This window comes from Roseobacter sp. MH60115 (assembly GCF_015644665.1).
Lineage (GTDB): Bacteria > Pseudomonadota > Alphaproteobacteria > Rhodobacterales > Rhodobacteraceae > Roseobacter.
In genome coordinates this window covers 56,913-113,470 of record NZ_JADOBQ010000007.1, presented here as the reverse complement: position 1 = coordinate 113,470, position 56,558 = coordinate 56,913, and the positions used below count along the sequence as shown (strand labels likewise).

The window sequence follows — 56,558 nt, the reverse complement described above, 5'->3', positions numbered from 1 at the left end:
CGATCACGGCGTTGCCGGCCATGGATTTGCCAGCCCCGGATTCCCCCACGACACCAAGGATTTCACCCGCGGCAATGTCATATGAAACACCATCCACCGGGCGCAAAATGCCGTGGCGTGTTGGAATTTCGACGGTGAGATCGCGGATGGAGAGAACTGGATCAGACATCCGTTACTTGCTCATTTCTTCCTGCAGTCGGCGCGCCAGGTTTGTCTGCATCTCTTGGAATTGGGGTCCGATCTGCTGCATCGTCCGCGCCATGAAAGGGTTCATCTTTTGGATCGCCGAGGCTCCAACGTCGGATTCGTAAAATTCCGTCAGGGCCTCTATTTCCTCCAGCGTGAAGGTCGCGGCCATACCATTGATCATCGCCTCTTCCATCACGGGCCTCAGCACCGCGAGCTCTTCGGAAACGATGCGCGCCAGAGCCTCCTGTTTCCCTTCCGGCACCCGATCACCCACCAGACCCATTTGCGCCATCACCCCCTCGGGGGATAGCATGTCGTCCATGAGCTCTTGCTGGCCCTTGCTGTTCACATAGGCCGTCGCAGCCTCGACGCGTTCGGCGTCCTGCGCAAAGGCACCCGAGGCCATGAAGACCAGCACGAGAATTGATAGAAGTCGCATTTTGGCAGTCCTTTATCTGAGCCGGGGGTTCAGCGCGTCGCGCAGCCAGTCTCCCAGCAGGTTGACCGACAGTGCCAGCGCCAGAAGCGTGACCGCCGGGAACAGCAGAATCCACCACTCGCCCGAGAAGAGGAACCCCTGACCGATCCGGATCAACGTACCCAGTGACGGCTGTGTCGGCGGGGCGCCAACACCGAGAAAGCTCAGTGTCGCTTCGGCAATAATCGCCAGTGCCAGCGAGATGGTGGCAATGACCAACACGGGCGACAGCACGTTGGGCAGGATGTGGCGCAGCATGATCGCGCCCGACCCGCGTCCGATAAGACGGGCGGCCTGCACGTATTCCTTGTTCTTTTCCACCAGCGTCGCGCCCCGGACAACGCGGGCAAACTGCACCCAGTCGCTGAGACCGATTGCAATGATCAGTACCCAGATTGCCATCTGGTCACGGTATTCCACCGGGGTGATGCCCTTGGCGATGCCAAATATGAGCATGGCCACGAGGATCGCCGGGAAAGTCAGCTGAACGTCGGCAACCCGCATGATGATGGTTTCGGTCCAGCCGCCCAGATACCCCGCCACAAGGCCGAGGGTCACGCCCAGCACCATCGCAAAAAGCACCGCCGCCGCGCCGACAAAGAGCGAAATGCGCATGCCGTAGAGGATGGTGGAAAACACGTCGCGGCCCTGATCGTCCGTGCCCAGCCAGAAGATGTCTCCGGTAAAGGCATTGGGTTCCATCGGTTTCGAGAACCCGTTCATCAGGTTCAGCGAGGCGGGATCAAACGGATTGTAAGGAGCGATCAGCGGCGCAAAGACCGCACAGAGCACCATGGTCAGGACAACGGTCGCAGAGACGATGGCAACCGGGGATTTTTTGAACTGATAGGCAAAATCGCTTTCCAGCGCGAGACGGAAGCGCGAGCGTTCGACGGCCTGTACAGTGGGTTCAAGGGAGGTCTCGGACATCAGTGGGCCGCCGTTCTATCGACGCGCAAACGCGGATCGATTGCAAAGTAAAGCAGATCAACGATCAGGTTGATGGCCACGAACATCACCGAGATCAGCATCAGATAGGCCGCCATCACGGGGATGTCCACGAACTGAATGGCGTTGATGAATAAGAGGCCGACACCCGGCCATTGAAAGACTGTCTCGGTGATGATGGCAAAGGCGATGATAGAGCCCAGCTGCAACCCGGTAACCGTAATCACCGGCACCAGCGTGTTCTTGAGCGCGTGACGGAAATTGACCGCGCGGTCGCGCAACCCCCGGGCGCGGGCAAAGCGGATGTAGTCTTGTCGCAGGACTTCCAGCATCTCGGACCGCACCAGCCGCATGATGAGCGTCATCTGATAGAGCCCCAGCGTGATCGAGGGCAGGATCAGCGCCTTGAGCCCGCTTTCCGTCAGAAACCCGGTCGACCAGCCGCCGATTATCACCGTTTCGCCCCGCCCGAAACTGGGCAGCCAGCCCAATTCGACGGAAAACAGATAGATCAGTAAAATTCCGATCAGAAAGGTCGGCAGCGAGACACCGATCAGCGAGACGGACATGATCGCGTTGGCGGTAAACCCGTTGCGCCTGATGGCGGTAAAGACGCCGAGCGCGATGCCGATACTGATTGCGAGAAACCCGGAGACAGCTGCAAGCTCAAGCGTGGCCGGTGCGCGTTCCATCAGGATGTCCGAGACCGGGCGCCCTTGCCGGTAGCTGACGCCGAAATTACCCTGGGCGGCACCTTGCAGGAATTTGAAGTATTGCACCGCAAATGGCTGATCCAGTCCCAGCTGGCTGCGCAGCCGCTCGATATCGGCTTGCGTGCGTTCCTGGCCCAGCATGTTGTCCACGGGGTCGCCGACAAAACGGAACATGGAAAACGCCACCAACCCGACCACAAGCAGCACGAGAATGGACTGAAGCACACGGCGGATGACGAAAGCGAGCATATGTCTTATTGTTGCCTGTCTTGGGTGGGGTCAAGCGCAAAGCCTGCCCTGCCTGGACCTACGCCGGGTCAGTTAACGGTGACCCAGCGCAGAATAAAGAAGTTATCGGGGCGCTGCGTGAGCGCGATGTTGGCCTGCGTGCCCCAGACCAGCGGCTGGACGTATAAGGGCACATAAGCGACCTCATCCTGCAGGATCTTGGTGACCTCATCGAGCATGGCCTGACGTTTGCCGTCATCGATCTCGGACTGGATCATCGGCAGCAATTCGTCCACACGCGCATTTGAAAAACCACCGAAATTCCAAGAGCCTAGCTTCTTTTCTTCATTCGGTGTGCTGGCAAGAAAACGCACCGGATGTTCGGCGTCAAACGTGCCGGGTGACCAGCCCAGCAGATACATGTCGTAGTTATCGCTGCGCAATTCCGGCCAGTAGTTCTGGACCGGCATGGCATCGAGCGTCGCGCGCATGCCCACTTGCGCCAGCATACCGGTGATCGCCTGACAGACGGATTCGTCATTCAGATAGCGGTCGTTGGGGCATTTCAGCCCGAAAGAGAAACCATCAGGATAGCCTGCTTCCGCCAGCAATGCGCGGGCCTTCTCGGGGTCAAAGGCCGGGCGGCTGGCCAGATCCGCGCTATAGCCGCGCATGGCCGGGCTCACCAGCTGGCTGACCTCTTCGGCGTTCCCACGCATGATCGTCTGCAAGACGGCGGGCACATTCACCGCATGGGCAACCGCCTGACGGACACGCGCATCGGCGAAGGGGTTGGCATCCGTGGTTTCCCCGGAGTACTTCAGCGCCTCCGCTTCATGTGGAAACCCAAGCATGATCACACGGGCTTCGATCCCCTGAATGACCTTCACCTGATCATTTGCAGCCAGCCGGGCCGTGTCCTGAATAGGCACAGGGTTGATGAAATCCACATCGCCCGACAGCAGGGCGGCAACCGCCGTGGCCGGGTTCTGGATCGGGGTCAGTTCGGCACGGGTGATGTTGTGTTCTGCCTCATCCCACCAAGCGCCGAAGGGCTCCAGCACCGTGCGCAATCCCGGCTCTCGCGTCTTCAATTGGAAAGCACCGGTGCCATTGGCGTTCAGGGTGGCGAAGTTGCCATTGTCCTTGTCCGGGCGCGCCGCGTTATTCGCTTCGGCCCAGCCTGAATCCATCATCATCCAGTTGGCAATGCTGTCGGGGAAAATCGGGTTCGGCGCCGTGGTCATGATGTCGACGGTGTAGTCATCGACCACTTTGACCTCGGAGACCGGCGCGAACCAGCTGCGCGTATCGGAGGCTTCATCAGAGGCGCGCTGATACGAAAAGAGCACATCCTGTGCGTCAAACGTACTGCCATCGTGGAAGGTTACGCCCTGCCGCAGGGTAAAGCGCCAGCCTTCCCCCGCGCCAATGGGCTCCCATGCCGTCGCCAGCGCCGGTTCGATGGTCATGTCCTTGCCGCGGCGCACCAGCCCTTCGTAGACGTTGTTGAGAAACCCCAGGACGGCGGCGGAATTCACCGCATGCGGGTCCATCGTTTGCGGGTCGGTCGTCTCGGCCCATCGGAACTCCTCGGCCACAAGGGCAGAGGCGGAAACCATCAAGGCGGCGGCGAGTGAAATGGGACGAAGCATAAGAGGAACCCTTTCAGCAGGAGATGCGGGAAAGCGGTGGCGGCGCGGCCCGGTAATCGGGCCACGCCGTTTTATGTCACAAGCGTCTCAGGCTCAGTTCAGCTTGAAATACTTGATTTTGGGCGAATCTTCCGCTTCGACAACCGTGTCGACCCCGGATTTCATGCCCCAGTTCAGCACCTGGTGGTGGATGGGGATATAGATCTTCTCATCCTGCACCACCTGCCAGATCGCGGCGATATCGGCGTCACGCGCTTCCAGATCGGTGTTCGACGCGAGGCTCTGAATCTTGTCGTTCAGATCGTCGTTGGTGTAGCGCGTCGCATTCCACGACCCATATTTGTCGTCACGCCCGTGTACCAGGAAGTTGAAGATATACTCGGAATCGTAGGTCGGCACGCCCCAGCCCAGCATGTAGAAATCCGTTTCCAGATTGCTGAGCAGCGGGAAGTGTTGCGCCTTGGGCTTGGCATCGAGGTTCACGTTCACCCCGATCTGCGCCAGCATCCCAACGGCGGCCTGGCAGATCGCCTCGTCATTGATGTAGCGGTCATTCGGGCAATCGAGCTGGATCGAGAAACCGTCACCATAACCGGCCTCGCCCATCAGCGTTTTCGCCTTTTCGAGATCGGTGGATGAGGACGCATCCATCGCCTCGTCCCAGCCGTTCACAAAGGGCGGCGCGATCATGCCCGCAGGCGCGGATTGGCCGCGCATCACCACCTGCTTGATGGCATCGCGGTTGATGGCGAGGTTCATCGCCTCGCGCACACGCACATCCGCCAGCGGGTTGGCCCCTTCGACGCTGTCGTTGGCAAGGTCTTCATCGCCGACGTTCATGCCGAAGAAGATCACCCGGTTTTGCGGAGCCGTGCGCACGTCGAGCCCATCGGTACTTGCGACCCGCTCAAGATCCTGCACCGGTACGTCCTGAATGAAATCAACCTCACCGGACAGCAGCGCTGCCACGCGGGTGGCCGCGTTCTGGATCGGCGTGTAGATGATCTCGGTCACTTCGAGCGGGAATTCATCCTTGCCCCAGTAGTTCTCGTTGAGCGCCAGCACGGTCTTGACGTCGGGTTCGCGGCTCACAACCTTGTAGGGCCCTGTGCCGTTGGCATTTTTCGCAGCGAATGTATCCTCGCCACCTTCATAGTCCTGCACCTTCACGGCGTTGTTCGCCTCGGCCCACTCCTGGTCCATGATGAACATATTGGTCAGGTTGTTGGGCATGATCGGGTTCGGACCGTCGGTCACGATCTCGATGGTATAGGCATCCGGCGCGCGCACCTCGGCCACGGAGGCCAACAACTCCTTAAAGTCGGAGTCTTCTGTCATCGCACGGTCAAGGCTGAACTTCACATCCGAACTGTCGAAGGCCGCGCCATCGTGAAAGGTCACACCTTCGCGCAGTTTGAAAATCCAGACGTTGGGGTCATCCTCGGATGGGGTCCATTCGGTCGCAAGGGCCCCCACGATGGTGCCCTCATGATCGCGATGCACTAGCGGCTCCATGATCTGATGGTTCAAGGCGGTGGTTGGGCCTTCGTTCTGTGCATGCGGATCGAGCGTCAGGCTGTCACCCGCGCGGGCCCATCGAAGCGTGTCAGCGGAGGCCAGCGCCGTGCTCGACAGCAGCACCGCGACAGACAGAAGTGATGTGGTGATTTTCATTGTAGTCTCCCCTTTTTGTTTTTCTGACGACAATCTTTGGGACGGGGCACGATTTGGCAAGCCCCTTCTGCAACTTGAACGCGAAGCATGCTGAATCTACTGGCAAAAATTTGCGGGTGCGAAAATCTCAGGCGGCACCGGGCAAGAGGATGCGACGCCCGCCTTCTTCGAAGTCCTTCATCGACAGCGACCAGACCGTCCCGGGCCACCGCAACTCCATCTGACGGCGTTTTGGTCGATAAACCGCCGTGTAAAGCGTGCCGAAACCCGCGTTGAACGCCGTGGAATACAAGGGAGGTTTGAGAAAGGCCCCGATAAACTTTTCTTCGGGGTCCCGGTGCAGGGTGAGCCGGTGCAACAGGAATCGTTCGCGTTCTACCGTGGCGGTGAACCGGGCGTGGCTGACCCATTCGACGTTTTCCTGATGATTGGTGGCAACGGCGGCATGGGTGATCAGCGCAGGCCGGTCGGGCGCCATCATCGCCGTGAGATACCGGCGCTTTTTGTCCAGCACGGTCACATTGTAGCTCATATGCGTCGGAACGCGTGCCAGCACGGCGCTCGCCTCTTCCGCCGTTTCGCAGGTCTGCAACACGTAGCGCAGGATCAGGGGCACACCGAACCCATCACCCACCACGCGCCGCCCGCCGAAGGTGAGCGAAATTGACAGGCCCGCGTCATTGACGCCATCCACCAGCCCCCAGAGCCCGTCGGAGGTGCCCATGACCCGGCGCCCCTGCCATTTCGTGTGCAAAACGAGGCTGTCAAAGGCATTTGGGTTGTAGTCGTAGTTGCGCACCATGACCGGCTCCTTGCCGGTCCAGATCGCCTGGCTGCAGCCCGCGAGATAGGGCGGCGGGCAGTAGAAGGACAAGAACCGCGCCGCCAGATCGCCGCCCCCCGCCAATTCGCAGAGCTCATCATAAAGCGGCACGATCTCCGGCATATGCTGCTGCAAAGCGGAGCGCGACTCCGCATAGGTCGGGCGTGTGCTTTCGCCTTCCTTCAACCACCAGTCTTTGTAGTCCGGCCAGTATTCGGCAAAAAGCCCGGACCATTTCGGCCCGGGGCTGTCTTCACTTACGGCGCGCCATAACATGGGGTGCGCATGTCCTTTCGGGTCAGAGGATCTTGAACGCCGGATCGTCAAAAGCGGTCGCGGTGGGCAGCGGCTTGGCCGTCACCGATTGCTTGATGCCGTGAATCCACTTTTTGGCCCGTTCATTCAACCGGAAATTCTTGGTCATGGACCGGCCGCGCGTCACCAGAATGCCGATGTCTGCCCCTTCATAGCGGTAGTCCCCCGGCTGCAGAATGCGCAGGAAAAACGCCTCGTTCTCGCTCTCCACCGCCCGGCGGTGATAGTCAAAGCGGTCATAGACCACCCGCCCATCCTCCAGCATCTTGTAGATGCCGGTTTCCGGGCTGCCAGTGCAGATGTCCACGCTGTCGTCAGTGTGTTTGATCACCATCTGCGACCAGCTGTCGATATTGGCGCTGTCGGCCCAGCGGGCGTTCAGCTCATCCACATCCAGGTTGAATTTCTTTTTCGAGAATTCCAGCAGGTGGAACAGGAACAGCGGCGCATCCGCATGGGCAAAGGCCGCATGGTTGGTCATGGAGGACGCGCCTGTAATGCGCGGATTAAGCTCGCCCAGCCAGAGATCGCCCGTCTTCTTGTCGATCAGGAAATCGAGCTCAAAATAGCCGCGATAGCCCTCCTTGCGCAGCTGCTCCCCGAACTTGAAGGTCAGATCACGTGCCTTCTGCCGCACTTTCGGCGGAAAGGCGGTCGACAGAATCTCGTTGCCGCACCAGCCGCCGCGATAGGGGGTGAGTTCCTTGAACCCGACCAGCTCCGTCATCAGCGGGCCCACGATGGTGCCTTCCTTGGTGGCACAGGCCTCGATCGCCGATCCCCGGCAGTCGATCCGCTTCATGATCTTGATCTCGCCCTCACCGACGATCTCATGCTCGTGGCGCCGGAAATCGGCCTCGGATTTGATGAAAAACGTCGTATGCCCACTATCGCCAAAGGCGGACTGCAACACCAGATCATGCCCGATCTTGGCCTTTTCGCAGGTCTTCTTCAGGTCCTCATAGGATTTGACCTCGGCCAGGACATTGGGCACCGACGGCACGCCCGCCTTGTTGCCGATGCGCACGGTCTCGATCTTGTTGTCCATCTTCGTGCGCAACTTCGCCTTGGGGAACCAGACCTCCGCGCCCAACTCTTTCGACAGACGCTCGGTCTCCTCGTCAAACATCAGGAAGACGAATTTCGGCTTGCCGCCCCGCCGCTTGATGAAGTCAATCACTTCCTTGTGCTGCAGCAGATAGTTGTTGATGTCCTCGATGGACTGGAATTCCGCATGCGGCTGCTCGGACGGACAGAACACGTTCGGATGCTTGCCGCCGTAGCAGTCGATGTAGCAGATGTATTTGAAATTCTTCACCCATTCATCGAGCCCCAACAGGTTGAAGTTCGTGGCCGAAATGAAATAAATCGGGTCCTCGTTGCGGTGGAAATAGCGGCGGATCTCCGAGATGTTCTTCAGAACCGTGGCTGCCATATCATGATGTCCTCTCTGTTGGTATTATTCGGCCACCTGGGCCAGTTTTTGCGTCACCGGTTTGGCGTCGACGAGCGTTTGTAACGCTTCTTGGGTAAAGACCCGCAGCCCCAGATCGGGCCGGTAGCCGTGGATTTCGCTCACGTCCAGTGCCAGCATGAAAGCCAGGATTTCCTTGCTGACCACCTGTCCGGGCACCAGGATCGGGAAGCCCGGCGGATAGGGGATGATGAAGCTGGCTGACACCACCTCTTCGCCCGCCTCAAGCGCCGCGCCGAGCGACCCGTTGATGTCGTAATAGTCGCATTTCTCCTCGTCGTAGGCGAGAAAGAAGGCCGAGCGGATGTCCCCCTCCCCGGTGACCTCACATTGTCGGAAAGCATCGTGGAAACGGCTGAAGTCCGGCAGCGGCGGCAGCTCTTCCATCAGGTTCTGGACCCGCCGGTCAAACGACAGGCGCTCCATCCGGCTCGCGTCATCCAGGCGCTCATCGAGCGACTTGGCGATCTCCACCAGCACCTCGATCAGGTAGGCGACCGACGACCGCGTGGTACCAATGTTGGTCATGAACAGGACCGTATTGCGCGAGGTCTTGTTGATCTGGATACCGTATTTATCCATCAGGATATCGGTCTTGAACGTGTCGCCGTCCCAGCCCGTACCCCCCACGGCCAGCGTGACCCGCGTGGCATCCAGCACGAAATCATCCTGCTCCCAGCAGTCCCACATATCGGTCCAGCCCTGCTCTGCATCGTAGTAGCTGGTCACGCCCGACTGACGGTGGAAATCCGGGATCATGTCTCCGGCGGTCAATACCTTGAAATACTTGGACAACAGCGGATGCGTCATGATCGCCCGTCGCATCGACATTGCTGCTTCGATCTGGCGCTGGACGAATTCGAACCCTTCCAGTTCCACCTGCCGCCGTCCCACGTCGAGGCTTGCGATGATCTGGTAATTCGGCGAGGTCGATGTGTGCGTCATGTAGGCCTCGTGAAACGCCTGCTCCACCTCACCTTTGAAGTCCTGATCAAAGACATGGATCATCGACCCCTGCCTGAGCGACGTCAGCGTCTTGTGGGTCGATTGCGTCGCATAGGCCCGCACGCGGGCGTTGGGGGGCGGGATCAAGCGCGTTTCAAGCAGTTTTTCGTCGTCGCAATCCGCTAACATCGACTTTTGCGCCTCATAGAGCCGTTCATGCGTGTCGCTGCGGAATTTCTCTTTGAGATTACCCGCCGCTGCCATGGCCGTGCGTTGGCGATAGGTTGGATTGAACCGCGCGAAGGCAAACCACGCCTCGTCCCACAGGAAGATCAGGTCCGGTTTGATCGCCAGACACTCCTCCATCACCCGCTCGACATTGTAGACCAGTCCGTCAAAGGTGCAGTTGGTCAACAACAGCATCCGCACCCGGTCCAGCTTACCTTCGGCCTTGAGCTTCAAAAGCTGATGCTTGATCTCGCGCAGCGGCACCGCGCCGTACATCGAATATTCATTGAGCGGATAGCTGTCGAGGTAACAGACCTGCGCGCCCGCCAGCACCATGCCGTAGTGGTGCGACTTGTGACAGTCGCGATCGACCAACACGATATCTCCAGGCCGAACAAGGGCTTGCACGACGATCTTATTGCAGGTCGAGGTCCCGTTTGTCGCGAAAAACGTCTGCTTCGATCCGAAAGCGCGGCTGGCCAGTTCCTGTGCTTCCTTGATCGGCCCGTGCGGCTCCAGCAGGCTGTCGAGGCCGCCCGAGGTGGCCGAGGTTTCAGCGAGGAAGATATTGGGCCCGTAGAAGGCCCCCATATCCTGTATCCAGTGACTGCGGCTGATCGATTTTCCACGACTGATCGGCATCGCGTGGAACACCCCCGTGGGCTGCTTGGAATACTCGACAAGCGCGGTAAAGAACGGGGTCTTGTTGCGGGCTTGCACCCCGCGCAGGATGTTCAGGTGCAACTCCATGAAGTCTTCCTGATTGTAGAAGACCCGGCGGCAAATCCCCAGATCAAGCCCGGCGATCTCCTCCACCGAGCGTTCGGTGACCAGATAGGCGTCAAGCTCGGGCCGCACCTTGGCCACCAACCGACACAATTCCGGCCCGTAGTTTTCGGGCAGCATGTTGTCGATCTCTTCCTGCCCGCCGGCGCGGGTGATGAACCGGGCAACGATCTCCTGATCCATCTTGGATTTCAGCACCAGCCCGGGGCGCACCACGATGGCCTGGATGTTGTGGTTGAAGAGCACCGCAACCAGCGCGTCCTCAAGGCTCGGCACCACCAGCGCCTCGTAGACAAACGGGTCTTCGGCGCGACGCATTCGCGTGACATTGCTGCGCAGCCAGCGTTCCTGGTGCTCGTTCACATTGTCGACAATCAGCACTTCGAAATAAGGTTTGGCCAATGCCCGCGCCTCGGGCGGCAGCATCGCCTCGTCATCATGCTCTTCGGCATCGACACTGTCGCGCTCCAGCGGGATGTGGCGCCGGCGGTATGCCCCGGTCGTCAGCGCGCGCGTTACCCGCCCCACAGCAAAAGCCAGATCATCCAAGGAGTTATGCTCGAACTGCCGCCGCATGTGGTCGAAAGCCGACATGCCGGGGAACGCCCAATAGGGTTCGATCACGGCGAGCGACTTGAAAAGCTCCTCGACCGTCTTGCGCAGTTCCGCTTCCTGTTTGGGCTTTGGACCGCGGGTCAACGCGGCAGTTGTTTCGCGCAGCGCGCTCCACCTGTCCGAGCGCAATTGGATCGCCGAAGAGTAGTCGTTTATCGCGTGCATCAGTTGTCCTCCGCTGTCCGGGAAAACCACCGATTATACGCCGGGCGGAAGGGACCGCCCGGCAAGGCCCGGCGATCTACCCGCTAGATTGTTTTTCGCTCCCCCGAATTTCTTCGGTCGGGGGTTGGGGTGCTGCCTCTGTTTGGGCAGTTTTCGTCGTATTGGACGCAGGATGCGCGGTCACGGATCCGGACAGCGTGTCAATCGCCATACCTTTGAAAGCAGGCGTGTCCTGAACTTTTTCTGCTGGCACATCCACGTGAAGTCCCGCGCGCGTCCCTTGTTGAGGTATTTCCAGTGGACCCAACGTCTTGAGATAGGCATCGGTTCCGCTGTTCCGGTCATAGACCGAGAAATCGACGGACCGGTCGCGGAAACTCTTGAGGACCTGACCCAGCCCCTTCATGCCGGTTTCGCGCTGGCGGCGCACCATCGACAGGTCGACCTCGATGGGGAACATATCTTCCTGTCCCGCAGACTGGTGCAGCACATGGGCCGAGGGGTCCACGACCAGCGATTTGCCCACGCCGCCCGCGCCAAGCCCGTTTACGTCAAAGACGTAACATTGGAACTGTGCCGCCGTGGACCGGGCGATTGCCAGTTCCGCGTCCCGGTCGGTTGTCCCGGTCAGCACCGGGTGCAACAGCACCTCGACACCCTGCGCTGTGAGTTGCCGCGTGGTCTCGGGGAACCAGATATCGTAGCAGATCGACAGACCGAACCGCCCGACCTCCGGCACGTCGAAGACGCAGAATTCCGTGCCCGCGGCAATGCCCGTTTCATAGGGCCGGAAGGGGAACATCTTGGCATAGCGCTTGATGATCTCACCCTCGGGGTTGATCACCACGGCGGTATTGAACACCATGCCCGTCTCCGGATCGCGCAGAAACATCGAACCGGGGATCAGCCAGACGCGATGCTTGCGCGCCGCTTCGCAGAAGGTGTCGAGCGCATCGTTCTGCGGGGCCTGGGCAAATTTGTCGAGCGGACCGTAGGGCGCCAGCTCGGAAAACAGCACCATCTGCGTCCAGGGGAACCGCGCCATCAGCACGTCCAGCCGGTGGATCATCCCTTCCACATTGGAATGCAGCGCGTTCACATACATCTGCACGCCGGCAATGGCGAATGGGGTCATAACAAAACACTCCGTCGCGGCGAAGGGGGCCAACATGACCCACATACGACTTCGCGCCACGTTGCCTTACGCCCATCTGCTGTCAGTTGGAACCTCAGGAACAGGCGTAAAGTGAAAACGACGTTAAGGCACTTTGAGAGAATAGGCGTTTCAGCCTGCTTGCGCGCTGTACGACCGGCTGGATCGATTAGTATTTTAAACGCGCGCATCACCTCTCCCTTTTGATCTTCAGCAGGAAAGGCGGCCCGACGCCCCCGCACGGGCGGATGACGACGGTGAGGCTCCCCAATCCTCCGGCAGGTGCGCCCCGGCTTATTCTGCGGCCGGATTCGCTATATTGTTCATGCGCACCCTGTTGTCCAAAAGCGTACGAAGCTTTTGAGTGTTGTTCAAGCGCAATACCTGAATCCTGCCCACCAAAGCGTGACAGCAGGAATCCTTGCGCAAATCCGCACAATGAATCATCATTCGGGGATGTTTAATTTTTCGTGATGCCAGCAGTCCCTCGTGCCCAAAGCGCGCGCCCTGAAAACTGCGGCCACAGCAGGAAGATATATGCCAGATCTCGGATCCATGATGCGCTACACCACCTTCACAGGCGTGGTAGTGGCCAGTTTTCTTTGCCTGATTGCCGCGCTGATCTGGACCGGGTGGATGCTGATCCCGGCAGCGTTCTTCATCTTCCTGTCGTTTCTGGGGCTGCATGACGTACGGCAGCCACACCATTCGATCCTGCGCAACTACCCGGTGCTGGGCCATATGCGGTTCCTCTTCGAGGGCATCCGCCCGGAAATCCGCCAGTATCTCATCGAATCCGATCAGGATGAGGAGCCGTTTTCCCGTGATGCCCGCAGTCTGGTCTATCAGCGCGCCAAGGGGCAGGAAGACAAACGCCCCTTTGGCACACGGCAAAGGGTGTATGATGCGGGTTATGCCTGGGTGACGCATTCCGTCATCCCGATCCATATCGAAGATACGGATTTCCGCGTGAAAATCGGGGGTGACGCCTGCAAACAACCCTATGACGCGTCGCTCTATAACATCTCGGCGATGAGCTTCGGCTCTCTCTCTGCCAACGCCATCGAGGCGCTGAACACTGGCGCAAAACTGGGCGGCTTTGCCCATGACACCGGTGAAGGCTCGGTCAGCCGCTACCACAAGGCGGGCGGTGGTGATCTGATCTATCAGGTCGCGTCGGGCTATTTCGGCTGCCGGGCGGAAGACGGCTCCTTTGATCCCGAAAAATTCAAGGAAACGGCCAGCCTCGACCAGATCAAGATGATCGAGTTGAAGCTCAGCCAGGGCGCGAAGCCGGGGCATGGCGGCATGCTGCCGGCCTCGAAAATCAGCCCCGAGATTGCCGAGGCCCGGGGCATTCCCATGGGCGAGGACTGTATTTCTCCCGCCGCGCACTCGGCCTTTTCGACGCCCATCGAGATGATGCAGTTCATCGGAGAATTGCGCGATTTATCAGGGGGTAAGCCAGTGGGGTTCAAGCTCTGCATTGGCCACCGGCGGGAGTTCATGTGCATGGTGAAAGCGATGCTGGAAACCGGGATCGCACCGGATTTCATCGTGGTGGACGGCACGGAGGGCGGCACGGGCGCGGCCCCGGTCGAGTTCTCCAACCACATCGGCATGCCCCTGATCGAGGGGCTGACCTTCGTGCACAACACCCTGCGCGGCGCCGGTCTGCGCGGACAGGTCAAGATTGGGGCGGCGGGCAAGATCATCTCCGCTTTCGACATCGCGCGGGCGCTGGCGCTTGGGGCCGACTGGTGCAATTCGGCGCGCGGGTTCATGTTCGCCATCGGCTGCATTCAGGCGCAGGCCTGCCACACCAACCACTGCCCCGTCGGCGTGGCCACGCAGGACCCGGTCCGCCAACGGGCGCTTGATGTCGGCTCAAAGTCGCAACGCGTCGCGCGGTTTCACGACAACACCCTGCAAGCCTTGGGTGAAATGACGGGGGCTGCCGGGCTCGAACACCCCGGGGATTTCATGCCGCAACATATGATGGTGCGTCTGGGCGACAAGGAAATGGTCGAGGGCAACGAGGCCTATCCCTATCTGCCGGAAGGATTTTTGCTCAACACCCAGGAAGATATCGGCGCCGACTACCGCAAACGCTGGGCGCGGGCGAGCGCCAAAAGCTTCGCACCCCCACCCTGTTAAAAGGGCGCTCAAAGGCGCCCTTTCTGGTAGTGCTTTGGTGGCGCGCATCAGGCGGTCTGTTCAGCCACCGCATCAGCGAGTGCCGCCTCAAAGATCGCTATCCCTTCGGCAATGATCTCGTCTGACGCCGTCAGGGGCACCATGATCCGCAAGGCGTTGCCGTGCATCCCGCAGGCCAGCAGGATCAACCCGCGTTTGAGCGCATGGGCGCAGATGGATTTCACGAGCGCTGCATCCGGTGTCGCGGTCTCAAAGTCGGTGACGAATTCGACTGCCAGCATGGCGCCAAGGCCGCGGATGTCCCACATCCGGTAGGGCGCGACCCGCGCGCCGATCTCGGCAAAACGGGCGCGGAAGGTCTCGCCCATCTCCAACGAACGGGCCAGCAGCCCTTCGCTCTCAATGGCTTCGATCGCGGCCAGGGCGGCGGCGCAGGCCACCGGGTTACCGCCGTATGTCCCGCCCAGTCCACCGGGCGCCATCGCGTCCATGATGTCCGCACGTCCGATCACACCGGCAATCGGGTAGCCGCCTGCCATGGATTTCGCCACGGTGATCAGATCCGGCACCACGCCGGAATGCTCAATCGCAAACCATGTGCCGGTACGGCCGAAGCCCGCCTGGATTTCATCTGCAATGAGCAGGATACCATGCTCGTCGCAGATCTGGCGCAGCGCCTGCATCATCTCGAAGGGCACGGGCGTGTACCCCCCTTCGCCCAGCACGGGTTCGATGATGATCGCGGCAACACGGTCCGGCTGTGCATCGGTCAGGAAAAGGTTTCGCAATCCGGTCAGCGCATCTTCCACGGTGATCCCGTCCCGCACGGAGGGGAATGGCGCGCGGAAGATATCCGACGGGAAGGGGCCCACGTCTTTCTTGTAGGGGCTGATCTTGCCGGTCATGCCCAGCGTCAGCAGCGTGCGGCCATGATAACCCCCGGTGAAGGCGATCACACCCGGGCGACCCGTCGCGGCACGCGCGATCTTCACCGCGTTTTCAACGGCTTCCGCGCCTGTGGTCACCAGCAGTGACTTCTTCGCATGATCACCCGGCGCCAGCGCATTCAGCTTTTCTGCAAGTGCGACATAGGGCTCATAGGGCACCACCTGAAAGGAGGTATGCGTATACTTATCTTCCTGTGCCTTCGCCGCCGCGACGACCGACGGGTGGCGGTGCCCGGTGTTCAGCACGGCGATGCCACCGGCGAAATCGATGTAGCGCTTGCCTTCCACATCCCAGAGCTCGGCGTTCTCCGCACGCTCCGCAAACACAGGCGCGGCAGAGGCGACGCCGCGCGGGACAGCCGCCTCGCGGCGAGCGAGCAGCGCTGCATTGCTCTGTTCGGCGGGCGTCGTGGAAACCACGGCGATCTTGCGGGCTTTTGCCGCGCGGGGCTTGCGCGGTTTTTTTGCCGCAGGCGTTTTGACAGTGCTGGCCATATGCTCATTCCTTTGATGTCAGGCGAGGTGTTTAAAATATCGATACGCCGTTTAATTTTGTTGTCAATCGTGATTCTGCAGCCGTTTTTATGGAATGGATGACTTCTCGATCGCGGCTGGCAGAAAAGGGATTGAGCACAGACCCGGCTTGCTGTTTAAAAAACCAAGCAAAACCAACATGTCACCCGAAAGACGAGGAACCGGCCCCTTGGATATTGGACACAGGCTACGCACGATCCGAAAAAAACGGGGGCTTTCCCAGCGGGAACTTGCCACACGGGCAGGGCTGACCAATGGCACGATTTCCCTGATCGAGCAGAACAAGACCAGCCCGTCCGTGGCCTCGCTCAAAAGCCTGTTGGATGCGATTCAGGTGTCGATGGCCGAATTCTTTGCCACGCTCGAAGAGACCAGCCAGAGCAAATACTTCTACACCGCCGAGGAATTCACCGAAATCGCACCCCCCGATCTCGATGGACCGCAGGCGCAACTCCTGTCCCTGCGCCAGCTGGGGAACGCGCAGGAGCACGCGCTGCAGCTGCTGCACGAGCGCTATGCCCCGGGTGCGGATACCGGGCCGGAACTGCTCAGCCATGATGCGGAAGAGGCCGGGGTGATCATTCGCGGTCAAATCGAGATCACCGTGGACGACGAGGTCGGCACCTTAGGCCCCGGCGACGGGTATCTTTTCAACAGCCAGTTGCCCCACCGGTTCCGAAACACCGGGACCGAAGAGTGCGAGATCATTAGCGCCTGCACACCGCCCAGTTTTTGACAAAAAACCCCTGATCGCCTTGGGCAATCAGGGATCAATCTGTTTCGGCTTTCTTCCGCCGTTACCCGGCGATGGCTCTAAAGCAAAGGCGAGCCCCTTGCGCAAAGATGACCAACAATGGTCCGTCACGACAACGATCTAGTCGTTGTCATCACCACGTCTGTCTTTGCCCTCGCTCGTCAAAACAAGAACAATCAGCGCAACCACAGTCAGAATGGAAAGCCCGAAAACGAACAGGTCAATAGACATGTCAGGGTTCCTTTCGTCAGTGTTCGCAGGAAAAACGCTATTTGCTTCGAATTTGTTCCATAGCTGCGCGAAATTTGGTTAATAGTCCTGCACGATTTTAACCCGATGCGGCACGGGAAAGGTCAGCGTCAGGTGGTGCACCCCCTCCTCGATCTCGGTGATGACCTCGGCATTCAGCTGCCGGGCGAAGGCATTGATCAACTGCGTGCCAAGTCCGGTGCCCTCTGCCTCCGGCGCCGCACCGACCGAGTTGGAAATTTTGAAAACGGCCGTTTCACTGTCCTTTTGCGACAGATCGATCCTGAGTTCTGCGGGGTTCTGCGCGGTTGCCTGTCCAATGTATTTCATCGCGTTGGTGACGGCCTCGGACACCAACAGGCTCAGCGGGGCACCATCATCTGTATCCAGTTGCACAGACGCGTAAGACTGCCCCACCGTGATGGCAGACCCCGCAGGCAGACCAACCACCAGCAGTTGCCCCACGATCTCTTCAATCAGCGCCCCGGCGTCAAAGCGCTCCAACCCTTGGCTTTGGTAGAGGTTCTTATGCACGGTCGCGAGGCCGAGAATGCGTTCCTGCAAGCGCTTGAGAACAAGGCGCGATTCATCGGTCGGGGCCCGACGGATCTGCATGTTCATGATCGAGGAGATCAGTTGCAGGTTGTTCTTGACCCGGTGATGCACCTCTTTCAGCAGAATGTTCTTTTCCCGCAACGAATCCTCTAGCGACGCCTCATCCCGGATGATCGACTCCGCCATGCCCATGAACGCCGTCTGAATATCCACGAATTCCTTCGGCACCCCCTGCCCCATGGCAGACCGCGGCATTGACCGGTTGTAGGCGAAAAGGCGCATCTGGCGGCCCAGTTTGCGGATGTATCGAATGGCCAGCCGATTGATCGACCAGAATGCGACCACCAGGCTGGCTATCCACATAAGAATGGGCAGAAAGATACTGAGAGTACCCGTCTGATTTGCGCTGGCCAGCACATCGGCCTGACGCCAGATGCTCATGGCGTAGACGACGTCGGGCACAATCGGCACCACCGCGTAAACCCGCTCCTCCGCGTCGCTGTTCACATCCTCAAAGACCGTGGTGTGGTCACCCACAAGCGTTTTCAGGCTCCGGTTCAACGGCAGATCCGCCTCTGTCACCAGACGCGCCCGCTCGGACGTCAGCAAGTCACCTGCCGCATTGAAGATCACAAGATCGGAGGGGTTGATCTCGGTCGGGAAATCCACGTTTTCCTCCAGCGTTGTCAGATCGATGGACAGCAACATGAAGCCGCTGAACACATCGCGTTCGAAAACCGGGCTCACAACCACCAGCGTGGGCTGTTGCGTGACGGGCCCGGTGCGGCTCAGGATGACGGATCGCTCCGACATGGCCAGCGCCCCATCGAAATCCGGATAAGCGCTGAAATCGTATTCTCCACCGACCGATGAGCAGGTCATCACACCATCTGCCGGCAGGAAACCCACCAGCGAATAGACGCCAGAGGCTTGCTGGTAAGTGCGCAGGAAAGACACGCAGGCCTCTGCATCCTCGATAAACAACCGCACGATGGAGCTGAGCGCCTCTGCGGCACCAAAGCCCTGCTGGATGAAATTGCGCTCCGCCCCGGAGGCTTGTTCCGTCAGGCCGAGCAGCGACAATTCCGTCGCCGCTTCTGCCTGACGGGCGATCTCGCGGGTCTGAACGACGGCGATGAGGCCGAAGGGTAACAGAGCCAGCGACAGGAATACGAGGATACGGAAGGCGAGACCACGAAAGACATCGCCATCCAGAAACCCGCCTGTCATGATCAGAAGGAGGTGGCCTTGGACGCCGTCAGCACAGACATGGTCGCATCATCGGTCATTTCCAGCGCCTCATCGTCGTCCAGTTGCATCAGTTCGGCCAGCCGTTGTCGCGCCCGGTTGGTGCGGCTCTTGATCGTTCCAACCGCAACGCCACACATATCCGCGGCTTCTTCGTAAGAAAACCCCGATGCGCCCACCAGCAACAGCGCCTCGCGCTGCTCATCGCTCAGCTGTGCAAAAGCTTGCCGGAAATCGGTCATCTGCAACCGCCCGTCGTGCGCGGGCTTTTCCGCCAGGCCCTCGGTGTGGGCTCCGTCGACGTCGGCGACTTCGCGCTTTGCCTTGCGGCGGGAGGAATAATAGGTGTTCCGCAGGATGGTGAAGAGCCAGGCGCGCATGTTTGTCCCGACCTGAAACTTGTCGATGTTTGTCCAGGCCTTGACCAGCGTGTCCTGCACCATGTCATCCGCCGTCGCGCTGTTTCGGGTCAGGCTGATGGCAAAGGCACGCATGGCGGGCAGATGTTCCACCAACGCCTCGCGGGGGTCGGGCGCACTCATTTTTTGGACCCCTTGGACTGGTCCTGCTGCTTGAGCGCATCCAGCAAATCCTTGAATCTGTCCGGCACGCCTTCTTCCAGCGCCTCCTCATAAACCCGCTTCAAGTTTTCGTCGATTACGCTTTCACGTTTCCTGTTTGCGCCTGACTGAGTCATACTGCCGATCATTCCCCGAGAAGGTTAATAATATCCCACCTGCGTCGGAACCAAACTCGTAACTATGCGTTCGGTTCCAAGAAAAGTGAAAAAGGAAGATTTCATATGTCGGATGCCTCCGTCTCCCCGGACATCAGTGAAGAACTTGGCAATGTCTTGCCTTACCTGCGCCGCTTTGCGCGTGCAATGACGGGAAGCCAGAACAGCGGCGACCGTTTCGCGGCGGCATCTCTCGAAGCAATCCTGGCAGATCGGTCCGTGTTGGATGGCGTTTCGGTCAAGACCGGCGTCTTCAGGGTCTTATACGGGATCTGGTCAAGCGCCGGGGCGCCCGTCGATGAAGAAGAGAGCGGGTTGAAAGCGCGGGCGCAAAAACATCTTTCGCGCCTGACGGCCAACAGCCGTGAAGCGCTGTTGCTGCACAGTGTCGAAGGCTTCAGCTTTGGCGACGTTGCGAGCATCATCGGTATTGATCAGGACGAGGCCGAGGAACTGGTACAAATCGCGCGGCGCGAAATGGCGGATGCGGTGTCCGGTTCGGTGATGATCATCGAGGATGAAGCGGTGATCGCCATGGACATCGAAAGCATTGTTTCAGATATGGGACATCGGGTCACGGGCGTCGCCCGCACCCGGGACGAGGCTGTCGCCCTTGGGTCAGCGGATAAACCGGATTTGATCCTCGCCGATATTCAACTGGCTGACAATTCGTCCGGCATCGATGCAGTGAATGATCTGATGGCGAACCTTGGTGAACGCCCGGTGATTTTCATCACCGCCTTCCCCGAGCGCTTATTGACCGGTGACAAACATGAACCGGCTTTCCTGATCTCGAAACCATATACTGAGGATCAGGTGATCTCCGCCGTCAGCCAGGCGATGTTCTTCTCCTCCACGGAAACGCTGAAAGCCTGACGCAGACAGCAGGCGCACACACAAAACCCCGCTGCTTCCAGCGGGGTTTTTCTTTTTCTACAAGTTACCCATCAGCTCTTGGCGATGGAGCGCAACATCCATGCGGCTTTCTCATGGAACGCGGCGCGCTCGGTCGCCATGTCTTCTGTCACCGGGTCTCCGTGCTCACCCGCGACCTTGATCAGGGCGTGCAACCGGTGGGCGACGCGTTCGTGATCCGCGGCCAGATCTTCACACATCTCGCCTGCCGACGGGGGCGTCTCATCATCCTGGATCACCGAGTTGGCAACAATAGACGAGAGCGTCGACGGTGCCAGCTGGCCCAAGGCACGAATGCGTTCGGCAATGTCGTCAGCGGCCTTGAACAGGTCTTCATATTGTTCTTCCGTCAGGTTGTGCACAGAGAAAAACAATGGACCCTCGACATTCCAATGAATGGCATGCGTTTTGAACAGCATGCGATAGGTGTCCGCCAATGCGTTTTCGAGGCCCTGTGCCATCGCTTCGGCGTCTTTCACGCCTGTGCTGATGTCGGTCGTCTCTGGTACTACATTCAATGCGCTTGTCATCGTCATTCTCCTTTTCTTCTGTCAAAGGAGAAACACGCGGCACCCGGGGTCTGTTCCTGAAAATCTTGGGGCGTGACGGCTTGCCGCAGTTACTCTACCGGTTTTGGCTCACCCTCTTCTGCGGCGTCGTTCAATCTCGGCATTGAGCGCCGCGCCCAGCAGCACGAGGAAACTGCTGATCCAGAGCCAGATCAGCATCGCAATGACAGCACCGATGGAGCCGTAGACTTCGTTGTAATTGCCGAAATGTGCGACGTAGAATGAAAAGGCGATGGACATGACCGCCCAGCTTGTGCCCGCCATCACAGCGCCGGGCGTCAGCCACCCGATGCGAATGCCTTTGCGGTTGGGACCAAAACGATAAAGCATGCCAATCCCGCCAAAAATGACCACGATGGCAATGGCCCACCGCAGCAGCTCGATGGTGAAGGAGGCCAGCATACCCAAGGGAAAGAACGATAGCACAATCGGCGTCACCACGATGGTGAGCAGCGAGACAACCCCCACGCCCAGCAGGCTGACTGTCAGCAAAAGCGCCCGTAGGTAATGCTTGATGCTGGAGCGCCCTTTTTGCGCATAGACCAGATTAAGCCCGTGCATCATCGCCCCGACGCCCGCGCGCGCGGACCAGAGGGCGACACCCAAAGACACCGCGCCTGCCCACCCCAGCGTGCCGGAGCTGGCGCTGACCAGGGTTACGATCTGCTTGTTGAGAATAGTGTAGACCGCGTCGGGCATCAGCCCACGAATTTCCTGCAGTTGAACAATCACCACGGCGGGATCGGCAACGAGGCTGAGGATCGCGATCAGTGCGGCAAGTGCCGGAAAAACCGAGAGCATGGAATAGAAAGCAACCCCGGCCGCAATAAGACCGAGGTTGTTGTTGGCGATCTGCTTACCGACGGCTAGAAATACAGCCCGGTTCATCGCGAAGCTCAGGCGTCGCGGTGGCACCATATCAGATGGCGGCTTTGGACGATCTCGGTCCTGCGATCAGCCATGCGATGAAGCCGAGGATCGGCAGAAGCAGAACAAGCAGTGTCCAGAGCACTTTGCTACCGGTGGACGCGCCTGATCCGATGATCGACACGATGGCCCAAATGTTGAGGACCAGAATGATCAGTCCCCCAATTCCTGCATACTCAAACATTTCGTTCTCCTTTGATCTGTCTTGCCCTCCCAACGCGCCGAAACGTCGAATGGTTCCCGAACCCGCTTACTTGTCCGGAAGCTCGTCGCGCACCTGGCCCCAGGCCATCAGGGTAAAGATCACCGTCCCGCCAATGATGTTTCCGGCCAGAACCGGGATGAAAAATCCACCAATGGCTGTCGCGGCGGTGATGTCACCCATCCAGACCAGCACGGCCATCTCCACCGATCCGGCCACGATATGGGTGAAATCCCCCGCAGCGATCAGCCAGGTGAAAACCAGGATAAGGAAGAATTTCGCACTGTCCGCCTGCGGCAGCATCCAGACGATCAACGCCACGATAATGCCCGCAGGAATGGCCCGCCAAAAGGAGGCATCCGCCCCCATGCCCGTCGCGTGATGCGACAGATCAACGACGGACACCATGATCTCTGCCGGTATCGCGGGGGTAAACACAAAAAGGGCGGCCACTGCAAAGGCACCAATCACATTTGCCGTCATCACGATCCCCCAGAGCCGCAACATGCACCCGAATGCATACCATGTCCGCTCTACCATGACGGGCAGCACTGTCGTGATCGTATTTTCGGTGAAAAGCTGCATGCGCCCCATGATCACGGCGAGAAAGCCCAGCGAATAACCCAGGTTCTCGATCAGGTAACTGCTGGGCGCATCCGGCAGATAGGTCCGGAAAATCGCTTCGCCCAGAACCGACAAGCTGATCATCACCCCCGCAGCGATGCCCGACCAGAGCAGCGACCGTTTGGGTCGCGCCATTTCCTCTTCGCCCTCGCGGCGGATCACCTCATAGATCAGCTTGGGGGCAAGGGCGGCAGCGTTCTGAACCGAGGCTTCTTCTTTTTCTTCTTCTTCGTAGCGTGCGGTCTGGTCCATGGGTAACTCCGAAACGCACCTGCCGAGCCGGTGCCGCTTGACACTCAACTTATTATCGCCTGAATGAGTTCCACAACCTTTACTTGCGCGGACCGACATGCCCCTTTTTGCCCCTGATTTGATGTCCGATGTCCGTGCCCGATTTGCCCATGTGGACAGCTGCCCGTTTCAGGGGCCGCGCATCTTCTTTGAAAACGCGGGCGGGGCACTGACGCTGAATTCCGTCGTCGAGACCTCGGCAAAATTCGCCGCCATTCCGGATAATCAGGGCCGCGACAACCCCGCTGCCCGTGCGCTCGTTGACCTGATCGCGCAGTCCAAGACGGATATGGTGGATTTCTTCAACCCGAGGGGTGGCCAGTTCTTTGTCGGGGAAAGCGGCACCGAACTCACCTTTCGCCTGATCCGCACGGCGGTGATGGGAGCGCCCGAGGGCGGCGCGGTGATCGGTTCGACCGTCGAACACCCCGCGTCGCGTTCTGCCGCGACCCATTGGGCGCAGATTGCGGGCAAAGACTATGTTTCCGTGCCACACGATGACGCCACCGGGTCGGTTAGCGCCGAAGCCTATGCGGCCCTCATGACGCCCGACGTGCGGGTCGCAACCATCCTGCATACCTCCCCCGTGACCGGCATCGCCAATGACGTGGCCTCTATTGCTGCCGCAATCCGGGCCGTCGCCCCCGAGGCCTACATCTTCGTCGATGGCATCCAGCATGCGAGCCACGGTCACATCGACATCGCCGCCTATGACATCGATGGCTATGTGATCTCGCCCTACAAGGCCTTTTCGCGCCATGGCTACGGGGTCGCCTGGGTGTCGGACCGGATGACGGCGCTGCCTCTGGAACAGCTGGAGAACGGCCCACGTGCCCATTGGGAGATGGGCACCCGCGATACTGGTGCCTATGCGACCTTCTCTGATGTCGTCGCCTATCTCGACTGGCTGGGCGCACAGCATAGCGACAGCGATGACCGACGCACCCGGCTGAAGGCGGCGGGGGCTGCCATACACGATCACGAACACGCGCTGACCCAGGCGATGCTGCATGGCAGTGGCAACCTGCCCGGTCTGGCGGAACTACCCGGCATCACCATTCTGGGCGGCATCGACAATCCCGCACGCGAGGGGTTGGTCTGCTTCGCCCTGGACCACCTGCCTGCCGCCGAGATCGTCAGCGCTCTGAACGCACAGGGCATCCGCACCCATGTCCGCAAGGCAGATCACTACTCTGGCAACATCCTCAATCCCCTGGGTCTGGAGGCCGCTGTCCGGGTCTCAATGTGCCACTATAATAGTGTCGAAGAAGTCAGCACGTTTCTGGGCGCCATGAAGGACATTGCCGGGACCGGCTGAGCGGCCGTTTTCACCTTGCCCGGATGTCGCAATTGCCTGACAGTAATTTCATGCTGAACCCCACCTCTCTGTCTGACGCCATCGATGCCAAACGCGCGGACCTTGTTGCGCTGACCCGTGACCTGATCCGCATTCCCACGCTCAACCCGCCCGGCGATTGTTATCGCGATATCTGCGACTTTCTGGACAGGCGCCTGTCGCGCCACGGGTTCGAGACGACACTGGTCCGTGCCCATGACACTCCGGGGGACAGCGACAAGTATCCCCGGTGGAACATCGTCGCACGCCGGGAAGGTGCACGTTCCGGCGACTGTGTGCATTTCAACAGCCACACGGATGTGGTTGAGGTCGGTCGCGGCTGGACCATGGACCCCTTTGGCGGCGCGGAAAAGGACGGCAAGATCTACGGGCGCGGGGCCTGTGACATGAAGGGCGGGCTCGCCGCATCGATCATTGCCTGCGAGGCCTTCATCGAAACCCATCCTGATTTCGCCGGTGCCATCGAAATCTCCGGCACGGCGGATGAGGAATCCGGCGGCTATGGCGGCGTCGCTTATCTCGCCGAGCAGGGCTATTTCAACCCCACGCGCGTGCAGCATGTGATCATCCCCGAACCGCTGAACAAGGATCGTATCTGTCTGGGTCATCGCGGTGGCTGGTGGGCGGAGATCGAGACAAAGGGCGAGATCGCCCATGGGTCCATGCCCTTTCTGGGAGACTGCGCCGTGCGCCACATGGGCGCGGTGCTGTCAGAGTTCGAAGACAAGCTCTTCCCCGCCATGGCGGCGCGCCACACCGATATGCCCGTGGTGCCGGATGGTGCGCGGCAATCCACGATGAACATCAACTCCATCCACGGCGGCCAGCTGGAGTTCGCCCCGGGTGACACCAGCCTGCCCGCCCATTGTGTGCCCGACAGCTGCCGTATCGTGATCGACCGGCGCTTTTTGCTGGAAGAACCGCTCGATCAGGTGCGCAGCGAGGTCACCGCCCTGCTCGAAGGGCTCAAGGCCAGTCGCACCGATTTCGAATATGAGCTGACCGAGCTGAACGCGGTCCTGCCTTCGATGACCGACCGCGACGCTCCGGTGGTGCGCACCGTGGCGCAGGCTATTGAAGACGTCATGGGCCAGCCGCCAGAATACGTCGCCTCCCCCGGCACTTACGACCAGAAACACATCGACCGGATCGGCAAGCTCAAGAACTGCATCGCCTACGGGCCGGGCATCCTTGAACTGGCGCATAAACCCGATGAATACGTCGGGATCGATGACATGATCGACAGCGCCAAGGTGATGGGACGCGCCCTGGAAACGCTGCTGTTGCCCCAGGACTGACCGTCACAGGAGCGTAGCAGCAGGTCATATCTGGTTTACGATCCCTTGATATACTGTCCAAGGATGTGCATTTTCAGGTGGAGAAGGATACCGAAGCAATGGCCAAGACACATAGCGCCACCGTCGCACGCACGGCAGACACCGGCAAATTCACCCTCCGCAAGGAAGGGGGGGATACATCCGTGCATGCCTCCGGCAAGAAAACACCCACGGTGGTCAGCGCCTCGATCAGCAAAAACAGGGACGCCCTGAAGCGATTGGCCAATCGGTAAGCCGCACTACCGGGTCAATCTGGGCGATGTTCTGGAAGCCCACGAGCAATCGCTGGAGGCTTTTGGCGGGCTGCGCGGCATCTGCAATCTCGACAGTATCCTCGGCGCCATCGGCAGACCCTACCATGGCTATCACCGTCCCATTCACAAAAAGGCCGCCGCCTTGCTGCACGGCCTGGCAACGTCGCACGGTTTTAACGACGCCAACAAACGCACCGCATGGCTCACCACGGAAGTTCTCTGCCTCAACAGCGGCTACGATCTGGCGGTGCAAGCTGACGACCGGATCGATGATGTCGTCGTTGACGTTGTGACCGGCGCGATGCCGCAAGAGGCGCTCGAAGACTGGTTCCGTGCACGGCTATCAAAGCTGAGTGACTAGCCGGACGCAGGCACCACCGGCACGTCGATATTGTCGATCAGCCGAACCCCCGCCAGCCACGCCGCAGCAAAGAGGCGGGCGGGTTCGGTAGGCCACTCCAGCGCCTCCAGCGCTGCACAGGACCGAAGCTCGAAGTAATCGATATCGGTAAAGCCGCCTGACGTCAGCCGGGCAACAGCCGCCGCCTGAAGGGGTGCAAAACTCTCACCGGCTGCAAGCTTTTCGGCCACCTCCTGCATCACTTCAGACAACAAAGGCGCCTTGATCCGCGCCCGGTCGCTGAGCAGCAGATTGCGCGAGGACATCGCCAGCCCATCCTCTTCCCGGATCGTCGGACAGCCCACAACCTCGATGGGAATATCCAGATCCCGCGCCATCCGCTGCACCACCATCAGCTGCTGAAAATCCTTCTCACCAAAAAAGCCCTTGTCGGCGGAGGTTTGGGTAAAGAGCTTGCTCACCACCGTCGCCACTCCGTCGAAATGGCCGGGCCGGTGGGCGCCACAAAGCACATCGGTCATCCCACCCACCGACACATTCGTGGCAAACCCCTCTGGGTAGATCTGGCTCACATCGGGGACATAGACCGCATCTACGGCAAAACGCGCCAGCTTGCGCGCATCCTCTTCCTCGGTACGCGGATAATTGTCGAGGTCCGACGCCTGATTGAACTGCTTTGGGTTCACGAAAATCGTCACAATCACCCGGTCGCACGCGGCCTTGGCCGCCGCCACGAGGCTCAGGTGACCATCATGCAGCGCGCCCATGGTCGGCACCACCCCGATGCTCTCCCCTGCCCGGTGCCAGCCCCGCGTTGCGTTGCGAAGCTCCGCCAGGGTTCTTACGATCGGGGGCGTCACGCGCGCGTCCCTCCCTTGGGCGCGGCATCAGCAAACACATGCTCCGGCCCCGGAAAACGGCGGGCACGCACCTCCTCTGCATAGGAGGCAATTGCATCCTCGCCGGTCTGCCCAAGCTCTGCATACCGCTTCACGAACTTCGCCTTGAACGCCGTGAACAACCCCAGCATGTCATCCACCACGAGGATCTGCCCGTCACAGCCCGCAGAAGCCCCGATGCCGATGGTGGGGATCTCCACCTCCGCCGTGATCCGATCCGCCAACCCTTGTGGGACTTTCTCCAACACCACCGCAAAAGCCCCTGCTGCTGCGACGGCGCGCGCGTCTTCCATCATGATGTCGCCCTGCGCCCCCCGCCCCTGAACCGTGTAGCCTCCCAGCGTGTTGATGGATTGCGGCGTCAGGCCGATATGCGCCATGACCGGGATCCCCCGCTTGACCAGAAAATCGATGGTAGGCGCCATATGCTGCCCGCCCTCCAGCTTCACCGCACCGGCGCCCGTCTCGCGCATCAGCGTCGCCGCACTCTCAAAGGCCTGCTGCGAGCTCTGCTCATAGCTGCCAAAGGGCATATCAATCACCATCATCGACCGGCTCAGCCCCCGCGCCACCGCCCGGCCATGCAGGATCATCATCTCCATCGTGACCTCCAGCGTCGAGGGCAGCCCGTGCAGCACCATGCCAACGCTGTCGCCCACCAGCACAAAGTCGCAATGGGCGTCCATCATCTGTGCCATGGGGGTGGTATAGGCCGTCAGGCTGACCAGCGGCACACCCCCCTTTCGCGCCTTGATATCCGCGGGCATCGGGGCTGTTTTCCGGGCTGTGGCGCTCATGATCACGGGTCCTGTGCTGTCGTTGCGGATGCCGGATAGCACGGATGCGCCGGAAATCCACGCCCTTGCCGGAAAACCCGCCCTTGATTGACGCGAGGATTGTTGGAACACTCGACGCAGGATCGCGCCCGCCGGGGAGCATGACACAGGGGACCCTTATGCAGACCTTCACACGCAGCCTTCTCGCCTTCGCATTCGCCGCCACCGGGATCGGTGCCCAGGCGCAGACCGATATCACCGTCGCGGTGCAGCTCGAACCGCCGCACCTCGACCCGACCTCCGCTGCGGCGGGCGCCATCGACACGGTGCTCTATTCCAATGTCTTCGAAGGGCTGACCCGCTTCATGGCCGACGGCGCGGTTGTCCCCGGTCTCGCCGCGAGTTGGGAGATTTCGGACGACGGGCTGACCTATACCTTCACCCTGCGGGAGGGCGTGACCTTCCACGATGGCACCACGATGGACGCGGAAGACGTGAAATTCTCCCTCGACCGCATCCTTGCCGAGGACAGTGCCAATGCGCAAAAGGCGCTTTATACCGCGATCTCCGCCGTCGAGGTGATCGACCCGCTGACCGTGCAGCTGACCCTGTCGGAGCCCAACGGCAACATGCTTTTCAACCTCGCCTGGGGGGACGCGGTGATCGTGGCCCCTGAGAGCATCGACGGCATCAAGCAGATGCCCATCGGCACTGGCGCCTTCAAATTCGTGGAATGGGTGCAATCCGACCGCATCGAGCTCGCGCGCAACGACGGCTACTGGGGCACGCCCGCCGCCCTTGAGGCCGCAACGTTCAAATTCATCTCCGACCCCACCGCCGCCTTCGCCGCGGTGATGGCCGAGGATGTGGATTACTTCTACGCCTTCCCCGCGCCCGAGAACCTGCCGCAGTTCGAGGCCGACCCGCGCTTTCAGGTGCTCGTGGGCTCCACAGAGGGTGAGACGATCCTCTCCACCAACAACAAGATGCCACCCTTCGACAACCCTCTGGTGCGTCAGGCCGTGGCCCATGCCATCGACCGGCAGGCGATCATTGACGGGGCGATGTTCGGCTATGGCACCCCCATCGGCACCCACTTTGCGCCACACAATCCGGCCTACAAGGATCTGACAGGCCAGTCCGCCCACGACCCCGACAAGGCCCGCGCGCTGCTGGCCGAAGCCGGGCTGCCGGACGGGTTCGAGACCACGCTGCACCTGCCGCCCCCCTCCTACGCCCGGCGGGGCGGCGAGATCATTGCGGCGCAACTGGCCGAGGTGGGCATCACTGCCAAGATTACGAATGTCGAATGGGCGCAGTGGTTGGAGAGCGTCTTTCGCGGCAAGGATTTCGGCCTGACCATCGTCAGCCATACCGAGCCGATGGACATCGGCATCTATGCCAATCCGGACTACTACTTCCAATACGACAACCCGGACTTCCAGGCGCTGATCACGAAGCTCAACAGCACCACCGATCCCGAGATGCGCGCGAGCATGATGGGTGACGCACAGCAGATGATCGCCGATGACTATGTGAACGGCTACCTCTTTCAACTCGCGCAGCTGTCGGTCGCCAAGGCGGAGTTGCAGGGCCTCTGGGCCAATGCCCCGACACAGGCCACGGACCTGACGGGCGTAAGCTGGGCGCAATAGCGCCAGGTCCGGGGCCACGAATCAGTGGCCCCTGAACACCACCTCCCCGCCGGAAACGAGACTGTCCGGCTCAGTTTACACACGCTGCAAAACAGCATTTTACATACGTATCCGTATGCGATTTGCAGCAATCCTCCAACGGTGAAAAAACGGCCTGCTTATCCTTCAATCAGGACGAAAAGTCGCGCCTATTTATTGTGCAGTTGCTTGCTCATCTACTACTAAAGCGTGTATTGTGTTCGCATTCGGAGTGGGAACATCCGAAGCTGCTGCATCCCTAAGGACAACGCCTCTTTGGACGAAAGGAGACTGCCTTGACCGACCTACAACAGCGCGCCACCCAATTGGAGCATGAAGTTGAAAACGCCTCGCACACGGAACGTATGGCGCTACAACCTCAGATCGACCGCGTGATTGCTACGCTGAAAGCCACAGGCCAGATCGTGCCCCGCCGACTGGAGCGGATGAACAACGATCTGCGCGACGAAGCCATCGAGGACATGTTCGACAACATGCCCGTCTGACCCAACCGGGCGCACCCGCCATGCTTTGGCACCACAGCCGGTTGTGCGCCCAGTTGACCTCCCTCTTTCTGACAAGATCCCGATGCGCCGAATGCATCGACCTTACGCTTGGTGCTCAACCAGTACCGGGTGAGCTACGCCCTTCGTTTCGGTCGCGCCTCAGTCCGTCGTGACAGAATACCCACCCGGTCCTTAACTGCATCTCTGACCGGCCCGTCGCGGGGCGCGTCGCGCAAGGTCGTGAACCAATGCTCCGGCGGGTTCTTCCCACGCTTGTTGCCCTCGAACGTCAGCGCGCGCAGCACGGCTTCTGCATCCGCTGGCAGACGACCTGGAATGGCATGACCGTTGAGCGTCGCCCAGACACCGGTCCAGAGCCGCCCGACCGACCATGGGTTATACCCACCCCCGCCCAGCACAAGCAGGCGCGGCGCCATGCCCATCAGCGCCGAGACCACGGCCCAATGCGCGTTGTTCGACAGCGACAGATGCGCCAGCGGATCCTCCTCCACCCCATCCGCCCCGCAGAGCAGGACAATCGCATCCGGTCGGAACGCCTCGACCTGCGGAACAATCAGCGCGTCGCGGATAAACCCCATCTCGCTGTCGTTCAGCCCGCGCGGAACCGGCAGGTTCAGCGCCGCCCCGCCCGCATCATCCTCCAGCGGCCCGGTGCGCGGCCAAAGCCGTTCCTCGTGCACGGAGATCATCAGACAATCTGGATCGCCGTGGAACCCTTCCGCCACGCCGTCACAATGGTGCGCGTCGATATCCACATAGGCGATCCGCCGCACCCCGTTCCGGCGCAGCGAGAGCATCGCAAGCACGGGATCGTTCAGATAGCAAAAGCCGTTGGCACGGTCCGGCATGCCGTGGTGCGTGCCCCCTGGCGGGTTGTAGATGACACCACCTTCGCGCAGCAATTCACCCGCCAGCAACGACCCACCCGCCGCCGTGGCCGGGCGGCGAAAAATCTCCCGGTAGACCGGGTTTGTCACCGATCCCAGATCGTGCCGCGCCAGATCCTCCGCCGTTGCCACCTGGCTGGCCTCAATCCGTTGTAAAGCCGCAACATAATCGGGCGTATGCCAAGCCATCAGCGCCTTTGGCTTGGCACGGGGCGCGGTGATGAACTGCGCCTTTGGCAGCCACCCCAACGCGCGGGAGAGATCCATCACCGTGCTGACCCGCGGCACGCGCAGCGGGTGCCAGCGCCCATAGCTGGAGTGGCGGAAAATCTCGGCACCGATGAAACGGGGGCTGTCCATGACCTCAAGACCTAACGCATTGCGCGCGCTCAACAACCCCTCTGGACCCCATGCGAGGCACCGCCTAACGTCACCGTGATGCTGCGCTATGTGCTCAAACGCCTGCTCTCTCTCTGCATCAGCCTCGCGGTGGCGTCGCTGATCATCTTCACCGTGATCGAAGTGGCGCCGGGCGATCCCGCCTCCTTCATGCTGGGCATCAACGCACAGCCTGAAACGCTGGCCGCCCTGCGCGCGGAGCTCGGCCTCGACGTGCCCAAGGTACAGCGATATTTCAACTGGGTTCTGGGCATGCTCACGGGCGATTTCGGCACCTCCTACACCTACCGCACCCCGGTAACGGAAATGGTGGCAGACCGCATCGCCGTCTCAATCCCTCTGGCGCTTTACGCGCTGATCCTGTCGATCTTTATCGCCTTTCCGGCGGGCATCTTCGCCGCCTCCCGCCGGGGACACGCGGGCGATCTGAGCGTCATGGGGGCCACGCAACTCGGCGTCGCCCTGCCAAACTTCTGGTTTGCGATGATGCTGGTACTGGTCTTTGCCATAAAGCTGCGCTGGTTTCCCGCAGGCGGTTTTGCGGGTTGGGACAAGGGCCTCTTCACCGGCCTCATCTCCCTTACCCTGCCCGCCATCGCCCTCGCCCTGCCGCAGGCTGCGATCCTCACCCGCGTTATGCGCTCCGCCCTGCTCGACGTGCTCGGCGAGGACTATATGCGCACTGCCCGCGCCAAGGGCCTTACCGCGCGCCAGACCCTCTGGCGTCACGGGCTTAGAAACGCGATGATCCCGGTGCTCACCATCATCGGGCTGCAGTTCTCTTTCCTCTTCGCGGGCACCATCATCATCGAACAGGTCTTTTACCTGCCGGGTCTCGGCCGCCTGATCTTTCAATCGATCTCGGCGCGGGACCTGATCGTCGTGGAAAGCGTCGTCATGCTCGTTGTCTTCGGCGTGATTCTGATCAATTTCCTCGTCGATCTGGCCTATGCCGCCGTCGACCCGCGCCTGCGGTCGCGCACATGAGCCGGACGCTGATCATCGGTGCGGCCCTCTCTGCCCTCTTCATCGGGTTGGCGTTGCTGTCGTTCCTCTGGACCCCGCACGACCACACCACGCTCAACATCCCCGGCAAACTGCAACCACCCGGAGGCCCGCATCTATTGGGCACGGACCATCTGGGCCGCGATATCCTCAGCATGATCATGGTCGGCGCGCGCACCTCCCTTGGCGTGGCGCTGCTGGCGCTGGCCATCGGCCTCACCTTCGGTGTTCCGCTGGGGCTGGCCGCCGCCATGCACAAGGGCAGCTGGCTGGACGAGACGATCATGCGCGGCAATGACATCGTCTTCGCCTTCCCGCTGCTGGTCATGGCGATCCTGATCACCGCCGTCTTTGGCCCTTCGGCCACCAACGCCATCGTCGCCTTTGGCATCTTCAATATCCCCGTTTTCGCCCGCGTCACCCGCGGCGGCGCGCTGCCGCTGTGGGAGCGCGAATTCATCCTCGCCGCCCGCGTCGCGGGCAAGACCCGCGCGCATATCTCGGTCGAGCACATCCTGCCCAATGTGCTGAACCTGCTGATCGTGCAGGGCACCATCCAGTTCGCCCTAGGCATTCAGGTCGAGGCCGCGCTGAGCTTCGTGGGCCTTGGCGTGCAGCCGCCCACCCCCTCGCTGGGCCGGATGCTGGCCGATGCCCAGACGCTGGTCACCCTCGCGCCGCATATCGCGATTGTGCCCGGCGTTGTCATCATCGGCATTGTCATGGGGCTGAACCTGCTGGGCGATGGTTTGCGCGACGCCTTGGATCCCCGGTTGCAGAGGCTGCGCACATGAGCCTTCTGCAGATCGACCAGCTGTCTTTGAGCATCGCGGCTATCCCAATTCTGAAAGATGTGAGCCTGTCCGTCGCCCCCGGCGAAATCCTCGCCATCACCGGCGAGAGCGGGTCCGGCAAATCGATGACCGCGCTCGCGGTGATGCAACTGCTGCCCCGCGGGACGCAGGCAACGGGCACCATTACGCTGGAGCAGACCAACCTCACCACCCTGCCCGAGGCGCAGATGTGTGCTCTGCGCGGCGATGAGATCGGCATGATCTTTCAGGAACCGATGACCGCGCTGAACCCGGTGCATACCATCGGGCGGCAAGTGGCGGAGACCATCCGCCTGCACACGGACGCAACAGCGGCGAAAGCAGAGACGCTGGCCCGCGATGTTCTTACCCGCGTCGGTCTGCCGCCGGACCGCTTCCCGCTCAGCCGGTATCCACATGAGCTGTCGGGCGGACAGCGCCAGCGGGTCGTGATTGCCATGGCAATTGCGCTGCGGCCCAAACTGCTGATCGCGGATGAGCCGACCACGGCGCTCGATGTCACCACCCAGGCGCAAATCCTCGATTTGCTGAAGGGGCTGGTGCAGGATTTCGGCATGGGGCTGATCATGATCACCCATGATCTGGCCGTCGTGGCGGGTATGGCCGACCGCATCGCCGTCATGCGCCACGGCCAGGTGGTCGAAACCGGCCCGACGCAGGACTTGCTGCACAACATGCGGCATCCCTACACGCGCATGCTGTTCGAAGCCTCGGGCCACCGGGTCGATCTGCCGGACCTGCCGGACCCCGCCCCGCTTTTGGAGGTGCAAGACGTGCACCGCAGCTACCGCCTGCCCCGTCGCCAGCTTTTTGCCGCGCCCGGCCAATTCGATGCGGTGAAAGGCGTCAGTTTTACGCTGATGCGCGGCGAACGGCTGGGGCTGGTGGGCGAAAGCGGCTGCGGCAAGTCCACCCTGACCCGCGCCCTCCTCGGTCTTGAAGAGCCACAGCGGGGACAGATCACGCTGGGCGGTGCCCCGGTCACGACGCAAGGAAAGCCCAATCTTGACGTGCGGCGGCGCATGCAGGTGGTCTTCCAGGACCCGTTTGGCAGTTTCAACCCGCGTCACCGCGTCGCCCGGCTGATCACCGAACCCTTCCATTTGCTGCCGGACCCGCCCAAGGGTGCCGCACGGCATGATGCCATCGCCGAAGCCTTGACCGCCGTCGGCCTGCATCCCGACGACGCCACACGCTACATTCACGAGTTTTCGGGCGGCCAGCGCCAACGCATTGCCATCGCCCGCGCGCTGATCATCAAGCCTGATCTTATCCTTTTTGACGAGGCTGTCTCTGCCCTCGACGTCTCTGTCCGGGCGCAGATCCTCGATCTGCTGGCCGACCTTTGCCGCACCCATGGGCTGACCTATCTTTTTGTCTCCCATGACCTCAGCGTGGTCCGATCCGTCACGGATCGCGTCATGGTGATGCAGGCCGGAGAGATCGTCGAAGAGGGCCCGACAGAGGCCGTCTTTACCAAGCCTCAACATCCTTACACCAAAAAGCTCATTGCGGCAGCGCCCCGGCTGCCGGACCTGAGGACTGCGCATGAAGATGCCACGCATGGCTGATCCAAGACGCTCTGCCTGCAAAAGAGCGCAACAGGCGGCCCCTGCGCATGTCTGATATTGTCCTGCGCCCGATCACCAGATCCGAAGATGCCGAAGACGCGCTTGATCTGGCGCAGCGCGCCGCCGACTACGTAACCTTGGAAGTCGGCCATGCCCCGAACATGGATTTCATCGACGGGTTTTTCACAGCCGTGCCGCCGGGCCTGAGCCAAGACGCGCTCATGACCTTTGCGGTGATGGAAGAACAGGCCATGGTCGGCATGATCTGCATTGCCGAAGGCTACGAGTTTCCCACGGATTGGTGGATTGGCCTGATGCTGCTGGATCCAGCCTTTCGCAGGCGCGGGATTGGCCGAGCTGTGCTAAGATTGGTCAAGCGAAAAGCCCGCCGGGCCAAGATGACGATGCTGAAGCTCTCGGTTCTTGAGGCAAACCCACGCGCGATGCATTTCTGGGTGCGCGAAGGGTTCCTCCCGCATCGTTATGCAGCGGCAACGCCCGAGAGCGACGGGCACGACCGGTGGGTTTTGAAGTACCATCTTTAGGGAGGACAAGATGCGACTGACGGGAAAGACGGCCATTGTCACAGGCGGGGCCTCGGGCTTTGGCGCGGGCATCGTGCGCAAGTTCACATCCGAAGGCGCGCGGGTGATGATCGCAGACCTCAACCAGCAAGGCGCGCAGGACTTGTGTGACCAGATGGGGGACCATGCGCTGGCCTGTGCGGTTGACGTCTCGGAAGGGGCCTCGGTCAATGCCATGGCGCAAACGGCACTCGATACCTGGGGACATGTCGACATTCTGGTCAACAACGCCGGCGTGACCCACCTGCCCACCGCGCTGGAGGAGGTATCGGAGAAGGATTTCGACCGGGTGCTGGCGGTGAATGCCAAATCGGTCTATTTGACTGCCCGCGCCTTTGTCCCGCATATGAAAACCCGCAAGGCCGGGGCCATCCTCAACATCGCCTCCACCGCCGGGGTGTCGCCGCGCCCGCGGCTGAACTGGTACAACGCCTCGAAGGGCTGGATGATCACGGCAACCAAGGCCATGGCCGTGGAACTGGCCCCCGAGGGCATCCGCGTGAACGCCCTGAACCCCGTGGCAGGAGAAACACCGCTGCTCAAATCCTTCATGGGAGAGGACACGCCGGAAATGCGCGCCAAGTTTCTCGCCACCATTCCGCTGGGCCGGTTTTCAACACCGCAGGACATGGGAAATGCGGCTTGCTTTCTGTGCTCGGATGAGGCCTCAATGATCACCGGTGTGGCCATGGAGGTCGACGGAGGGCGTTGCATATGAAGACGGTGAACCTGGCCGAGAAACTCGCGCAATTCACCAGCCACTGGGACCCGCATGTGGTGGCCGATTATAATGACAACGAGGTCATGGTGGTCCGGTTTCAGGGCGAATTCCCGTTTCACCTGCATGAAGACACGGATGATTTCTTTCTGGTGCTGGAGGGCGAGATGATCATGGACCTCGAAGACGCAACGCATCCCGTGAAAGCAGGCGAGCTCTTCATCGTGCCCAAAGGCGTGACCCACCGGCCCCGCGCGGCGGAAGAATGCAAGGTGCTGCTGATCGAGCCCAAGGGCGTGCCCAACACCGGCGACCCAGCCACAGCAACCTCGAAGCCCCGCATCTGACCCGGGTGTTTCATCGTTCGTCAAATATGCAAATCGACATCGGCAGGGGCGCGCGGCGCGTGTTCCCGATCTGCACCCTATGATCCCGGGCCCGCGCAACCTCATCACCGACGTCAGCGGGCTGAGGGTCGGCAACGCCGCGGACAGCAGGCTCAAATCAGGCTGCACGGTTGTCACCGCACGCGCGCCCTTCATGGCGTCGGTGCATGTGATGGGCGGGGCCCCCGGTACGCGCGAAACCGATCTGCTGGCCCCGGACAAATCCGTCTCCGAGATTGATGCGCTGGTGCTTTCGGGCGGCTCCGCCTACGGGCTGGATGCCTGTTCGGGTGTGGTCGACGGGCTGCGGGCTGCTGGGCGCGGCTACCGCGTGGGCGATGCCACCGTGCCCATCGTGCCCGGGGCGATCCTGTTCGATCTGCTCAACGGCGGGCAGAAGGACTGGGCCCGAAACCCCTACTCTGCTCTGGGCCGCGCGGCCTTTGACGCTGCAGGTCCGGATTTTACTCTAGGGACTGCAGGCGCCGGGACGGGCGCCTTGACCGCCATGATGAAAGGCGGGCTTGGATCAGCGTCGCTGGTGTTGCCGGATGGCACCACCGTCGGGGCGCTTGCAGCCGCCAATCCGCTGGGCGCTGTGACGACGCCGGGCGATCGGCATTTCTACGCGGCCCCCTTTGAGATCGACAGCGAGTTCGGCGGGCTTGGCCCCGATCCGGCCTCCGGCCTCGGGCGGGACATGACCAGCCGCAAACACGAGGCGTTCTTTGACCGCGGCAATACCACCATCGCCATCGTGGCCACCGATGCCGCCCTGACGAAACCGCAGTGCTACCGCATGGCGGTGGCAGCCCACGACGGTATTGCCCGCGCCTGTGTGCCTGCCCATTCGCCGGGGGATGGCGATCTGGTCTTTGCCCTCTCAACCGGCGCGCGTCCCGACACCGATGCGACGCGGGATGTCACGCTGATCGGCCATGCGGCAGCCCTCTGCCTGACCCGCGCCATTGCCCGCGCCGTCTATGAGGCGACCCCGGAAGACGGCGACCTGTTGCCCTGCTGGAGCACGTTGAATGCCTGATCTGGACCTGCCCGATGTCACGCTGCATTACGAGGTCATCGGCGATGGCCCACCCCTGATGCTGGTCGCGGGCATGCTTTCGGACAGCGCGAGCTGGGCACCGGTGGTCCCGTTTCTGTCAGACCATTTCACCCTGATCTGCCCCGACAACCGCACCACCGGCAGAACTTTCCCGCAGGACGCCCCCGCCTCGCCGAAGATCTGGGCGGAGGATGCGCTGGCCCTGCTGGCCCATCTTGGGCACGACACATGCCACGTGGTGGGCCATTCCCTGGGTGGCTACATCGCCTGGGCCATGGCCTCACTGGCCCCGGACCGGGTGCAGAGCTGCACGATGGTCGCCTCGGCCCCGCTGAGCCTTTTCCGAAACATGGACCTGTTCCGCAGCCTCGTTGCAATCCGAAGATCAGACGCACCGCCGGATACCTGGCTGCGCGTGTTCCTGCCCTGGATTTTCACGCCGGAATTCTACCAGACACCGGGCGCCATCGACGCCGCCATCGCACAATCGCTGGCTTATCCGCATGCGCAGTCTGCGGACGCCATGGCGCATCAGCTGACAGCCGTCGCAACGGCGGACCCGGCACTGTTTCAGGCGCCCCCGGATGTGCCGATGCAGGCAATTCTGGCAGAGAAAGACTTGCTGATCCCTCTGGATCTTGCCCGGCAGGCGCTGAACGGGATCCCGACCGAGGTTGTGTCGGGATGCGGGCATGCGCCCCACTGGGACGCGCCGGATCAAGTGGCGCGCGCCATAAAACACTTCACTGACAGCCATTGACCGGCGTTAGCGCTGCAACGACACCACCTTGCGATCCCTCTGCAGCGCCGCCAGAACGGTTCCGACGATCCCTTCGGCATCGACGCCGGCGTCGCGGTACATCTCTGCCGGGGCGGCCTGATCAATGAACCGGTCCGGCAGGCACAGCGTGCGCACCCGGCACCCGTGGTCGAGCAATCCGTGCGCTGCCATGTCCTGCAGCACCATGGCACCAAATCCGCCTCTCGCGCCTTGCTCCACCGTCACAAGCGCGCCGTGCGATTGCGCCAACCGCCCGATCAGTTTCATGTCCAGCGGCTTGGCAAAGCGCGCATCTGCGATGGTCACGCTGATGCCTTCCGCCGCCAGCAGGGTCGCAGCCGCTTCACACTCGCCCAGATGGGTACCCAGCGACAGCAGGGCAACGTCGCCCTCCCCCTCGCGGATCATGCGGCCCTTGCCGATCTCCAGCACCTCGCCAACCTCGGGCAAGGCAACACCCGTCCCGTTACCCCGCGGATAACGGAAGGCAATCGGGCCAGCGTCATGCGCGGCAGCCGTGGTGACCATATGCACCAACTCCGCCTCATCGGCTGCGGCCATCACCACCATGCCTGGCAGCGCGCCCAGATAGCCGATGTCGAACGCCCCCGCATGGGTTGCGCCATCGGCACCGACCAGCCCGGCACGGTCTATCGCAAAGCGCACCGGCAGACCTTGCAAGGCCACGTCATGCACAACCTGATCATACCCGCGCTGCAGGAAAGTTGAATAGATGGCGCAGAAAGGTTTCAGACCGCTCGCCGCCATCCCGGCGGCAAAGGTGACCCCATGCTGCTCGGCGATGCCCACGTCGAACACCCGGCCCGGGAAACGTTTCGCCATGCGGTCCACGCCGGTCCCGCTTGGCATCGCGGCGGTGACGGCGACAACCCGCGGATCGCGCGCCGCAGCCTCTGTCAGCGCATCGCCGAAAACGGCCGTGTAGGAGGGCGCGTTGGCCTTGGCTTTGGATTGCACACCGGTGCCCACATCGAACTTGCTGACCCCGTGATACTTGTCGGCGGAGCCTTCGGCGGGTGCATAGCCTTTGCCCTTGACCGTGCAGCAGTGGATCAGTACCGGCCCGGTTGCACGCGTCTTGGCCGCACGCAAAACGCTCAGCAACTGGCCCATGTCATGCCCGTCGATGGGGCCGATGTAGTCAAAGCCCAGCTCTTCGAAAAACGTGCCTCGGCTTTCCAGCCCGGTGACCATCTCACGTGCTCGCCGCGCGCCTTCGCGCACCGGACGTGGCGCCAATTGCTCCATCCCTTCGGCCACGGCGACCAGGCCCCCGAACGGCCCCTTGCGGGTGAGGTCCGACAGCGACGACAGGTAAGACGACATCGCCCCCACAGGCGGGGCAATCGACATCTCGTTATCGTTGAGGATCACAAAAAGCCTGCGCCCTTCGGCACCGGCGTTGTTCAGCGCCTCATAGGCCATGCCCGCGCTGATGGAGCCGTCACCGATCACCGCAATCGCGTCGCCCGTGGGCAGGCCCATGTCGCGACCGATGGTGAACCCGAGGGCTGCGGAAATCGACGTGCTGGAATGGGCCGCACCAAAGGGGTCGTAGTCGGACTCGCTGCGCTTGGTGAACCCCGAAAGCCCGCCGCCCTGCCGCAACGTATGCATGCGGTCGCGCCTGCCGGTGAGGATTTTATGCGGGTAGCATTGGTGGCCCACGTCCCAGATCAACTTGTCACGGGGCGTGTCGAAAACCGAATGGAGAGCCACGCTCAACTCGACGACGCCGAGAGAGGAGCCCAAATGCCCCCCCGTCTGGCTGACGGCATCGATGACCTCCGCGCGCAATTCATCCGCCAGCTGTCGCAGATCACGGTCCGGCATCTGGCGCAGGTCTGACGGGCCGGCGACGCGGTCGAGTGTCGGGGTTGCGGGTTTGGTCATGCGCACATCTCCGTTTCTGTGACGGGTGGCGGGCTCTTGCCAAAGCCGGGCTGCCGCCCTTCAGGAAAAGATAGGCGTCGCATCCGGGTTGAACCGGTTGCGACGCCAGGTTCCTGTAGCCAACAGGAAGGGAACCGGGGTGCCGAAGGACCCCGTTGCCCGGACCCAGGAAGCCAAGGGTCCGTGCACGGCTGTGCCATCGGGCAGCGCCTAGCTAGACGCCGCCCGATGGCTCATTCATAGACCGGCGCCTCTGTCGTCGCGAGCTCGGGCCAGTCTGCAATCACGTTCATCCCCTGCATCGGGCGCTGATAGCCCTTGTGACAGGTTTTGCAGGCCGCTTTCGGCGCATCGGCAAAGATCGGACCAAGGCGCTCGGGCGGGTAGGTATCCTGCAGCGGAACGAGGTAGTCGGTGTTCAGCTCCTGCACCATCAGGATGCCGAGGGAGGCGGTGCCCCACTGTGGCGTGTTCTGCGAACCATCATAAAACGCGCGGCTGTTGTGGCAGAAAACACAGTTCACACCGAGGCTGTTGGAGAAGTAATTCATCAGCGAATAGGTGCGTTCGGTGTCCTGGATGGAGGCATAGCCATCCACGCCCGCCACCCCGGCTTCGCGGCTTTCCAGCGAATGCACGGCGATGGTTTCGCCCTCCAGCAGGTATTTCTCCAGCGCATCGGACGGCAGAGACGTGGACTGGCTCAGCGATGTGGCCTGGTTCTGATTGGCCGACCAGCCCGCCGCAGAGGCGTTGACTGGCGAGACCTTGAACCAGATGTCCGAGGGTACGTTTTCGCCCCGGTGACAGGTGTAGCAATTCACGCCCACCTCGGCGACCGCGTTCACGTGACCATCCCAGTCCTCGTTGATCGCCTGCGTCATCTGGATCATCCGGCGGGACACAACCTTGGTATAGAGCGTGTCTTCACCATAGGTCTCCAGATCACCATCCCCGTGGCAGTAGGCGCAGCCCTGCTCGGGCGACACCCACTGCGTGATGGCGTTCATCACACGGTTGAAGTTGTCCTCCGTCAGATCGCCCAGCACCTGCACGTTTTCATAGATGTCGCGGGCAAGATCTTCACCACCTTCGGGCACATAGGGCTCTTCGGTGTAGTAGTCCTCGATCGTCGGGTCCGCCGCCAGGCGCACCACGTTGAACTCGGGCACCGACATGCCCGTGCCCCGAGGTCCCGTCTGCAGGCTGGAGGTCTGCGCCGGATTGCCCCAGCTGACCACCATCGCAGCGATGAACACCGCAGCCCCGGCCACGCCGACCAGGATCGCCGGGCCAAAGATATTGGTCGGGTTATCCTGATTCCATTTGTTGAACCACTTGGGCAGCATGATCAGTTCTCCTTCCCGATAAAGGCTTCGTAGGAGCCGTAGTCAGCGTATCCGTAGGAGCCGTCATACATTGGCGCGAAGTTGTGTTCCTGCGCCCAGATGAACCAGTTGTCGACCACCGTGCCGGTGAGCAGGATGCCGATGCCGCCGGTGATCGGGGTCAGCACGGCGAACCACCACGCCCAGCGGTGGATGCCCTCCATCGTGGCGTTGAAGCCCATGGTCCAGCGCCAGAAAAGCGCAGCGCGTTCGGTGGCGGTCCCGCGGTCGTAGATCTGTTCCAGCTCTCGGTCGCCGCCATAGCGGGTGACGGCAAGGATCGTGCCGCCGTGCATGCAGAAGAGCAGGACCGAGCCATAGAGGAAGACGATGCTCAGGCAGTGGAACGGGTTGTAATAGAGGTTGCCGTAGCGGATCGAAAACGCCGTGGTCCAGTCAAGGTGCGGGAAGATACCGTAAGGCACCGCCTCGCTCCACGAGCCCATCAGGATCGGGCGGAAGAGGCCCAGCACCAGGAACAGCCAGACGGCAGCGGCAAAGCCCCAGAAGATGTGTTTGCCCATCTTGTGCTGTTCGGCCAGAAGATACGCCCTCAGCAGCCATGTCATCACCGAGACCAGCAAAAAGAAGCTGGCGATGATGTACCAGCCACCATCGTTCAGCGGCGGCATGGTCAGCCCGTATTCAGGCGAGGGCGGCTCCAGCGCCAGCCAGAAGAGCTGCCGGATGAACTGCGGGATCGACCAGCCGACCTGCGCCAGCATGTTGAACCCCACGATGAAGAACCACGCAAGACCGGTGCCAAAGGCCACCATGCTGGTCCAGCCCCAGTAGTAGGGACCGATCTGGCCATTGCCGAAAAGCCCGGCAAGCGTGCTGAAGAAGGGTTTGCCGACCCGCTCTTCCATCATGTTGTTGCCGGTATCGTCCATGCCCCATTCGGGCGTGCCCTGGACCTGCACCTGCGTGAAGATGTTCTGATATTCAGGATAAGCCATGATCACATCCCTCCCACGGCGATGGGGTCACCCCAGATCGGCAGATCGAGCCACCAGTTCCACCACTCGGGCCAACCGGCCGTCCAGACCGGGCCGGAGATGATGATGCAGACGGCGGAGAAGAAGACGGCGTTGATCGCCAGCAGGTATCCCAGGCGATGGATGCCCAGCGTGCCGATGGAGTAGCCGATGAAATCGCGAAAGAACGTATCCTCGTGATCCGGTGTCTTGGCCTCTTCGCCCTTTTCGGGGTTGGCCGCCGACAGGATCAACCCACCATGCAGCGCCAAGGCCAGCGTGGTCGTGAAGAAGAGCGTCACGGCCAGCATATGCGCCGGGTTGTAGTGGAAGTGCAGATAGGCGTAGCCGGTGTTGCTGACCCAGTCGAGGTGGCTGAAAATCCCGTAGGGAAACCCATGCCCCCAGGCCCCCATCAGCAGCGGGCGGAAGATGACCAGCGTCACATAGGCGAGGATCGCAAAGCCAAAGCCGACGGGCACATGATAGCCCATGCCAAGCTTGCGGCAGATCTCCACCTCGCGCAGCGCCCAGGAGATGAAGGCCCCCGTCGCGCAGATCGTGATGATCTGCCACAGACCGCCTTCCATCAAGGGCGCCAGGCCAAGCCCGTAGCTCAGGTCCGGCGGGGCGATGTTGATCAGCCAGGGGTTGAAGGTTCCCTGCTGGCTGGCACCCCAGAAAATCAGAATGGTTCCCAAGAGAGCGAAGAAGACCGTCGTGACCCCGAAGAAGCCCACGTAAAAAGGCCCCACCCAGAAGTCGAACAGATCGCCCCCGATCAGCGTCCCTCCGCGGACGCGATATTTTCTTTCGAAGCTGAGCAACGCCATCTTCATTCTCCGCGTGTGTGCGGCACGCCTCGGTCAAGGCGGAGGCCGTCAGATTGTTATGTCCTTGGTTCGCTGCGGGCAGAGGCGCACACTCAGGCCGCCCGCAGCATTCTTTTCGCTATCAGTTGATCAAAAGCACGCCTTGCCGCGCGCCCAAGATTTACTGACCACCTGCGGCAGCTGCCGCCTCGAACCAGTTCAGGCCACTGCTGAGCACCACCAGGTGGATCATCGCAGCCAACAGGAAAAGGAAGACGCCCTGTGCCACGAAAACGCGGCGAGGGTCGAAGATGAGCCAGATCTTGTAGAACTTTGCCATATCCATCTCTCCTTATCCGAACCAGGGACGCCAGATGTAAGTCGCCAGATGTGCGACCACAGCCACCGCCGAGAACAGCCAGAGACCGCTCATGTAGACGGAATGCAGTTCCTGCGCCTGTTCGTCTGTGAGACCTGTAAAGGACAGGTCGGTATTATCAGCCATAAATATTCCTCCGGAACGTTATGCTGACGCCGCGCACCCCGCGGCCGGGTCCTTTGGGGGATATCCCCCTCGGGGGTCTGTTCACCTTGTTGAGAGGCGGACAGTCTTGGAACTCGACAGGCGCACAACAATCGAGCAGTCGGGTCGCGCCGCCGGTCTTGCCAGCCAGTGCAGCGCGAGGTCGTTCAGGCCGAAAAGATCATCGGCGTGATGATCCGCGCCTGGCTCCAGGCACGGGCCATCGGGCCCTTCTCGGTAAAGCTGCGGCTGCGGATCGCCGAAAGCGCCCAGGTCAGGGTCGCCAGCGGCAGCGTCGCCACGAAGATGATCGCGAAATAGACCATGAATTCGGTCTTCTCAGTCTTCCGTCGGGCCTCGCGCGGGGCATCCGCCGTCGCCTCCAACATGTCGGATGTCATGTCACTCATGTCTGATCCTCCCGGGTCATGCCGGCCATAGCCGGGTCCAGCGCACGGATGGTGTCGAGCACCACCCGTTCATCTCCAGCGGCAAGTGCCGCCGCCTCTGCTGCATCGCGCAAGGTTTTTGCAGCTGAAATTCTTGTGAGTATCGGATGCGTTTCCACAATCCGGTCGAGCATCGCCTGTGCATCCGCATCCCAGGGAAAATCGCGGCGCAGCGGTGTCAGGGTGGCATCCGTGGCATCCATCTCCGTGCCAAGCGGCAGGATGTGGAAGAGCGCATCAAAGAGCCCGTTGCAGATTTCCTGAATAAGGTAGGTCGCGCCCGCATAGCCCATAAACGGCGTGCCGGTGTGCCTGCGGATCGCAGCCCCCGGAAAGCTCGCCGGAATGAACGTCGGGCTCGGCCCGTGCCCGCCCTTGAGCTCAGCCAGGTACATCTTCTCGTTGATCGACCCCATGACGATCAGGGGCCGCTTCTGCCCCATCAAGGCGCGCACTTCTTCGTTGTTGGTTTTCTGCCCGGCCACCCGCGCCACGGCAAAGGCGCAGGGCAGCCCCATGTCACCCTCAAGGAACAGCCGGATGCCCCGCGCGTAGGTCTCATTGGCCACAATGGCAAAGCTCGCCGTGGCAAAGAAATCCTGAGTGACAGACCGCCACAGATCCCAGACCGGTTTGATCGTGGAATGCTTCTCGGTCGTGATAAAAGGTTCGGGGTCGAGGCCCACCAGGTTCCCCAGTGCGCGCAGGAACTTGGTCGTGCTCTCGACCCCTATCGGGGCTTGTAGATACGGCTTGGCAAGAAGCTCGCTCAACCCGCGCCCGAACTCGCGGTACATGCAGATGTTCACATCGGCATTTACCAGATCTCTCATTTCAGCCACATGCGCGCCCAGAGGCAGCACCATATTGACCTCACAGCCGATCCCCTCGACGAGGCGGCGAATTTCCGCCAAATCCGACGGCATGTTGAAGGTGCCATACATCGGCCCAAGGATATTCACGCGCGGCTTGGCGCCCTCTTCGCGTTTCTTCTCCGGTGGCATCCGACCCTTGGTCATGCCGAACTCGGTGAAGATCCAGGTCATCGCCCGGTCGGCGGCCTCCCACTGATCCTCATCAATGGTGCGCGGCAAAAAACGCTGAATATTCGTGCCCTGCGGTGTGACACCCCCACCGATCATCTCGGCGATGGACCCTGTCACCACCACGGCGGGCAGCGCCGGGTCCAGCGTATCCCATGCCCGCTTCATCGACTCTTCGGTGCCCGCGCCCATCTCGCCTTCGCCCAGACCCGTCACAACAATCGGCAACTCATGTGGCGGCAAGGCGTCGGTGTAATGCAGCACGGAGGTCACCGGCAGGTTCTCACAGCCCACCGGGCCGTCGATCACCACCTGCAACCCCTTCACGGCGCAGAAGGCATAAACCGCCCCCCAGTATCCCCCCGCCCGATCATGATCCGTCACCAGCATCAGCAGAGACCCCCCAGCTTCTTCTGGCCAAAAATATCCCGGGGGAGCGCGCAGCGCGGGGGCAGAGCCCCGTCAACAAAAACAACCTGGGTGCGCACGCAGGTTTCTGGCGAAACCCGCTGCCGCGCACGCGGCGCATAATATGTATTTTGCACCGTTATCATATCATCTGCGCCGCTTTGGCCGCCCGTGCGGCCTTGTCCAGCTTCTTCTGATGCTGCACCCGGAAGTCAGGCCGCAGGTTCGGCACACCCTCCCAGACACCCGCAGTGTCGCCTGCGCCGACATCTTCAAAAAACGCCTTCATCCGGCCCATGCGATCCTTGTTGCCGATGGCCGCATTGATCACCTCCGCCAGTGATCCGGCCCCCGCAACGCCCATGAGAGGCCGCGCAGAAATCAGATTGGTGAAGTAGAGACCGGGAATGCCCAGCTCCTTGGCTTTCTGAACCACCGGCGTGGTCCCAATGGCCAGATCAGGCTGGATGGCCTCCATCGCTGCACAATCATCCTCCAGCGAGGCGCGGTATTTAACCGTGACCCCCTTCGCCGCCAGCCACTCTGCGTCCGCCGCCGACCAGGGTGACTTGGCGCAGGCCGTGCCCACATAAGGCACCTCCGCCCCGCTCTCGATGAGCAAGCGTGCGACCAGCAACTCGGACCCTTCATAGCCCGAGAGCGTAATCCTGCCCGTGATGGGTGTCGCGGCCAGCGCGCCCCGGATCGTAGGTAAAACAGCGTTTTGCGCGGCAGCGATGTCAGCGGCAGAGACACCATGGGTCTCGCCAATGCTCTGCAACCAGCTGGCCGTACCGTCATACCCCACCGGCGCGGAGCCGACGACGGGCCGCCCGGCGGCTTTGAACTCCCGCACCGTATCCACATAGAACGGGTGGATCGCCGCGACGACCGCACAATCCAGAGCGGCATAAAGCTCGCGCCACTCGCGGCAGGGCAACACCGGCCCGGCAGCCAGCCCCATGGGCGCCAGCATCTGACCAATCATCATCGGATCGGCGGGAAACATCTCGCCCAAAAGCGCCACCGTTGGACGGGTGGATTTGCCACCCACGGGAGCCGCGACCGGACCTGCTTCGGCTTCCGCACGGGCGTAACTCAACATCGCACCCGCCAGCACATCCTTGGCCTCGGCATGGGTCGGCACGCCAAACCCCGGCACATCGATGCCGACGATCCGTACGCCGTTGATCTCATCGGGCAACAGCCGCAGCGGCACCCCGCTGGCCGTCGGCACACAGAGGTTCGTCACCACAATTGCATCATAATGATCCGGGTCCGCCAACTCATGTACGGACTCACGAATGTCTTCAAACAGCTTGCCGGTTACCAGCGTTTCGGAGTTGAAGGGCACATAGCCCACCGACCGCCGCGCGCCGTAGAAATGCGAAACAAACGTCAGCCCGTAAACACAGCAGGCCGATCCCGACAGCACCGTCGCCACCCGCTTCATCCGCAACCCGACCCGCAACGATCCAAAGGCAGGGCACATCGACTGCGGCTTGTCATGCGGACCCATCGGGTAGTCCGCCTTGAACTTGTCCAGCAATTCCGACTGCCCGGCCAGACGTGCCGCCTCGGCCATCTCAGCACCCGAATGGCACCCGGCGCCATCGGCAGGTGCCGCCTCCGCCACACGGGTGACGTCACCATGGGGATGACCCTTGATCACCTCCACCTCGGCGGCGTCATCATATGTGACTTCCTGTTTCATCTATCGACGGACCTGTGGGTCAGCGCGGGCAACTGCATGGACGCCATCAGCCGAATAGATTTCTCGATGATGTCGCGACTGACCTCACAGGCGGTCAATGACTTTCGGCCCGCGTTTGTGGCACGGTCCATCGCACGGCGGGTTTTTTCGATGCACTCAGGCTTCGTCATAAACGACCTCCAGCGACGGTTTGGGCGCGGCGTTCTTGCCGCGCATGTCCGCGTCAGAGGCAGGTTCGAGCACGATGTCACCACCGGTTTCAGAGGCATCAAAAAGCCCCAGCAGCCCGTCCTGGTCCAGCGGCACAGGGCGCACCGGCGGGGCCTCTGCCACGTTCTCGCCAAGTTGGGCAAAGAGATCGCCCCATTGCGAGGCCTGCGTGCCGACAATCTGGTAGTTCGCGGACTTCTTGCGCAGGTCATCGTCCTGCGGAATGGCCGCGAGAACCGGAATGTCGACGGCCTCGGCAAAGGCCGCAGCCTCGCCCGTGCCGTCATCCTTGTTGATCACGAGACCCGCGACACCGACATTACCGCCCAGCTTGCGGAAATACTCCACCGCCGAACAGACGTTGTTCGCCACGTAAAGCGACTGCAGATCGTTGCTGGCGACAAGGATCACCTTCTGCGCCATGTCCCGCGCGATCGGCAGACCGAAACCGCCGCAGACCACATCGCCGAGGAAATCGAGCAGCACATAGTCAAAATCCCAGTCATGAAACCCCAGCTTCTCCAAGAGCTCGAACCCGTGGATGATCCCGCGCCCGCCGCAGCCGCGCCCGACCTCGGGACCGCCCAGCTCCATCGCAAAGACGCCGCCGCGTTTGAAACAGACGTCGCCGATCTTGACCTCTTCGCCCGCCAGCTTCTTGGCAGTCGAGGTTTCGATGATCGTCGGGCAAGCCTTGCCACCAAAAAGCAGAGAGGTCGTATCAGATTTCGGGTCACACCCGATCAGCAGCACGCGCTTGCCCTGTTCGGCCATCATGTGGCTGAGATTGGCCAGCGTAAACGATTTGCCGATCCCGCCCTTGCCATAGATCGCAATGATCTGCGTTTTCGAGGTGGGTTCGCTCTGCGGCACTTCCAGCGTCGGCTCGGACGCCTCCTCGCGCAGGCGCTTGTCGAAATCCTTCAGGTCTGGCACGTCGCCCGCAGCCGGGGTCTTGGTGTCGATACCATCTTTCACGCCACGTCCTTCCAGTTCAAAATCATCTTCAGGCAATCCGCATCGGTGAAGGCCTGCCGGTAGGCCGACGGGGCCTGATCCGCACCCGTCTCATGGGTGATCAGCCCATCCAGGCTCAGCGTGCCGCTTTCCACCAGCGCGCGGGTGGCGGCCAGATCGTCATGGGTCCATTCGGCGGCAACCCGGAACCGCGCCTCCTTCATGAAGGCCGGAGGGAAATCAAACCGAATGGGTTCCTTATAAAAGCCTGCCAGCACGACCTCACCGCCCTTACCCAGAGCGGCCACCAGATCGTTCAGCACCTCCATGCTGCCCGAGGCATCATAGACGGACATGTAGTCGCGGCGCGTGTCGTCCTCGGGGGCGACAACCTCGTAGCCCATGGCCCCACCCCGCCGTGCCGGGTTGATCTCCCAGACGGTGGGCGCAGGTGCCCCGGCGGCGATCGTCAGGCGGGCCAGCAAGCGGCCCAGTACACCGTGACCCACGATCAGGTCGGGCACGGACTTGTTCAATCCGGCCATCGTGTGGCGCGCCGTGGCCGCCAGCGCCAGCAGCGCCCCCTGCGCGCCAAGGCCCGCATCGATTCGCGTCACACGATCTGCTGCGGTTACAATCCGGGAGGCGGCGCCGCCAAAAAGACCGAAAGCGCCGTCATAACAATTGGCGCCCGGGACAAAGACATGATCGCCGGGCCGGTACCCCGTCGCCGAGGCGGCTTCCACCACTTCGCCGACAGCCTCATAGCCCGGCACCAGTGGGTAACCCATGCCCGGAAAGGGCGGCATATCCCCTGTCCAGAAGAGCTTTTCCGTTCCTGTGGAAATGCCGGAATGCTGGATATCAACCACCAGATCCGCGGCCCCCGGCGGTGTGAGCGTCAGGGTATCTACGTCAAGATCGCGTGGACCTTTCAGGAGAACGGCGGTGGTTTCCAAATCTCTCTCCTCGCTGGCGTGATCGCTTTTGATCTCCGTCAAAGACTCATCCCGCAGCTCATGCTGTCACTGTCAGTTTAATCTTACATACCATTGTGTCAACTAAATTGGACAGTTGACCAAAGGCACTATCCCGGCTTGCGCGCCGTCAGCACCCGCGTGACGTAAGCCCGCGCCGGTTTCGGGCTGCGCATGTCCACAAATCCTGCTGTCGCACAAAGGTCGGATATCTCATCCGCCGAGCGTACGCGCCCGGTCTGCATCGCCAGCGTGTAGAAAGCGAAATATATGTCCCCCGCCGGATCAGGGGAGGCGCCCCCACCCATCGGCTCGGAAATGATCAGACGACCACTCGGCGGCAGCGCCGCGAAGGCCGCCGCCAGCAGGTTGCGCACGGTGTCATCAGAATGATCGTAAAGCACCCGGATCAAGGAAAGCGCATCTGCACCCAGCGGCAAAGGATCCTCCCGAAACGACCCGGCGTGGATGGTCACCCGGTCCCCCATACCCGCCGCATTGAGCCGCACCCGCGCCGCCGACACCACCTGCGGCAGATCGAAGAGCATCATCTGCAGCCCCGTGGCCTGTCGCCCGGCTGCCTCCAGAAAAGCGCCGGTGCCGCCGCCCACATCCAGCAAGCATTGCGTGTCTTTGAGCGAAACGGCGCGCAGCGTGTCCTCTGCCACCAACCGCTGGCTTTGCGCCATCAGGTCGGAATATGTCGCAGCCACGTCCGGATCAATGTCCCCGCGCGCGCCAAAGACGTAGGGCCAGAACTCCGATAGCTCGGTCTGCATTGGCCCCTGCAGCAAAGCAACCGGATCGGCCAGATCGGCGTAGAAAGCGCGGTGGTGACGGATCATCGCCTCCAGTCCCGGCACACCCATCAGCGCCGCCCCCTTGCGCGCCAACCGGTACGCCCCCTTGCGGTCCCGCTTGAGCAGGTCCAGCGCCGCGGCCGCTTGCAGCAGCACCCGCATCCGGTCCGCCGGAATGTCTGTTGCGCGTCCCAGCAGATCAGCACTTTGCGGCCCTGCGCGCAGACGTTTGAGAATGTCGAGCTCCACCAGCGCCATCAGCACCTGGCTTTGCACGAACCCCTGCACCACATCGAAAAGCAGCGCGCCATCCTTGCGCGCCTGCCTGCGGGTCAGGGGGAACTTGCTGGCCCAGCTTTGAAAGCCGGGGCGTGCGACCAGCCGGTTCAGCCAGCCACCACGCCAGCCCGGCATGTCGCCAGTGTTGTCAGACATTGCTGCGCGTGGCGGTCACATGCGGCGCGACGGGCGTCAGCCGCTCGGCATAGGTACGCACCATCTCGGCCAGTTGCGCCTCTCCCGGACAAGAGGGGATCGAGGCAATGGCCCCGCCCAGAATATCCTTCAGCCGCGAAATCGCGCCCTGCACGCCCAGCAGCGAGACTGCGTTGGGACGCCCGTGCAGATCGTCCTGACCGGCGGGCTTGCCCAGAGTTTCTTCATCGTAGAGCGCATCGCGTAAATCGTCGGCCACCTGGAACGCCTCGCCGATCCGCGCGCCCAGTTCAAACCAGGGCTCTGCCTCCTGACCGGCGGCCACCGCACCCATTTGCGTCGCCGCGATGAACAACGCCCCGGTCTTGGCCTGATGGTAGGCCGAGAGGTCAATCTCCGCCTCACTCTCCCACCCCTGCCCCGCGCAGATGCCGCCCGGCATGCCGGTGCGCTGTGCCAGCGTCATGATCATCTGCGCCACACGGTCCGGGGCGTGCGCCGACTGCCGCGCCAGCGTCTCGAAGGCCAGCACGATCAGGCTGTCCCCGGTCAGCACGGCCAGTGGTTCGGAATAGGCCTTGTGCACCGACGCCTTGCCCCGGCGCACATCCGCGTCATCGAAACAGGGCAGATCGTCATGCACGAGGCTGGCGCAATGGATCATCTCCAGCGCGGAGGCGGCGGCATCGGTCAGCCCGGGCTTGTCGTCCCCGCAGGCCATCGCCACGGATGTCAGGATGGTGGGCCTTATGCGTGCGCCCCCGGGCGCGGTCGCATATCCCAGCGCCGAGGCCAGCCGAGGCGGCACCGCGCCCCGCCCCTGCCCCACGGAAACTGCCGAGGAAATTGCCGCTTCGATTCGGGAGGTCATGCCCATGGGGGATCCTTTCATCGGCAGAGTGTCATATATTTCCGACACTAAAGTGTAAATCATACTGGACACATTGCCGCTGCGAGTCAACAATCCCCTATGGCTGTGAAAACCCCTTCCCTAAGACGCCCGCGCCCGGAGGTCATCGTGATCGGTGCGGGTATTGCCGGGCTGGCCACAGCGCTCAGGCTGGCCACGGGTGGCATGTCCGTCACGCTTCTGGAACGCCACAGCCACACCGGCGGCAAGATCAGGACCCTCCCCAGCGACGCCGGACCGGTGGACGCGGGCCCCACGGTGCTGACCCTGCGCCATGTCTTCGATGCGCTTTTTGCCTGCGCGGGCACGCGGCTCGACGATCATGTGACGCTGATCAAACAAGACATTCTAGCCCGACATTTCTGGTCCGACGGCAGCCGCCTTGATCTGCACGCCGATGCGGACGCCACCACGGCCGCCATCGCCGATTTCGCGGGCGGCAAGGCCGCTGACGACTTCCAGCGCTTCAACGCCAGCACCGCCCGGCTGTTCGCGGCCTTTGACGCGCCGATGATGCAGGCCCCCCGCCCCCGGATGGCAAAACTGATCCCGCATGTGCTGCGACAGCCCACGCTGATCCCCGCCATGACGCCGCTGTCAACGCTGGCGGCACGTCTGAAACGGCAGTTCAGCGATCCGCGTCTGGCGCAGCTTTTTGGCCGCTATGCCACCTATGTCGGCGGCGCGCCGCATCTCAGCCCGGCGATCCTGTCGCTGATCTGGCAGGCGGAATCCGCAGGTGTCTGGGTCGTCAAAGGGGGGATGCATGCGCTGACCGATGCCCTGACCCGGCTCGCATTGGACCGGGGCGTCCACGTGCGCCGCAACACCCATGTCGACCGGATCGATGTTATCGGCGGGGCGGTCACCGGCGTGGAAATCAACGGCGGTGAACAGCTGGACGCCGATACGATTGTCTATGCCGGGGATCCGCGCGCGCTGGCCACCGGCAGCATGGGTGCGGCTCTGACCTGCGTTGCACCGCAAACCGCCAGACTGCCCCGGTCCTTTTCGGCGCGCGTGCACAGCTTTGCCGCGATCCCCTCGGGGGTCGACCTCGCCCATCACAACGTCTTTTTTGCCGATGATCCCCGGTCGGAATTCGATGACCTGATGGCCGGAAAAATCCCCCGCGACCCGACGCTTTATCTCTGCGCCGAGGATCGCGGCCAGGACAGCCCCCCTTGCACACAGGAGCGCTTTGAGATCATCTCGAACGCGCCGGCCACCTCAACACTCACCCCTCCAACGGATTTGGACCTATGGCATCATCAGATCATGCAGAGGATGGCGGATATGGGCGTGACTATGTCGCCGACACCGACCGCCACAACGATCACGACACCGCAGCATTTCGCCGAGATGTTCCCCGAAACGCAGGGCGCGCTTTACGGGCAAACGCCGCACGGGCTGACCGCTGCGCTGCAACGACCCACGGCGCAGACACCGATCCGGGGGCTGTGGCTGGCGGGCGGCGGAACCCATCCGGGCGCGGGCCTGCCGATGGCCACCCTCTCCGCCCGGCACGCGGCCGAGGCGATCTTGCGCGGCCGAACTTCGACATCAAAGTCGGGCCAAACGGCTATGCGTGGTGGTATATCGACGGCCTGAGCGATTGCGGCACGCGCGCGGTCTCCGTGATCGGGTTCATCGGGTCGGTCTTCTCGCCCTGGTACCGCTGGTCCGGGCGCAAGAACCCGGAGAACCACGTCTGCATCAACGTGGCGACCTATGGTCCGGGCGGGCGCTTTGCGATGACGGATCGCGGGTCCTCTGCCCTGCGCCAGACCGCCTCGCGGCTTGAGGTCGGCCCCTCCATGATGCGCTGGAATGGGGCGCAGCTGATCATCGACATCGACGAGGTCTCCGGGCCGCCGCTCATCAACCGCCTGCGCGGGCAGATCCGCGTGACCCCCTCTGCGCTGACATCTGTGGAACTGCCGCTGACCGAGGATGGCGCGCATATCTGGCGCCCCTTTGCGCCAAAATCACGTATCGAGGTCGCCATCGACCGACCGGGCTGGCAGTGGGAGGGCGAAGGATATTTCGACGCTAATTTCGGCACCCGCGCCCTCGAAGAGGATTTCAGCTATTGGACATGGGGTCGGTTTCCGACCGGCGATGGGGCCACGTGCTTTTACGACGCCACCCGGCTGGATGGCTCACAGCTCGCGGCAGGGTTCCATTTTGACGAAGACGGGCACGGCACGGCAATCTCCTTGCCCCCCAAGACCCGCCTGCCCCGCAGCCTCTGGGCGGTAAAGCGCGACACCCGGTCCGATCCGGGACCAGCACCCAGACAAAAGCTCGGCATGCTGGACGCGCCCTTCTACACACGCTCGGCCGTGGAAATTCAACTGGGCAAGGAACGCGTCACCGGCGTGCACGAAGCGCTGGACCTGCGGCGCTTTCGAAGCCCGTTGATCAAACCGATGCTGGCCGTGCGGGTGCCCCGCCGTCGGCACTGGAGTTTTAACTAGCCTTTAAGACGGCACCGGCGGCGGGTGGCGCGCGACCTCGGGGTTCAACCGCCAGACGCCCGCGTTCAGCGCCGCTGCGATGCTCACCCAGATCAGGTAGGGCACGAACAGCAGGGCTGCGATCACATCCAGTGACCACATCGCCAGAATCCCGCAGAGCACCGACAGCCAGAGCAGTGAGACAATCGCCATACCGAGGCGTATGTTTTTGAGGCCAAAGAAGACCGGCGTCCACAGCCCATTGAACGCGATCTGCAGCGCCCAGAAGGCCATGGCAACCCCGTTGTTTTCCAGCATCGCAACCCGCGCCCCGGCAGTCGCGATACAGATGTAAAGCACCATCCATGTGACCGGGAACACCCAATCGGGCGGGGTGAACCAGGGCTTGTCGAGGCTGCGGTACCAGGGACCGGGCGCAAACAGCCCGCCGGTGACGCCTGCCGCCAAACAGGCCGCGAAAAAGATGCAGAAGAGGAACCAGAACATGCGCCTAGGTAAGACCAGTCCTGCGACCGGTCAAGCGCTCACGTTGCGCCTGCCTGCGCGCCTCCAGCGTTGCCAGCACCGAAATCAGCGTATCACTGCGCGATGTCGCAGTCGTGTTGCGCGCCGCCGCCGAGACCAGAAACTGCACCTCGGGCAGCGGTTTGGCATAAAGCACCGGGGATCGCGGCATCACCAGACCCGCCGCAGTCAGGAGCATCGACTGCCCCAGCCAGCCGATTTTCTGTGCCTTGCTCGTACGCGCCCGGGCCGAGATGGAATCGTACCCCATCGCCGTCAGCTGGCCACCGATGCCCGCATAGATGAATCGCGCCGCATAAATCCCCGGGCGGCAGCCGCGGGGCAAGGCCCCGACCCCGGCCTCCGAGCGCATGTAAAGCCGGTTCGCCTCCATCACCAAACGTTTGACCATCTTGCGCAGGGCCTTGGTGGGTTTCGGGTTGGCAAGGAAACCCTCGACGTCCATGCCCGCCTCGTCCAGCCAGTCGAGCGGCAGATAGATACGGTTTTCCAAGGCATCCTCGCCCACGTCCCGCGCGATATTGGTCAGCTGCATCGCCACGCCCAGATCGCAGGCCCGCGCCAGCGCATCCGCATCCCGCACGCCCATCAGCACACACATCATCGCCCCCACGGCGGAGGCAACCCGGGCGGAATAGGACCGCACGTCGGAAAGCGTGTGATATCGGCGCCCCTCCGCGTCCCACGCGAGCCCTTCCAGCAGGGCATCGGGCAGCGCGCGGGGCATCTGAAAATCCTCGACAATCGCAGCAAAGGCCCGGTCTGGCGCCGCATTCTGCGGCTGACCCGCATAAACCGCATCCAGCCGGTCGCGCAGCCGCAACACCGCCTCCACCTTCTCAGCCTTCAGATCGACCTCGTCATCCGCCAACCGGCAAAAAGCATAAAGCGCCAGCGCCGGGTCACGGACGCGCGCGGGCAGCAGACGGGACGCAGCATGAAAGGACAGCGATCCATGCCGGATCGCCTCGCGGCAGTGGTCAAGATCAGCAGGCGCTATCACTGGGCATCCTCCCTAGCATCCTCATCGGACCGGCGCCGCATCCGGCACCAGAGTGCTCAATACTTCAGCCGTGGAAATCACCCCCGGCACCCCTGCCCCGGGATGCGTGCCCGCGCCCACCAGATAGAGACCCTTCGCCTCTTCGGAGACGTTATGCGGGCGAAACCACGCGCTTTGCAGAATGCGCGGCTCGATGGAAAACCCCGCGCCAAAGGGGCTGAGGTAGCGGTCGCGAAAAGTCTCGGGCGTGAACACAACTTCGGTGCTGACCTTTTCGCCCAGCCCCGGCAGCAGCTGATCCTCCAGCACCTTGAGCATCTTCGCTTTATAGCGCGGCTCTTCCTCCGCCCAATCGACACCGTTGTCATGGCCCAGATGCGGCACCGGGCTAAGCACATAGAAACTGTCATCACCCTCGGGCGCCACGGACGGGTCCGTCACCGACGGGCGGTGCACGTAAAGGCTCATATCATCGCAGAGCTTGCCCTTGATGAAGATATCCCTGAGCAGCCCGGTATAGCGCGG

Annotated in this window: 57 protein-coding genes (2 of these 57 cut by a window edge); 19 read left to right on the top strand and 38 right to left on the bottom strand. The window is 61.8% G+C overall.

Going from position 1 to position 56,558, the window contains the following annotated elements; genetic code table 11:
• From ISX84_RS20065 to ISX84_RS20020, 10 genes are all read right to left on the bottom strand, one after another.
• Window positions 1-169 carry the beginning of an ABC transporter ATP-binding protein gene (locus ISX84_RS20065; protein WP_195822185.1) on the bottom strand. 812 nt of this gene lie to the left of the window's left edge, so only the first 169 of its 981 coding nucleotides appear in the window; the start codon lies at window positions 167-169; its stop codon lies off the left edge, out of view.
• A gap of 3 nt (window positions 170-172) precedes the next feature.
• On the bottom strand, window positions 173-628 hold the full coding sequence (locus tag ISX84_RS20060; RefSeq protein ID WP_195822184.1) for a DUF2059 domain-containing protein: 456 nt from the start codon (window positions 626-628) through the stop codon (window positions 173-175).
• Window positions 629-640: 12 nt separating this feature from the next.
• Window positions 641-1,597, bottom strand: coding sequence for an ABC transporter permease (locus tag ISX84_RS20055; RefSeq protein WP_195822183.1), 957 nt, complete (start codon window positions 1,595-1,597; stop codon window positions 641-643).
• Window positions 1,597-2,577, bottom strand: coding sequence for an ABC transporter permease (locus ISX84_RS20050; RefSeq protein ID WP_195822182.1), 981 nt, complete (start codon window positions 2,575-2,577; stop codon window positions 1,597-1,599). Before ISX84_RS20050 ends, ISX84_RS20055 begins: the two co-directional genes overlap by 1 nt.
• A 68-nt stretch (window positions 2,578-2,645) precedes the next feature.
• On the bottom strand, window positions 2,646-4,211 hold the full coding sequence (locus ISX84_RS20045) for an ABC transporter substrate-binding protein (protein WP_195822181.1): 1,566 nt from the start codon (window positions 4,209-4,211) through the stop codon (window positions 2,646-2,648).
• 93 nt (window positions 4,212-4,304) lie between these two features.
• The gene (locus tag ISX84_RS20040) at window positions 4,305-5,885 is read right to left on the bottom strand and encodes an ABC transporter substrate-binding protein (protein ID WP_195822180.1); all 1,581 of its coding nucleotides are present in this window, start codon (window positions 5,883-5,885) and stop codon (window positions 4,305-4,307) included.
• Window positions 5,886-6,012: 127 nt separating this feature from the next.
• Window positions 6,013-6,984, bottom strand: a complete 972-nt coding sequence (locus ISX84_RS20035) for a C45 family autoproteolytic acyltransferase/hydolase (protein WP_195822179.1) — start codon at window positions 6,982-6,984, stop codon at window positions 6,013-6,015.
• 22 nt (window positions 6,985-7,006) lie between these two features.
• Window positions 7,007-8,458 carry a biotin carboxylase gene (locus tag ISX84_RS20030; RefSeq protein ID WP_195822178.1) on the bottom strand — a complete coding sequence of 484 codons (1,452 nt, stop codon included), beginning with the start codon at window positions 8,456-8,458 and terminating at the stop codon, window positions 7,007-7,009.
• Between the two features lie 24 nt (window positions 8,459-8,482).
• A complete protein-coding gene (locus tag ISX84_RS20025; RefSeq protein ID WP_195822177.1) occupies window positions 8,483-11,236 on the bottom strand; it encodes an aminotransferase class I/II-fold pyridoxal phosphate-dependent enzyme in 2,754 nt (917 codons plus the stop codon).
• A 76-nt stretch (window positions 11,237-11,312) separates the two neighbouring features.
• Window positions 11,313-12,371 (bottom strand): carbon-nitrogen hydrolase family protein, encoded by a 1,059-nt coding sequence (locus tag ISX84_RS20020; protein ID WP_195822176.1) that lies wholly within the window; start codon window positions 12,369-12,371, stop codon window positions 11,313-11,315.
• Between the two features lie 555 nt (window positions 12,372-12,926).
• Here ISX84_RS20020 and ISX84_RS20015 point away from each other — a divergent pair.
• A complete protein-coding gene (locus tag ISX84_RS20015; RefSeq protein WP_195822175.1) occupies window positions 12,927-14,546 on the top strand; it encodes an FMN-binding glutamate synthase family protein in 1,620 nt (539 codons plus the stop codon).
• Window positions 14,547-14,593: 47 nt separating this feature from the next.
• Here the strand turns inward: ISX84_RS20015 and gabT are convergent, their stop codons facing one another.
• Window positions 14,594-15,988, bottom strand: a complete 1,395-nt coding sequence (gabT, locus tag ISX84_RS20010) for a 4-aminobutyrate--2-oxoglutarate transaminase (RefSeq protein ID WP_195822174.1) — start codon at window positions 15,986-15,988, stop codon at window positions 14,594-14,596.
• Between the two features lie 208 nt (window positions 15,989-16,196).
• Between gabT and ISX84_RS20005 the strand changes: the two genes are divergently transcribed.
• Window positions 16,197-16,763, top strand: a complete 567-nt coding sequence (locus ISX84_RS20005) for a cupin domain-containing protein (RefSeq protein ID WP_195822173.1) — start codon at window positions 16,197-16,199, stop codon at window positions 16,761-16,763.
• Between the two features lie 327 nt (window positions 16,764-17,090).
• On the opposite strand, the gene ISX84_RS20000 is transcribed toward ISX84_RS20005, so the two are convergent.
• Genes ISX84_RS20000 through ISX84_RS19990 form a run of 3 tightly spaced genes read right to left on the bottom strand, consistent with a single transcriptional unit; the run spans window position 17,091 to window position 19,530 of the window.
• Complete coding sequence (locus tag ISX84_RS20000) at window positions 17,091-18,815, bottom strand: sensor histidine kinase (protein WP_195822172.1); 1,725 nt, start codon at window positions 18,813-18,815, stop codon at window positions 17,091-17,093.
• Between the two features lie 2 nt (window positions 18,816-18,817).
• Window positions 18,818-19,375, bottom strand: coding sequence for an RNA polymerase sigma factor (locus tag ISX84_RS19995; RefSeq protein ID WP_195822171.1), 558 nt, complete (start codon window positions 19,373-19,375; stop codon window positions 18,818-18,820).
• Window positions 19,372-19,530 (bottom strand): NepR family anti-sigma factor, encoded by a 159-nt coding sequence (locus tag ISX84_RS19990; protein ID WP_229884447.1) that lies wholly within the window; start codon window positions 19,528-19,530, stop codon window positions 19,372-19,374. The genes ISX84_RS19995 and ISX84_RS19990 overlap by 4 nt, the downstream gene beginning before the upstream one ends.
• Before the next feature lie 105 nt (window positions 19,531-19,635).
• Between ISX84_RS19990 and ISX84_RS19985 the strand changes: the two genes are divergently transcribed.
• The gene (locus ISX84_RS19985; protein ID WP_195822169.1) at window positions 19,636-20,445 is read left to right on the top strand and encodes a response regulator; all 810 of its coding nucleotides are present in this window, start codon (window positions 19,636-19,638) and stop codon (window positions 20,443-20,445) included.
• Window positions 20,446-20,516: 71 nt separating this feature from the next.
• Here the strand turns inward: ISX84_RS19985 and ISX84_RS19980 are convergent, their stop codons facing one another.
• From ISX84_RS19980 to ISX84_RS19965, 4 genes are all read right to left on the bottom strand, one after another.
• Window positions 20,517-21,014: a Dps family protein gene (locus ISX84_RS19980; protein ID WP_195822168.1), complete on the bottom strand. Its 498-nt coding sequence runs from the start codon at window positions 21,012-21,014 to the stop codon at window positions 20,517-20,519.
• A gap of 108 nt (window positions 21,015-21,122) precedes the next feature.
• Window positions 21,123-21,941, bottom strand: a complete 819-nt coding sequence (locus tag ISX84_RS19975) for a YihY/virulence factor BrkB family protein (RefSeq protein ID WP_229884446.1) — start codon at window positions 21,939-21,941, stop codon at window positions 21,123-21,125.
• Window positions 21,942-21,972: 31 nt separating this feature from the next.
• Complete coding sequence (locus ISX84_RS19970; RefSeq protein WP_195822166.1) at window positions 21,973-22,164, bottom strand: PLDc N-terminal domain-containing protein; 192 nt, start codon at window positions 22,162-22,164, stop codon at window positions 21,973-21,975.
• A gap of 66 nt (window positions 22,165-22,230) precedes the next feature.
• Window positions 22,231-23,058 (bottom strand): formate/nitrite transporter family protein, encoded by an 828-nt coding sequence (locus ISX84_RS19965; RefSeq protein ID WP_195822165.1) that lies wholly within the window; start codon window positions 23,056-23,058, stop codon window positions 22,231-22,233.
• Between the two features lie 97 nt (window positions 23,059-23,155).
• Between ISX84_RS19965 and ISX84_RS19960 the strand changes: the two genes are divergently transcribed.
• The 4 genes from ISX84_RS19960 to ISX84_RS19945 all read left to right on the top strand — a co-directional run bounded on the left by ISX84_RS19960 (window position 23,156) and on the right by ISX84_RS19945 (window position 26,406).
• Window positions 23,156-24,415 carry an aminotransferase class V-fold PLP-dependent enzyme gene (locus ISX84_RS19960; RefSeq protein WP_195822164.1) on the top strand — a complete coding sequence of 420 codons (1,260 nt, stop codon included), beginning with the start codon at window positions 23,156-23,158 and terminating at the stop codon, window positions 24,413-24,415.
• A 50-nt stretch (window positions 24,416-24,465) separates the two neighbouring features.
• Window positions 24,466-25,752: an acetylornithine deacetylase/succinyl-diaminopimelate desuccinylase family protein gene (locus ISX84_RS19955; protein ID WP_195822210.1), complete on the top strand. Its 1,287-nt coding sequence runs from the start codon at window positions 24,466-24,468 to the stop codon at window positions 25,750-25,752.
• A gap of 98 nt (window positions 25,753-25,850) precedes the next feature.
• A complete protein-coding gene (locus ISX84_RS19950; RefSeq protein WP_195822163.1) occupies window positions 25,851-26,024 on the top strand; it encodes a hypothetical protein in 174 nt (57 codons plus the stop codon).
• Window positions 26,017-26,406, top strand: coding sequence for a type II toxin-antitoxin system death-on-curing family toxin (locus ISX84_RS19945; RefSeq protein ID WP_195822209.1), 390 nt, complete (start codon window positions 26,017-26,019; stop codon window positions 26,404-26,406). The genes ISX84_RS19950 and ISX84_RS19945 overlap by 8 nt, the downstream gene beginning before the upstream one ends.
• Here the strand turns inward: ISX84_RS19945 and panC are convergent.
• The gene (panC, locus tag ISX84_RS19940; protein ID WP_195822162.1) at window positions 26,403-27,266 is read right to left on the bottom strand and encodes a pantoate--beta-alanine ligase; all 864 of its coding nucleotides are present in this window, start codon (window positions 27,264-27,266) and stop codon (window positions 26,403-26,405) included. The two genes, ISX84_RS19945 and panC, sit on opposite strands and share 4 nt — an antisense overlap.
• Window positions 27,263-28,102: a 3-methyl-2-oxobutanoate hydroxymethyltransferase gene (gene panB / locus ISX84_RS19935; RefSeq protein WP_195822161.1), complete on the bottom strand. Its 840-nt coding sequence runs from the start codon at window positions 28,100-28,102 to the stop codon at window positions 27,263-27,265. The genes panC and panB overlap by 4 nt, the downstream gene beginning before the upstream one ends.
• Window positions 28,103-28,260: 158 nt before the next feature.
• Here panB and ISX84_RS19930 point away from each other — a divergent pair, with 158 nt between their 5' ends.
• The gene (locus ISX84_RS19930) at window positions 28,261-29,736 is read left to right on the top strand and encodes an ABC transporter substrate-binding protein (RefSeq protein WP_195822160.1); all 1,476 of its coding nucleotides are present in this window, start codon (window positions 28,261-28,263) and stop codon (window positions 29,734-29,736) included.
• A gap of 314 nt (window positions 29,737-30,050) precedes the next feature.
• A complete protein-coding gene (locus ISX84_RS19925; protein WP_195822159.1) occupies window positions 30,051-30,260 on the top strand; it encodes a hypothetical protein in 210 nt (69 codons plus the stop codon).
• Window positions 30,261-30,394: 134 nt separating this feature from the next.
• On the opposite strand, the gene ISX84_RS19920 is transcribed toward ISX84_RS19925, so the two are convergent.
• A complete protein-coding gene (locus ISX84_RS19920; protein WP_195822208.1) occupies window positions 30,395-31,528 on the bottom strand; it encodes an acetoin utilization protein AcuC in 1,134 nt (377 codons plus the stop codon).
• 78 nt (window positions 31,529-31,606) lie between these two features.
• Between ISX84_RS19920 and ISX84_RS19915 the strand changes: the two genes are divergently transcribed.
• The 8 genes from ISX84_RS19915 to ISX84_RS19880 all read left to right on the top strand — a co-directional run bounded on the left by ISX84_RS19915 (window position 31,607) and on the right by ISX84_RS19880 (window position 38,487).
• Window positions 31,607-32,554: an ABC transporter permease gene (locus ISX84_RS19915; protein WP_195822158.1), complete on the top strand. Its 948-nt coding sequence runs from the start codon at window positions 31,607-31,609 to the stop codon at window positions 32,552-32,554.
• Window positions 32,551-33,366 (top strand): ABC transporter permease, encoded by an 816-nt coding sequence (locus ISX84_RS19910; RefSeq protein WP_195822157.1) that lies wholly within the window; start codon window positions 32,551-32,553, stop codon window positions 33,364-33,366. The genes ISX84_RS19915 and ISX84_RS19910 overlap by 4 nt, the downstream gene beginning before the upstream one ends.
• The gene (locus ISX84_RS19905; RefSeq protein ID WP_195822156.1) at window positions 33,363-34,976 is read left to right on the top strand and encodes an ABC transporter ATP-binding protein; all 1,614 of its coding nucleotides are present in this window, start codon (window positions 33,363-33,365) and stop codon (window positions 34,974-34,976) included. The genes ISX84_RS19910 and ISX84_RS19905 overlap by 4 nt, the downstream gene beginning before the upstream one ends.
• Window positions 34,977-35,023: 47 nt before the next feature.
• Window positions 35,024-35,521, top strand: coding sequence for a GNAT family N-acetyltransferase (locus tag ISX84_RS19900; protein WP_195822155.1), 498 nt, complete (start codon window positions 35,024-35,026; stop codon window positions 35,519-35,521).
• A 10-nt stretch (window positions 35,522-35,531) separates the two neighbouring features.
• Window positions 35,532-36,278 carry an SDR family oxidoreductase gene (locus ISX84_RS19895; RefSeq protein WP_195822154.1) on the top strand — a complete coding sequence of 249 codons (747 nt, stop codon included), beginning with the start codon at window positions 35,532-35,534 and terminating at the stop codon, window positions 36,276-36,278.
• Window positions 36,275-36,625: a cupin domain-containing protein gene (locus tag ISX84_RS19890; RefSeq protein WP_195822153.1), complete on the top strand. Its 351-nt coding sequence runs from the start codon at window positions 36,275-36,277 to the stop codon at window positions 36,623-36,625. Before ISX84_RS19895 ends, ISX84_RS19890 begins: the two co-directional genes overlap by 4 nt.
• 79 nt (window positions 36,626-36,704) lie before the next feature.
• The gene (locus tag ISX84_RS19885; protein ID WP_195822152.1) at window positions 36,705-37,706 is read left to right on the top strand and encodes a P1 family peptidase; all 1,002 of its coding nucleotides are present in this window, start codon (window positions 36,705-36,707) and stop codon (window positions 37,704-37,706) included.
• Window positions 37,699-38,487: an alpha/beta fold hydrolase gene (locus ISX84_RS19880; RefSeq protein WP_195822151.1), complete on the top strand. Its 789-nt coding sequence runs from the start codon at window positions 37,699-37,701 to the stop codon at window positions 38,485-38,487. The genes ISX84_RS19885 and ISX84_RS19880 overlap by 8 nt, the downstream gene beginning before the upstream one ends.
• Window positions 38,488-38,493: 6 nt before the next feature.
• Here the strand turns inward: ISX84_RS19880 and dxs are convergent, their stop codons facing one another.
• The 14 genes from dxs to ISX84_RS19810 form a co-directional block, all read right to left on the bottom strand.
• Window positions 38,494-40,422 (bottom strand): 1-deoxy-D-xylulose-5-phosphate synthase, encoded by a 1,929-nt coding sequence (dxs, locus tag ISX84_RS19875; protein WP_195822150.1) that lies wholly within the window; start codon window positions 40,420-40,422, stop codon window positions 38,494-38,496.
• 233 nt (window positions 40,423-40,655) lie between these two features.
• On the bottom strand, window positions 40,656-41,771 hold the full coding sequence (gene pufC, locus ISX84_RS19870; RefSeq protein WP_195822149.1) for a photosynthetic reaction center cytochrome PufC: 1,116 nt from the start codon (window positions 41,769-41,771) through the stop codon (window positions 40,656-40,658).
• 2 nt (window positions 41,772-41,773) lie between these two features.
• Window positions 41,774-42,769, bottom strand: coding sequence for a photosynthetic reaction center subunit M (pufM, locus tag ISX84_RS19865; RefSeq protein ID WP_195822148.1), 996 nt, complete (start codon window positions 42,767-42,769; stop codon window positions 41,774-41,776).
• A gap of 2 nt (window positions 42,770-42,771) precedes the next feature.
• Window positions 42,772-43,620 carry a photosynthetic reaction center subunit L gene (gene pufL, locus ISX84_RS19860; RefSeq protein ID WP_195822147.1) on the bottom strand — a complete coding sequence of 283 codons (849 nt, stop codon included), beginning with the start codon at window positions 43,618-43,620 and terminating at the stop codon, window positions 42,772-42,774.
• 160 nt (window positions 43,621-43,780) lie between these two features.
• On the bottom strand, window positions 43,781-43,939 hold the full coding sequence (gene pufA / locus ISX84_RS19855; RefSeq protein ID WP_013984575.1) for a light-harvesting antenna LH1, alpha subunit: 159 nt from the start codon (window positions 43,937-43,939) through the stop codon (window positions 43,781-43,783).
• A 12-nt stretch (window positions 43,940-43,951) separates the two neighbouring features.
• Window positions 43,952-44,104, bottom strand: a complete 153-nt coding sequence (gene pufB / locus ISX84_RS19850) for a light-harvesting antenna LH1, beta subunit (protein ID WP_195822146.1) — start codon at window positions 44,102-44,104, stop codon at window positions 43,952-43,954.
• Window positions 44,105-44,289: 185 nt separating this feature from the next.
• Window positions 44,290-44,532 carry a cytochrome PufQ gene (gene pufQ, locus ISX84_RS19845; protein ID WP_326838775.1) on the bottom strand — a complete coding sequence of 81 codons (243 nt, stop codon included), beginning with the start codon at window positions 44,530-44,532 and terminating at the stop codon, window positions 44,290-44,292.
• Window positions 44,529-46,004, bottom strand: a complete 1,476-nt coding sequence (gene bchZ / locus ISX84_RS19840) for a chlorophyllide a reductase subunit Z (protein WP_195822145.1) — start codon at window positions 46,002-46,004, stop codon at window positions 44,529-44,531. Before bchZ ends, pufQ begins: the two co-directional genes overlap by 4 nt.
• Window positions 46,005-46,164: 160 nt before the next feature.
• Complete coding sequence (gene bchY, locus ISX84_RS19835) at window positions 46,165-47,736, bottom strand: chlorophyllide a reductase subunit Y (protein WP_195822144.1); 1,572 nt, start codon at window positions 47,734-47,736, stop codon at window positions 46,165-46,167.
• Window positions 47,733-47,906, bottom strand: coding sequence for a hypothetical protein (locus tag ISX84_RS19830; RefSeq protein WP_195822143.1), 174 nt, complete (start codon window positions 47,904-47,906; stop codon window positions 47,733-47,735). The genes bchY and ISX84_RS19830 overlap by 4 nt, the downstream gene beginning before the upstream one ends.
• On the bottom strand, window positions 47,893-48,912 hold the full coding sequence (locus ISX84_RS19825) for a chlorophyllide a reductase iron protein subunit X (protein ID WP_195822205.1): 1,020 nt from the start codon (window positions 48,910-48,912) through the stop codon (window positions 47,893-47,895). Before ISX84_RS19825 ends, ISX84_RS19830 begins: the two co-directional genes overlap by 14 nt.
• A gap of 8 nt (window positions 48,913-48,920) precedes the next feature.
• Window positions 48,921-49,862: a chlorophyll synthesis pathway protein BchC gene (gene bchC, locus ISX84_RS19820; RefSeq protein WP_195822206.1), complete on the bottom strand. Its 942-nt coding sequence runs from the start codon at window positions 49,860-49,862 to the stop codon at window positions 48,921-48,923.
• Window positions 49,863-49,990: 128 nt separating this feature from the next.
• Complete coding sequence (locus ISX84_RS19815; protein ID WP_442800632.1) at window positions 49,991-51,115, bottom strand: methyltransferase; 1,125 nt, start codon at window positions 51,113-51,115, stop codon at window positions 49,991-49,993.
• Window positions 51,108-51,992 (bottom strand): polyprenyl synthetase family protein, encoded by an 885-nt coding sequence (locus ISX84_RS19810; protein WP_195822203.1) that lies wholly within the window; start codon window positions 51,990-51,992, stop codon window positions 51,108-51,110. Before ISX84_RS19810 ends, ISX84_RS19815 begins: the two co-directional genes overlap by 8 nt.
• A 93-nt stretch (window positions 51,993-52,085) precedes the next feature.
• Between ISX84_RS19810 and crtD the strand changes: the two genes are divergently transcribed.
• Complete coding sequence (gene crtD / locus ISX84_RS19805) at window positions 52,086-53,636, top strand: 1-hydroxycarotenoid 3,4-desaturase CrtD (protein WP_195822142.1); 1,551 nt, start codon at window positions 52,086-52,088, stop codon at window positions 53,634-53,636.
• A gap of 26 nt (window positions 53,637-53,662) precedes the next feature.
• Complete coding sequence (gene crtC, locus ISX84_RS19800; RefSeq protein ID WP_195822141.1) at window positions 53,663-54,505, top strand: carotenoid 1,2-hydratase; 843 nt, start codon at window positions 53,663-53,665, stop codon at window positions 54,503-54,505.
• A gap of 3 nt (window positions 54,506-54,508) precedes the next feature.
• Here the strand turns inward: crtC and tspO are convergent, their stop codons facing one another.
• The 3 genes in view from tspO to ISX84_RS19785 are tightly spaced (at most 21 nt apart) and all read right to left on the bottom strand, a layout consistent with a single transcriptional unit that may run on beyond the window.
• A complete protein-coding gene (gene tspO, locus ISX84_RS19795; protein ID WP_195822140.1) occupies window positions 54,509-54,991 on the bottom strand; it encodes a tryptophan-rich sensory protein TspO in 483 nt (160 codons plus the stop codon).
• 4 nt (window positions 54,992-54,995) lie between these two features.
• A complete protein-coding gene (crtB, locus tag ISX84_RS19790; RefSeq protein ID WP_195822139.1) occupies window positions 54,996-56,033 on the bottom strand; it encodes a 15-cis-phytoene synthase in 1,038 nt (345 codons plus the stop codon).
• Between the two features lie 21 nt (window positions 56,034-56,054).
• Window positions 56,055-56,558, bottom strand: the 3' end of a protein-coding gene (locus ISX84_RS19785; RefSeq protein WP_195822138.1) for a phytoene desaturase. It continues 1,041 nt past the right edge of the window; only the last 504 of its 1,545 coding nucleotides appear in the window; its start codon lies off the right edge, out of view — the gene reads right to left on this strand; its stop codon occupies window positions 56,055-56,057.

Bases quoted from the DNA above. Each gene is read 5' to 3' on its own strand.
- ISX84_RS20060 (WP_195822184.1), bottom strand. From the start codon at position 628: ATGCGACTTCTATCAATTCTCGTGCTGGTCTTCATGGCCTCGGGTGCC.
- ISX84_RS20055 (WP_195822183.1), bottom strand. From the start codon at position 1,597: ATGTCCGAGACCTCCCTTGAACCCACTGTACAGGCCGTCGAACGCTCG.
- ISX84_RS20050 (WP_195822182.1), bottom strand. From the start codon at position 2,577: ATGCTCGCTTTCGTCATCCGCCGTGTGCTTCAGTCCATTCTCGTGCTG.
- ISX84_RS20045 (WP_195822181.1), bottom strand. From the start codon at position 4,211: ATGCTTCGTCCCATTTCACTCGCCGCCGCCTTGATGGTTTCCGCCTCT.
- ISX84_RS20040 (WP_195822180.1), bottom strand. From the start codon at position 5,885: ATGAAAATCACCACATCACTTCTGTCTGTCGCGGTGCTGCTGTCGAGC.
- ISX84_RS20035 (WP_195822179.1), bottom strand. From the start codon at position 6,984: ATGTTATGGCGCGCCGTAAGTGAAGACAGCCCCGGGCCGAAATGGTCC.
- ISX84_RS20030 (WP_195822178.1), bottom strand. From the start codon at position 8,458: ATGGCAGCCACGGTTCTGAAGAACATCTCGGAGATCCGCCGCTATTTC.
- ISX84_RS20025 (WP_195822177.1), bottom strand. From the start codon at position 11,236: ATGCACGCGATAAACGACTACTCTTCGGCGATCCAATTGCGCTCGGAC.
- ISX84_RS20020 (WP_195822176.1), bottom strand. From the start codon at position 12,371: ATGACCCCATTCGCCATTGCCGGCGTGCAGATGTATGTGAACGCGCTG.
- ISX84_RS20015 (WP_195822175.1), top strand. From the start codon at position 12,927: ATGCCAGATCTCGGATCCATGATGCGCTACACCACCTTCACAGGCGTG.
- gabT (WP_195822174.1), bottom strand. From the start codon at position 15,988: ATGGCCAGCACTGTCAAAACGCCTGCGGCAAAAAAACCGCGCAAGCCC.
- ISX84_RS20000 (WP_195822172.1), bottom strand. From the start codon at position 18,815: ATGACAGGCGGGTTTCTGGATGGCGATGTCTTTCGTGGTCTCGCCTTC.
- ISX84_RS19995 (WP_195822171.1), bottom strand. From the start codon at position 19,375: ATGAGTGCGCCCGACCCCCGCGAGGCGTTGGTGGAACATCTGCCCGCC.
- ISX84_RS19990 (WP_229884447.1), bottom strand. From the start codon at position 19,530: ATGACTCAGTCAGGCGCAAACAGGAAACGTGAAAGCGTAATCGACGAA.
- ISX84_RS19985 (WP_195822169.1), top strand. From the start codon at position 19,636: ATGTCGGATGCCTCCGTCTCCCCGGACATCAGTGAAGAACTTGGCAAT.
- ISX84_RS19980 (WP_195822168.1), bottom strand. From the start codon at position 21,014: ATGACAAGCGCATTGAATGTAGTACCAGAGACGACCGACATCAGCACA.
- ISX84_RS19975 (WP_229884446.1), bottom strand. From the start codon at position 21,941: ATGAACCGGGCTGTATTTCTAGCCGTCGGTAAGCAGATCGCCAACAAC.
- ISX84_RS19970 (WP_195822166.1), bottom strand. From the start codon at position 22,164: ATGTTTGAGTATGCAGGAATTGGGGGACTGATCATTCTGGTCCTCAAC.
- ISX84_RS19965 (WP_195822165.1), bottom strand. From the start codon at position 23,058: ATGGACCAGACCGCACGCTACGAAGAAGAAGAAAAAGAAGAAGCCTCG.
- ISX84_RS19960 (WP_195822164.1), top strand. From the start codon at position 23,156: ATGCCCCTTTTTGCCCCTGATTTGATGTCCGATGTCCGTGCCCGATTT.
- ISX84_RS19955 (WP_195822210.1), top strand. From the start codon at position 24,466: ATGCTGAACCCCACCTCTCTGTCTGACGCCATCGATGCCAAACGCGCG.
- ISX84_RS19950 (WP_195822163.1), top strand. From the start codon at position 25,851: ATGGCCAAGACACATAGCGCCACCGTCGCACGCACGGCAGACACCGGC.
- panB (WP_195822161.1), bottom strand. From the start codon at position 28,102: ATGAGCGCCACAGCCCGGAAAACAGCCCCGATGCCCGCGGATATCAAG.
- ISX84_RS19930 (WP_195822160.1), top strand. From the start codon at position 28,261: ATGCAGACCTTCACACGCAGCCTTCTCGCCTTCGCATTCGCCGCCACC.
- ISX84_RS19920 (WP_195822208.1), bottom strand. From the start codon at position 31,528: ATGGACAGCCCCCGTTTCATCGGTGCCGAGATTTTCCGCCACTCCAGC.
- ISX84_RS19915 (WP_195822158.1), top strand. From the start codon at position 31,607: ATGCTGCGCTATGTGCTCAAACGCCTGCTCTCTCTCTGCATCAGCCTC.
- ISX84_RS19910 (WP_195822157.1), top strand. From the start codon at position 32,551: ATGAGCCGGACGCTGATCATCGGTGCGGCCCTCTCTGCCCTCTTCATC.
- ISX84_RS19905 (WP_195822156.1), top strand. From the start codon at position 33,363: ATGAGCCTTCTGCAGATCGACCAGCTGTCTTTGAGCATCGCGGCTATC.
- ISX84_RS19900 (WP_195822155.1), top strand. From the start codon at position 35,024: ATGTCTGATATTGTCCTGCGCCCGATCACCAGATCCGAAGATGCCGAA.
- ISX84_RS19895 (WP_195822154.1), top strand. From the start codon at position 35,532: ATGCGACTGACGGGAAAGACGGCCATTGTCACAGGCGGGGCCTCGGGC.
- ISX84_RS19890 (WP_195822153.1), top strand. From the start codon at position 36,275: ATGAAGACGGTGAACCTGGCCGAGAAACTCGCGCAATTCACCAGCCAC.
- ISX84_RS19885 (WP_195822152.1), top strand. From the start codon at position 36,705: ATGATCCCGGGCCCGCGCAACCTCATCACCGACGTCAGCGGGCTGAGG.
- ISX84_RS19880 (WP_195822151.1), top strand. From the start codon at position 37,699: ATGCCTGATCTGGACCTGCCCGATGTCACGCTGCATTACGAGGTCATC.
- dxs (WP_195822150.1), bottom strand. From the start codon at position 40,422: ATGACCAAACCCGCAACCCCGACACTCGACCGCGTCGCCGGCCCGTCA.
- pufC (WP_195822149.1), bottom strand. From the start codon at position 41,771: ATGCTGCCCAAGTGGTTCAACAAATGGAATCAGGATAACCCGACCAAT.
- pufM (WP_195822148.1), bottom strand. From the start codon at position 42,769: ATGGCTTATCCTGAATATCAGAACATCTTCACGCAGGTGCAGGTCCAG.
- pufL (WP_195822147.1), bottom strand. From the start codon at position 43,620: ATGGCGTTGCTCAGCTTCGAAAGAAAATATCGCGTCCGCGGAGGGACG.
- pufA (WP_013984575.1), bottom strand. From the start codon at position 43,939: ATGGCAAAGTTCTACAAGATCTGGCTCATCTTCGACCCTCGCCGCGTT.
- pufB (WP_195822146.1), bottom strand. From the start codon at position 44,104: ATGGCTGATAATACCGACCTGTCCTTTACAGGTCTCACAGACGAACAG.
- pufQ (WP_326838775.1), bottom strand. From the start codon at position 44,532: ATGAGTGACATGACATCCGACATGTTGGAGGCGACGGCGGATGCCCCG.
- bchZ (WP_195822145.1), bottom strand. From the start codon at position 46,004: ATGCTGGTGACGGATCATGATCGGGCGGGGGGATACTGGGGGGCGGTT.
- bchY (WP_195822144.1), bottom strand. From the start codon at position 47,736: ATGAAACAGGAAGTCACATATGATGACGCCGCCGAGGTGGAGGTGATC.
- ISX84_RS19830 (WP_195822143.1), bottom strand. From the start codon at position 47,906: ATGACGAAGCCTGAGTGCATCGAAAAAACCCGCCGTGCGATGGACCGT.
- ISX84_RS19815 (WP_442800632.1), bottom strand. From the start codon at position 51,115: ATGTCTGACAACACTGGCGACATGCCGGGCTGGCGTGGTGGCTGGCTG.
- ISX84_RS19810 (WP_195822203.1), bottom strand. From the start codon at position 51,992: ATGGGCATGACCTCCCGAATCGAAGCGGCAATTTCCTCGGCAGTTTCC.
- crtD (WP_195822142.1), top strand. From the start codon at position 52,086: ATGGCTGTGAAAACCCCTTCCCTAAGACGCCCGCGCCCGGAGGTCATC.
- tspO (WP_195822140.1), bottom strand. From the start codon at position 54,991: ATGTTCTGGTTCCTCTTCTGCATCTTTTTCGCGGCCTGTTTGGCGGCA.